54 protein-coding genes and 1 tRNA gene (1 of these 55 running past the window's edge) are annotated in these 56741 nt (G+C 64.6%); 17 read left to right on the top strand and 38 right to left on the bottom strand.

Going from position 1 to position 56741, the window contains the following annotated elements; all coding sequences use genetic code 11:
* Positions 1–371, bottom strand: partial view of a long-chain fatty acid--CoA ligase gene (locus EH240_RS19055; RefSeq protein ID WP_125001225.1) — the 5' end (the start) only. The gene continues 1612 nt to the left of window position 1, outside the view; the window shows 371 of its 1983 coding nt (coding positions 1–371); the start codon lies at positions 369–371; the stop codon falls past the left edge of the window.
* Positions 372–847: 476 nt separating this feature from the next.
* On the opposite strand from EH240_RS19055, the gene EH240_RS19050 reads away from it, so the two are divergent.
* From EH240_RS19050 to EH240_RS19030, 5 genes are read left to right on the top strand one after another with little or no spacing between them, the layout of a single operon-like run.
* Positions 848–2446 carry an ABC transporter substrate-binding protein gene (locus EH240_RS19050; RefSeq protein ID WP_125001222.1) on the top strand — a complete coding sequence of 533 codons (1599 nt, stop codon included), beginning with the start codon at positions 848–850 and terminating at the stop codon, positions 2444–2446.
* Positions 2447–2491: 45 nt separating this feature from the next.
* Positions 2492–3499 (top strand): ABC transporter permease subunit, encoded by a 1008-nt coding sequence (locus EH240_RS19045; protein WP_125001220.1) that lies wholly within the window; start codon positions 2492–2494, stop codon positions 3497–3499.
* A 26-nt stretch (positions 3500–3525) separates the two neighbouring features.
* Complete coding sequence (locus tag EH240_RS19040; RefSeq protein WP_245436186.1) at positions 3526–4410, top strand: ABC transporter permease subunit; 885 nt, start codon at positions 3526–3528, stop codon at positions 4408–4410.
* The gene (locus EH240_RS19035) at positions 4410–5261 is read left to right on the top strand and encodes an ABC transporter ATP-binding protein (RefSeq protein ID WP_125001214.1); all 852 of its coding nucleotides are present in this window, start codon (positions 4410–4412) and stop codon (positions 5259–5261) included. The genes EH240_RS19040 and EH240_RS19035 overlap by 1 nt, the downstream gene beginning before the upstream one ends.
* Positions 5258–6082 (top strand): dipeptide ABC transporter ATP-binding protein, encoded by an 825-nt coding sequence (locus EH240_RS19030; RefSeq protein ID WP_125001211.1) that lies wholly within the window; start codon positions 5258–5260, stop codon positions 6080–6082. Before EH240_RS19035 ends, EH240_RS19030 begins: the two co-directional genes overlap by 4 nt.
* Positions 6083–6227: 145 nt before the next feature.
* Here the strand turns inward: EH240_RS19030 and EH240_RS19025 are convergent, their stop codons facing one another.
* The 18 genes from EH240_RS19025 to EH240_RS18935 all read right to left on the bottom strand — a co-directional run bounded on the left by EH240_RS19025 (position 6228) and on the right by EH240_RS18935 (position 25345).
* Positions 6228–7523 (bottom strand): cysteine desulfurase-like protein, encoded by a 1296-nt coding sequence (locus tag EH240_RS19025; protein ID WP_125001208.1) that lies wholly within the window; start codon positions 7521–7523, stop codon positions 6228–6230.
* A 40-nt stretch (positions 7524–7563) separates the two neighbouring features.
* Positions 7564–8241, bottom strand: a complete 678-nt coding sequence (locus EH240_RS19020) for an amino acid ABC transporter permease (RefSeq protein ID WP_125001206.1) — start codon at positions 8239–8241, stop codon at positions 7564–7566.
* Positions 8242–8350: 109 nt separating this feature from the next.
* Positions 8351–9136: an ABC transporter substrate-binding protein gene (locus EH240_RS19015; RefSeq protein WP_125001203.1), complete on the bottom strand. Its 786-nt coding sequence runs from the start codon at positions 9134–9136 to the stop codon at positions 8351–8353.
* An 82-nt stretch (positions 9137–9218) separates the two neighbouring features.
* A complete protein-coding gene (locus EH240_RS19010; protein WP_125001200.1) occupies positions 9219–10358 on the bottom strand; it encodes an aminotransferase class V-fold PLP-dependent enzyme in 1140 nt (379 codons plus the stop codon).
* A 140-nt stretch (positions 10359–10498) separates the two neighbouring features.
* A complete protein-coding gene (locus tag EH240_RS19005; RefSeq protein WP_125001197.1) occupies positions 10499–11227 on the bottom strand; it encodes a GntR family transcriptional regulator in 729 nt (242 codons plus the stop codon).
* Positions 11228–11389: 162 nt separating this feature from the next.
* Positions 11390–11785, bottom strand: coding sequence for a RidA family protein (locus EH240_RS19000; protein ID WP_125001194.1), 396 nt, complete (start codon positions 11783–11785; stop codon positions 11390–11392).
* A 44-nt stretch (positions 11786–11829) separates the two neighbouring features.
* A complete protein-coding gene (locus EH240_RS18995; protein WP_125001191.1) occupies positions 11830–12978 on the bottom strand; it encodes an acyl-CoA dehydrogenase family protein in 1149 nt (382 codons plus the stop codon).
* Positions 12979–13209: 231 nt separating this feature from the next.
* Positions 13210–14022 carry an enoyl-CoA hydratase family protein gene (locus tag EH240_RS18985; protein ID WP_125001188.1) on the bottom strand — a complete coding sequence of 271 codons (813 nt, stop codon included), beginning with the start codon at positions 14020–14022 and terminating at the stop codon, positions 13210–13212.
* On the bottom strand, positions 14019–14483 hold the full coding sequence (locus EH240_RS18980) for a MarR family winged helix-turn-helix transcriptional regulator (RefSeq protein WP_125001185.1): 465 nt from the start codon (positions 14481–14483) through the stop codon (positions 14019–14021). The genes EH240_RS18985 and EH240_RS18980 overlap by 4 nt, the downstream gene beginning before the upstream one ends.
* Positions 14477–15247: an SDR family NAD(P)-dependent oxidoreductase gene (locus tag EH240_RS18975; RefSeq protein ID WP_125001182.1), complete on the bottom strand. Its 771-nt coding sequence runs from the start codon at positions 15245–15247 to the stop codon at positions 14477–14479. The genes EH240_RS18980 and EH240_RS18975 overlap by 7 nt, the downstream gene beginning before the upstream one ends.
* Entirely contained in the window at positions 15244–17538 is a 2295-nt protein-coding gene (locus EH240_RS18970) for a bifunctional salicylyl-CoA 5-hydroxylase/oxidoreductase (RefSeq protein WP_125001179.1), read from the bottom strand. The genes EH240_RS18975 and EH240_RS18970 overlap by 4 nt, the downstream gene beginning before the upstream one ends.
* A gap of 137 nt (positions 17539–17675) precedes the next feature.
* A complete protein-coding gene (locus tag EH240_RS18965; RefSeq protein WP_125001176.1) occupies positions 17676–18275 on the bottom strand; it encodes a VOC family protein in 600 nt (199 codons plus the stop codon).
* 80 nt (positions 18276–18355) lie between these two features.
* Positions 18356–19180 (bottom strand): ATP-binding cassette domain-containing protein, encoded by an 825-nt coding sequence (locus EH240_RS18960; RefSeq protein ID WP_125001173.1) that lies wholly within the window; start codon positions 19178–19180, stop codon positions 18356–18358.
* Entirely contained in the window at positions 19173–20063 is an 891-nt protein-coding gene (locus tag EH240_RS18955; protein WP_125001170.1) for an ABC transporter ATP-binding protein, read from the bottom strand. Before EH240_RS18955 ends, EH240_RS18960 begins: the two co-directional genes overlap by 8 nt.
* Positions 20060–20908, bottom strand: a complete 849-nt coding sequence (locus EH240_RS18950) for an ABC transporter permease (protein WP_125001167.1) — start codon at positions 20906–20908, stop codon at positions 20060–20062. The genes EH240_RS18955 and EH240_RS18950 overlap by 4 nt, the downstream gene beginning before the upstream one ends.
* On the bottom strand, positions 20901–21908 hold the full coding sequence (locus EH240_RS18945; RefSeq protein WP_125001164.1) for an ABC transporter permease: 1008 nt from the start codon (positions 21906–21908) through the stop codon (positions 20901–20903). The genes EH240_RS18950 and EH240_RS18945 overlap by 8 nt, the downstream gene beginning before the upstream one ends.
* A 201-nt stretch (positions 21909–22109) precedes the next feature.
* A complete protein-coding gene (locus EH240_RS18940; protein ID WP_125001161.1) occupies positions 22110–23636 on the bottom strand; it encodes an ABC transporter substrate-binding protein in 1527 nt (508 codons plus the stop codon).
* 134 nt (positions 23637–23770) lie between these two features.
* Positions 23771–25345 carry a phytoene desaturase family protein gene (locus EH240_RS18935; RefSeq protein WP_125001159.1) on the bottom strand — a complete coding sequence of 525 codons (1575 nt, stop codon included), beginning with the start codon at positions 25343–25345 and terminating at the stop codon, positions 23771–23773.
* 118 nt (positions 25346–25463) lie between these two features.
* Here EH240_RS18935 and EH240_RS18930 point away from each other — a divergent pair, with 118 nt between their 5' ends.
* The 6 genes from EH240_RS18930 (at position 25464) to EH240_RS18900 (ending at position 32744) form a co-directional block, all read left to right on the top strand.
* Positions 25464–26255: a cyclase family protein gene (locus EH240_RS18930; RefSeq protein ID WP_125001156.1), complete on the top strand. Its 792-nt coding sequence runs from the start codon at positions 25464–25466 to the stop codon at positions 26253–26255.
* 309 nt (positions 26256–26564) lie between these two features.
* Complete coding sequence (locus tag EH240_RS18920; protein ID WP_125001153.1) at positions 26565–28136, top strand: phytoene desaturase family protein; 1572 nt, start codon at positions 26565–26567, stop codon at positions 28134–28136.
* A complete protein-coding gene (locus tag EH240_RS18915; RefSeq protein WP_125001150.1) occupies positions 28136–28618 on the top strand; it encodes a MarR family winged helix-turn-helix transcriptional regulator in 483 nt (160 codons plus the stop codon). Before EH240_RS18920 ends, EH240_RS18915 begins: the two co-directional genes overlap by 1 nt.
* A 49-nt stretch (positions 28619–28667) precedes the next feature.
* The gene (locus EH240_RS18910) at positions 28668–30821 is read left to right on the top strand and encodes a thiamine pyrophosphate-dependent enzyme (RefSeq protein WP_125001147.1); all 2154 of its coding nucleotides are present in this window, start codon (positions 28668–28670) and stop codon (positions 30819–30821) included.
* Positions 30814–32391 carry an indolepyruvate oxidoreductase subunit beta family protein gene (locus EH240_RS18905; protein ID WP_125001144.1) on the top strand — a complete coding sequence of 526 codons (1578 nt, stop codon included), beginning with the start codon at positions 30814–30816 and terminating at the stop codon, positions 32389–32391. Before EH240_RS18910 ends, EH240_RS18905 begins: the two co-directional genes overlap by 8 nt.
* Before the next feature lie 86 nt (positions 32392–32477).
* Positions 32478–32744, top strand: coding sequence for a GCG_CRPN prefix-to-repeats domain-containing protein (locus EH240_RS18900; protein ID WP_125001141.1), 267 nt, complete (start codon positions 32478–32480; stop codon positions 32742–32744).
* Between the two features lie 352 nt (positions 32745–33096).
* On the opposite strand, the gene EH240_RS18895 is transcribed toward EH240_RS18900, so the two are convergent.
* From EH240_RS18895 to EH240_RS18850, 10 genes are all read right to left on the bottom strand, one after another.
* Positions 33097–34335, bottom strand: coding sequence for a DUF1501 domain-containing protein (locus EH240_RS18895; RefSeq protein WP_125001138.1), 1239 nt, complete (start codon positions 34333–34335; stop codon positions 33097–33099).
* Positions 34336–34362: 27 nt separating this feature from the next.
* The gene (locus EH240_RS18890) at positions 34363–35811 is read right to left on the bottom strand and encodes a DUF1800 domain-containing protein (RefSeq protein WP_125001135.1); all 1449 of its coding nucleotides are present in this window, start codon (positions 35809–35811) and stop codon (positions 34363–34365) included.
* 101 nt (positions 35812–35912) lie between these two features.
* A complete protein-coding gene (locus EH240_RS18885; protein ID WP_125001132.1) occupies positions 35913–36197 on the bottom strand; it encodes a GCG_CRPN prefix-to-repeats domain-containing protein in 285 nt (94 codons plus the stop codon).
* Between the two features lie 107 nt (positions 36198–36304).
* Positions 36305–36751 (bottom strand): periplasmic heavy metal sensor, encoded by a 447-nt coding sequence (locus tag EH240_RS18880; RefSeq protein ID WP_125001129.1) that lies wholly within the window; start codon positions 36749–36751, stop codon positions 36305–36307.
* The gene (locus EH240_RS18875; protein ID WP_125001126.1) at positions 36748–37197 is read right to left on the bottom strand and encodes a hypothetical protein; all 450 of its coding nucleotides are present in this window, start codon (positions 37195–37197) and stop codon (positions 36748–36750) included. The genes EH240_RS18880 and EH240_RS18875 overlap by 4 nt, the downstream gene beginning before the upstream one ends.
* A gap of 74 nt (positions 37198–37271) precedes the next feature.
* Positions 37272–37814: an RNA polymerase sigma factor gene (locus EH240_RS18870; protein ID WP_125001123.1), complete on the bottom strand. Its 543-nt coding sequence runs from the start codon at positions 37812–37814 to the stop codon at positions 37272–37274.
* A gap of 45 nt (positions 37815–37859) precedes the next feature.
* The gene (locus EH240_RS18865) at positions 37860–38291 is read right to left on the bottom strand and encodes an EF-hand domain-containing protein (RefSeq protein WP_125001120.1); all 432 of its coding nucleotides are present in this window, start codon (positions 38289–38291) and stop codon (positions 37860–37862) included.
* Between the two features lie 148 nt (positions 38292–38439).
* Positions 38440–38628: a YodC family protein gene (locus tag EH240_RS18860; RefSeq protein ID WP_125001117.1), complete on the bottom strand. Its 189-nt coding sequence runs from the start codon at positions 38626–38628 to the stop codon at positions 38440–38442.
* 297 nt (positions 38629–38925) lie between these two features.
* Positions 38926–39120: a Flp family type IVb pilin gene (locus tag EH240_RS18855; protein ID WP_125001114.1), complete on the bottom strand. Its 195-nt coding sequence runs from the start codon at positions 39118–39120 to the stop codon at positions 38926–38928.
* Positions 39121–39577: 457 nt separating this feature from the next.
* Positions 39578–39653 (bottom strand) — tRNA-Thr (locus EH240_RS18850).
* 89 nt (positions 39654–39742) lie between these two features.
* Between EH240_RS18850 and EH240_RS18845 the strand changes: the two genes are divergently transcribed.
* From EH240_RS18845 to EH240_RS18835, 3 genes are read left to right on the top strand one after another with little or no spacing between them, the layout of a single operon-like run.
* Complete coding sequence (locus EH240_RS18845; protein ID WP_125001111.1) at positions 39743–39940, top strand: hypothetical protein; 198 nt, start codon at positions 39743–39745, stop codon at positions 39938–39940.
* A 58-nt stretch (positions 39941–39998) separates the two neighbouring features.
* Positions 39999–41180 (top strand): hypothetical protein, encoded by a 1182-nt coding sequence (locus EH240_RS18840; RefSeq protein WP_125001108.1) that lies wholly within the window; start codon positions 39999–40001, stop codon positions 41178–41180.
* A 58-nt stretch (positions 41181–41238) separates the two neighbouring features.
* Positions 41239–41649 carry a nuclear transport factor 2 family protein gene (locus EH240_RS18835; protein ID WP_125001105.1) on the top strand — a complete coding sequence of 137 codons (411 nt, stop codon included), beginning with the start codon at positions 41239–41241 and terminating at the stop codon, positions 41647–41649.
* A gap of 2 nt (positions 41650–41651) precedes the next feature.
* Here EH240_RS18835 and EH240_RS18830 read toward each other — a convergent pair whose 3' ends face one another.
* Together EH240_RS18830 and EH240_RS18825 are read right to left on the bottom strand one after the other, a co-directional pair.
* Positions 41652–43250: a cisplatin damage response ATP-dependent DNA ligase gene (locus EH240_RS18830; RefSeq protein WP_125001102.1), complete on the bottom strand. Its 1599-nt coding sequence runs from the start codon at positions 43248–43250 to the stop codon at positions 41652–41654.
* Between the two features lie 235 nt (positions 43251–43485).
* A complete protein-coding gene (locus tag EH240_RS18825) occupies positions 43486–44496 on the bottom strand; it encodes a ligase-associated DNA damage response exonuclease (RefSeq protein ID WP_125001317.1) in 1011 nt (336 codons plus the stop codon).
* A gap of 223 nt (positions 44497–44719) precedes the next feature.
* On the opposite strand from EH240_RS18825, the gene EH240_RS18820 reads away from it, so the two are divergent.
* A complete protein-coding gene (locus EH240_RS18820; protein WP_125001099.1) occupies positions 44720–45106 on the top strand; it encodes a hypothetical protein in 387 nt (128 codons plus the stop codon).
* Here EH240_RS18820 and EH240_RS18815 read toward each other — a convergent pair.
* The 7 genes from EH240_RS18815 to EH240_RS18785 all read right to left on the bottom strand — a co-directional run bounded on the left by EH240_RS18815 (position 45100) and on the right by EH240_RS18785 (position 54680).
* Positions 45100–46041 (bottom strand): 2-hydroxyacid dehydrogenase, encoded by a 942-nt coding sequence (locus tag EH240_RS18815; RefSeq protein ID WP_125001096.1) that lies wholly within the window; start codon positions 46039–46041, stop codon positions 45100–45102. The two genes, EH240_RS18820 and EH240_RS18815, sit on opposite strands and share 7 nt — an antisense overlap.
* A 153-nt stretch (positions 46042–46194) precedes the next feature.
* On the bottom strand, positions 46195–47823 hold the full coding sequence (locus EH240_RS18810) for an ABC transporter ATP-binding protein (RefSeq protein WP_125001093.1): 1629 nt from the start codon (positions 47821–47823) through the stop codon (positions 46195–46197).
* Complete coding sequence (locus EH240_RS18805; RefSeq protein WP_125001090.1) at positions 47820–48959, bottom strand: ABC transporter permease; 1140 nt, start codon at positions 48957–48959, stop codon at positions 47820–47822. The genes EH240_RS18810 and EH240_RS18805 overlap by 4 nt, the downstream gene beginning before the upstream one ends.
* Positions 48959–50053, bottom strand: a complete 1095-nt coding sequence (locus EH240_RS18800; protein ID WP_125001087.1) for a microcin C ABC transporter permease YejB — start codon at positions 50051–50053, stop codon at positions 48959–48961. Before EH240_RS18800 ends, EH240_RS18805 begins: the two co-directional genes overlap by 1 nt.
* Before the next feature lie 30 nt (positions 50054–50083).
* Positions 50084–51961 (bottom strand): extracellular solute-binding protein, encoded by a 1878-nt coding sequence (locus EH240_RS18795; protein ID WP_125001084.1) that lies wholly within the window; start codon positions 51959–51961, stop codon positions 50084–50086.
* Positions 51961–53856, bottom strand: a complete 1896-nt coding sequence (locus tag EH240_RS18790) for an extracellular solute-binding protein (RefSeq protein WP_125001081.1) — start codon at positions 53854–53856, stop codon at positions 51961–51963. Before EH240_RS18790 ends, EH240_RS18795 begins: the two co-directional genes overlap by 1 nt.
* Positions 53857–54014: 158 nt before the next feature.
* Complete coding sequence (locus EH240_RS18785; protein WP_125001078.1) at positions 54015–54680, bottom strand: c-type cytochrome; 666 nt, start codon at positions 54678–54680, stop codon at positions 54015–54017.
* 192 nt (positions 54681–54872) lie between these two features.
* Here EH240_RS18785 and EH240_RS18780 point away from each other — a divergent pair, with 192 nt between their 5' ends.
* Together EH240_RS18780 and EH240_RS18775 are read left to right on the top strand one after the other, a co-directional pair.
* Positions 54873–55601, top strand: a complete 729-nt coding sequence (locus tag EH240_RS18780; RefSeq protein ID WP_125001075.1) for a 3-deoxy-manno-octulosonate cytidylyltransferase — start codon at positions 54873–54875, stop codon at positions 55599–55601.
* A 26-nt stretch (positions 55602–55627) separates the two neighbouring features.
* Complete coding sequence (locus EH240_RS18775; RefSeq protein WP_125001072.1) at positions 55628–56491, top strand: prephenate dehydratase; 864 nt, start codon at positions 55628–55630, stop codon at positions 56489–56491.
* Positions 56492–56741 lie beyond the last annotated feature (250 nt).

The following is a 56741-nucleotide window of genomic DNA, read 5'->3' as shown; positions in this document are numbered from 1 at the left end:
GGACCGATCTCGGCCGGCATGTTCTTCGGATAGGTTTTGAGCCACGGCTTGTCCGGCAGCCCGGCCGCGAGCTCGGTGATCGCCTTCGGCAGCCGCTTGGCAGGTGCCGGCGCCGGCTTTGTGGCCGCAGGCTTGTCGGCCTTTGCGGTTGTAGCCTTGGCGGCGGATTTGGGGCTCGTCTTTTTTGGAGCGGCAGCGGGCTTCACAGCGGCCTTCTGCTTTGAGGTGGCCTTTGCGGGGGAAGACGCAGGTGAAGCGGCCTTGGCAGGTGAGGCGGTCTCGGAAGGCAAAGCCTTGGGGGCGTCCGCATTGCCGGTCGCGGCCTTGGCTTTTGTCTTCCCCGGGGGCGTCGTCTTTGCTGCTTTTGCCACCAAATCCCTCCCTGGTGCCTCGTCTTACTGCCTCGCGCCGCGTTCGCTTCCGATACCGAAAGCGTCCTCCGCTGCCGCCGATCGCGGATTCCAAAGAAATCCGGCATAACGCCTATGTATTGCCTCTATCAGCGGCGGTGCAAGTCTTGCCCCAGCGGCAGCGGCGGAAAGATTTGCCGCCGAAATCGGTTCGTCCGCCCGCTCCTCAAAGCGCGCGCCGACGAGGATCGGGATGCAAGCAGGGGCTCCTCGCTCTGATTTCGGCAGACGGCCAATCAATAAAAAAATGCGGTCGTTAATAATATCGTGAGCGAAAAATTCTGCTCATTTTTTCCGCTATTTGAGGAAAATACGGATTCTTTTCCTGCTTACCGTGGGGTACGCAAACGGGGTGTTCCAAAGCCCGAAAAACGGTGCTTATATGCGCGCTTCGCGAGCCTGATAGAGGGGCTTGGAAGAACATCAGGGAGTGCTCAATGAAAAAGACATTGACTTTTGCAGCCGCGTTGCTGGCTGCAAGCGTCCTCGGCGGGATGGCCAATGCAAAGACGCTTGTCTATTGCTCGGAAGCGTCGCCGGCCAATTTCGATCCGGGTACGACGACGGGCGGCAACGACTTCGACGCCTCGTCGCGCACGGTCTATTCGCGCCTGGTCGAATTCAAGCACGGCGGCACCGAGATCGAGCCCGGCCTCGCCGACAAATGGGAAATCTCCGACGACGGCCTGGTCTATACTTTCCACCTGCATCCGGGCGTGAAGTTCCAGACCACCGACTATTTCAAGCCGACCCGCGACCTCAATGCGGATGACGTCGTCTTCTCCTTCGACCGTCAGTTCAACAAGCAGAATCCGTGGAACGGCGAGAAGTATCTGCCGAACCTGACCTGGGACTACTACACCGGCATGGACATGCCGAAATACGTCGCCAAGTGGGAAAAGGTCGACGACCTTACCGTCAAGCTGACGCTGACCGAGCCGAACGCGCCGATGCTGGCCAATCTCGGCATGGACTTCGCCTCGATCGTCTCGAAGGAATATGCCGACCAGCTCGAGAAGGACGGCAAGATGGCCGACTTCTCGACCAAGCCGATCGGCACCGGCCCGTTCCAGTTCGTCGACTATCAGTTGGATTCGGTCATCCGCTATGCGGCGAACCCGGACTACTTCAAGGGCAAGGAGAAGATCGACGATCTGGTCTTCGCCATCACGCCCGACGCCACCGCCCGCATCCAGAAGGTGCTGGCCGGCGAATGCGATATCGCACCCTATCCGAACCCGGCCGACATCGCCACCATCAAGGCCAACAAGGACGTCACCCTACTCGACCAGGCCGGCCTCAACATCGGCTATATGAGCTACAACACGACGATCCCGCCGCTCGACAAGCCTGAGGTTCGTCATGCGCTCAACCAGGCGATCGACCGGGAATCGCTGATCAAGTCGTTGTTCCAGGACGCCGGCGCGACACCGGCCCAGAACCTGATCCCGCCGACCATGTGGTCGTGGAACAAGGACGTGAAGTTCGATTCCTACGATCCGGAAGCGGCCAAGAAAGTGCTGGCCGATGCCGGGCTGAAGGAAATCCAGCTCTGGGCGTCCGACCGCGTTCGCCCGTACAACCCGAACTTCCAGCGCGCGGCTGAGCTGATCCAGGCCGACTGGGCCAAGGTCGGCGTCAAGGCCGAGATCGTCAACTACGAATGGACGAAGTATCGCGAGGAAGGCAAGAAGAAGGAGCGTCCCGGCGCCTTCCAGATCGGCTGGACCGGCGACAACGGCGATCCGGACAACTTCTTCGCCACCCTCTTCGCCTGCTCCGCCATCGGCGTCTCGAACTACTCCAGCTGGTGCGACAAGGACTTCGAGGATCTGATCCAGAAGGCCAAGAAGACCAGCGACCAGGGCGAGCGCACCAAGCTCTATGAGCAGGCGCAGGAGATCTTCGCCAAGCAGGCGCCCGCCTTCCTGCTGGCCCACAGCCAGGTCTATGCGGTTGTCCGCAACAACGTCAGCGGCTTCATGATGGACCCGCTCGGCATTCATCGCTTCGACGGCGTTGACAAGGCCGAGTAAGATTTGCGAACGGGGCGGCGCTAATTAGCGCCGCCCCATTTCACAATGCTCAGATATCTCCTCAACAAAATCGCGCTTCTGGTCCCGACCCTGGTCGGCATCACCATCTGCGCCTTCGCTTTCGTCCGGCTGCTGCCCGGCGATCCGATCCTGGCCATGGCCGGCGAGCATGGCGTCACGCCCGCGCGCTACGAACAGCTCAAGGAGCAGTTCGGTTACAACCTGCCGATCTGGGAGCAGTATGCGCGCTATGTCGGCGAAGTCGCCACCGGCGACTTCGGCGTCTCGATTTCATCCAAGCGCCCGGTTCTCCAGGAGTTCAAGACGCTCTTCCCGGCGACGCTGGAGCTCTCCTTCTTCGCCATGATCTTCGCCATGGTGCTCGGCATCCCGGCGGGCATATTCGCGGCCGTCAAGCGCGGCTCGTGGTTCGACCAGTCGCTGATGGGCACCGCGCTTGTCGGCTATTCCATGCCGATCTTCTGGTGGGGCCTGCTGCTCATCATCTTCTTTTCCGGCTATCTCGGCTGGACGCCGGTTTCGGGCCGCATCGGCCTGCAATTCTTCCTGAGGCCGATCACCGGCTTCATGACCATTGACAGCATCCTCTACGGCAAGTGGGACGCGCTGCGCTCGGCGTTCAGCCATCTCGTCCTGCCCGCGATCGTGCTCGGCACCATTCCGCTGGCGGTGATCGCGCGACAGACGCGTTCGGCCATGCTCGAGGTGCTGGGCGAGGACTATGTCCGCACCGCGCGCGCCAAGGGCCTGTCATCGGCGCGTGTCATCGGTGTGCATGCCTTGCGCAATGCCCTGATCCCGGTGGTCACCACCATCGGCCTGCAGGTCGGCACGCTGCTTGCAGGCGCCATCCTCACCGAGACCATCTTCGCCTGGCCGGGCATCGGCAAGTGGATGGTCGATTCCATCTTCAAGCGCGACTATGTCGTCGTGCAGTCAGGTCTGCTTTTGATCGCGCTCATCGTCATGGCCGTGAACCTCATCGTCGACGTGCTCTATGCCGTCATCAACCCGCGCATCAGGGCGGCGTGATGAGCCAGTCGACCGAAATCGCCCCTATGGCCGCCGGCAGCCCGGATCGGCTGACCGGCTTCAAGACCTTCTGGCACTATTTCTCGGTGAATCACGGCGCCGTCATCGGCCTCGTCGTCTTCATCCTTTTGGTGCTGGCGGCACTCTTTGCCCCGCTGCTCGCGCCCTATGCGCCCGACATCCAGGACAAGACCGCGTTCCTCAGGCCACCGGCCTGGCAGACGGGCGGCAGCACCCAATATCTGCTTGGCACCGATGCGGTCGGCCGCGATATCCTTTCGCGCCTGCTCTATGGCGCGCGCTTCTCGCTGCTGATCGGCGCGGTCGTGGTCACGCTGGCTCTCACCGGCGGCATCACGCTCGGCCTGCTTGCCGGCTATTTCCGCGGCTGGGTCGACGTCGCGATCATGCGCATCATGGACCTGATCCTCGCTTTCCCGTCGCTGCTTTTGGCGCTGGTGCTGGTCACCATCCTTGGCCCCGGCCTTTTCAATGCGATGCTGGCGATTTCGCTGGTGCTGCAGCCGCATTTCGCCCGCCTGGTGCGCGCCGCCGTAATGGCCGAGAAGAGCCGCGAATATGTCGTGGCGGCGAAAGTTGCGGGTGCCGGGCATCTGCGTCTGATGCTTCGCACGATCCTGCCGAATTGCCTGGCGCCGCTGATCGTCCAGGGCACGCTGTCTTTCTCCAACGCCATCCTGGAAGCCGCCGCGCTCGGCTTCCTCGGCCTTGGCGCTCAGCCGCCGACGCCGGAATGGGGTACTATGCTCGCCTCGGCGCGCGAGTTCATCCTGCGCGCCTGGTGGGTGGTGACCTTCCCCGGCCTCGCCATCCTGATTACTGTGCTCGCCATCAACCTTATCGGCGATGGCCTGCGCGACGCGCTCGATCCGAAGCTCAGGAGGTCGTGATGGCGCTGCTCGACATCCACAATCTCGTCGTCGAGTTCCAGACCGCGTCAGGTCCGTTCCGCGCCGTCGACGGCGTCTCGCTCCATGTCGAGGAGCGCGAGGTGCTCGCCATCGTCGGCGAGTCCGGTTCCGGCAAGTCGGTGTCGATGCTGGCGGTGATGGGCCTCTTGCCCTGGACGGCGACCGTTACCGCCGACCGCATGACGTTCAACGGCCGCGATCTCCTCAAGATGAGTCCTGCCGAGCGCCGCAAGATCGTCGGCAAGGACATGTCGATGATCTTCCAGGAGCCGATGGCCAGCCTCAATCCCTGCTTCACCATCGGTTTCCAGATCGAAGAGGTGCTGCGCTTTCATATGGGCATGGACAAGGCCCAGCGCCGGGCGCGCGCCATCGAGCTTTTGAAGCAGGTCGGCATTCCCGAGCCCGAAGATCGGCTCAACTCCTTCCCGCACCAGATGTCGGGCGGCCAGTGCCAGCGCGTCATGATCGCGATCGCTATTGCCTGCAATCCGAAGCTTCTGATCGCCGACGAGCCGACCACAGCGCTCGACGTCACCATCCAGAAGCAGATCCTCGATCTCCTGGTGTCGCTGCAGGCCAAATACGGCATGGGCCTGATCATGATCACTCACAATATGGGCGTGGTGGCCGAGACCGCCGACCGCGTCATCGTCCAGTACAAGGGCCGCAAGATGGAAGAGGCCGACGTGCTGTCGCTGTTCGAGAGCCCGAAGAGCAATTACACGCGCGCGCTGCTGTCGGCGCTGCCGGAGAACGCCGTCGGCGACCGGCTGCCGACCGTTTCCGACATGATGTTCGAGCCGGCGCCCTCGGGAGCCGGCGCATGACCAAGGTCGTCGAAGGCAAGAACATCGTGCGCGACTACCATGTGGGCGGCGGCCTGTTCCGTCCCGCGCGCACGGTGCATGCGGTGAAGGGCGTCTCCTTCAGCGTCGACAAGGGCAAGACGCTGGCGATCGTCGGCGAGAGCGGCTGCGGCAAGTCAACGCTGGCCCGCATCATCACGCTGATCGATCCGGCGACGGCCGGCGAGCTGCTCATCGACGGCAACAAGGTCGACATCGCCAGGGACGGGCTGACCAAGGACATGCGCCGCAAGGTGCAGATCGTCTTCCAGAACCCGTATGGTTCCCTCAACCCGCGCCAGAAGATCGGCGACGTGCTCGGCGAGCCGCTGCTTATCAACACCGACAAGCCGGCCGAGGAACGTCGCGACCTGGCGATGAAGATGCTGAAGAAGGTCGGCCTCGGACCCGAGCATTATAACCGCTATCCGCACATGTTCTCCGGCGGCCAGCGCCAGCGCATCGCCATTGCCCGCGCGCTGATGCTGAACCCGAGCCTGCTTGTCTTGGACGAGCCGGTCTCGGCGCTCGACCTGTCGGTGCAGGCGCAGGTGCTCAACCTGCTCGCCGACCTGCAGGACGAGTTCCAACTAACCTATGTCTTCATCAGCCACGACCTGTCGGTGGTGCGCTACATCGCCGACGACGTGATGGTGATGTATTTCGGCGAGGCGGTCGAATACGGTCCGCGCGAAGAGGTCTTCTCCAACCCTCAGCACAGCTACACCAAGACGCTGTTCGCCGCGACGCCGCGCGCCGACGTTGCGAGCATCAAGGCGAGGCTGGCAAGGAAGGCCGCCTGACGTTTGCTTCGTCCTCGCGCGGAGCAAGAGCGGAGCTTCTGGGATAGGGCGATTAAGAAGGTGCTGTGGCGCCAGCATGTTGAAGGCTACGGCGCTCTGAAGTCACGGCAAGATGGCGCTGACCTCCCCTCGCGAAGAGATCAGATCACGACAGCTTCCCAATAATTGCCCGCAGCGCTTTGCCGAAGCGGTGCACTTCCTCGACCGTGTTGTAGTGCACCAGCGAGGCGCGGACCGCGCCGCTGTCCATCGAGAGGTTGAGCCGCTTCATCAGCCTTGGCGCATACATGTGTCCGTCGCGGATGCCGATCTGCATGGCGGCCATGTCCTCGACGATCTTCTGCGGCGACAGCTTGCCGATGTTGAAGCAGAAGGTCGGCACGCGCTCGTGGAGGCGCGCCTCGTCGGCGACGCCATAAATCGTCGCGCCACAATCCTTCAGCACGTTCAGCATCTCGCGCGCCAGCATCAGCTCGTAGTCGCGGATGGAGTTCATGCCGGCGACGATGTTGTCGCGGCGTGAGCGGTTGTTCTCAGGCAGGAAGTTGCGGCCGACCGATTCCAGATAGCGGACGGCGGCGTCCATGCCGGCGACGTTCTCGTAGATGAAGGTGCCGGCCTCGACCTTGTAGGGCGGCTCGTCCGGGATGAAGTCCTCGCGGAAGGTCGGCAGCCGCTTCAGCGTCTCGAAGCGACCCCACAGGAAGCCCATATGCGGCGAGAAATTCTTGTAGCCGGAGCAGACCAGATAGTCGCAGTCCCAGGCCTGCACGTCGATCAGCCCGTGCGGCCCGTAATGCACGCAATCGAGGAACACTTCCGCGCCAGCCGCATGCGCGACCTTGGCGACCGATGCGACGTCGACGATCGAGCCGATCGAATGCGCCGTCACCGTGCAGGCGACGAGCCGGGTGCGATCAGAGACAAGAGGCTTGAGGTCGTCGACATGCAGGTTGCCGTCCTCGCGCATGCGCCACCATTTGAACTTGGCGCCGGCCTGCTCCAGCGCCAGCCATGTGGCGATATTGGCGTCGTGGTCCATGTCGGTGACGACGATCTCGTCACGCCCTCCATCCAGGTTTTTGGCAAGCATCTGGCCGATGCCGAGGCTGACCAGGCGGATGAACGAGGTGGCGTTCATGCCGAAGCAGATTTCGGACGGGCTGTAGGCATTGATCAAAAGCGCCACGCTTTCGCGCGCGTTCGCGACCGACTGGTCGACGGTGACGCTGCGCCCATAGCGGCCGCCGCGCTGCACATTGTGTCCGACCAGATGGTTGGTCACCGCGTCGAGCACGCTTTGCGGGATCTGGGCGCCGGCGGCGTTGTCCATGAAGATGAAGTCGCGCGCCTGCTGAAGCGCCGGAAACATGGCGCGGATCTTCTCGACCGGGAACGAAGCGGCGCTCTCCTGCGCTTTCGAAACATGGTGCTGGTTCACGGACGTCTCCTTCGGGTCATCGATGTCGTTTCGAGGGGGGTCAGTGCGCGCCGGACTTGGCCTTGCCGCGCTCTTCGAGATAGCCGACCAGCCGCACCAGCGGCCACAGGAAGGCGAGATAGATGATCGCCGCGCCGATCAGCGGCGTCGGATTGGCCATCAGCGCCTGCGCGTCGGTCGCTTGCTTCAGAAGGTCGGGCATCGCCACCACCGAGGCGAGCGCGGTGTCCTTGAACACCGACACGCAGTTGCTGGTGAGCGGCGGAATGACTACGCGTATTGCCTGCGGCAGGACCACCTTGCGCATGGCGACCCAGAAGGGCAGGCCGAGTGCCGCGGCCGCCTCGAACTGGCCCTTGGGGATATTCTGGATGCCGGCGCGGCAGACCTCCGCCGTGAAGGCGGCGAGCACCAACGACAGCGCCAGCGCTGCCGACACGAAGGATGACAGGCGGATACCGATGAAGGGCAGGGCGTAATAGATCAGGATCAGCACCACCAGGATCGGCAGCGCGCGGAACATATCGATATAGAGGATCGCCAGCCGCCTCAGCGGCTTCGGCGCGTAGAGCCGCACCAGGCAGATCGCCAGTCCGGCAATGGTGCCGAAGACGATCGCGGCGCAGCCGAGCAGGATGGTGTTGCCAAGCCCGCGGATGAGGATCGGGAAAGACCGGACCAGGATGCCCCAGTTGAAGAAGGTATCGATCAGTTCCATCGGCGCTCACCGTGAGACAAGGCCCGCCGAGTTTGGCGAAAACCCGAATGGTCGAAGCGAGAGCGCCAGCCGTTGCTGCCGCCCTCGTCGAAGATTGTGATTAGCCGGCCTATTGCGGGATCGGGCCGGGCGTCACCGTGCTGGTGCCGGCTTCCGGATCGACGCCGAACCACTTCTTGTGGATCGCGGCCATTGTGCCGTCCTTCTTCATCTCGCTGATGGCGTCGTTGACCTTTTCCAGCAGCGGATGGCCCTTCTTGGTCATCATCGCGAAGCGTTCGCCGGTCGGGATGCGCACCAGGATCTTCAATGCCGGCATCTGCTTGATGGCGAACAGGAAGCCTGCCAGCTCGCCGGCGCCGCCGTCGATACGGCCGTTCTGCACGTCGAGCAAAAGGTCCTGCTGGGCGTTGTAGCTCTTTGTCTCGGCGACGCCGAGCTTGGCGGCGTTTTCCTTCATGTAGGCCTCGCCGGTCGAGCCGGCGATGACGCCGATGGTCTTGCCCTTGAGGTCGTCGAGCGCCTTGATGGTTGAATCCGCCTTGCCGACGATCGTGCCGTCGCTGTCGTAATAGGCCTGCGTGAAGCCCTGGTTCTGCAGCCGCTCCTTGGTGATCGAGATGGACGAGACGGCGAAATCGATGCGGCCCGAAGCGGTCGCCGCGAACAGCGCCTGGAAGCCGAGGTCCTGGAATTCGACATCGGCGCCGATGCGCTTGGCGACATCGTTGGCGACGTCGATCTCAAAGCCTTCGAAGCCGCCGGAATCGGTCTTGTATTCCCATGGCGGGTTGGCCGGATAGGCGCCCACCATGATCTTGTCGGCAAAGGCCGGCGCCGCGAAGGCGACGCCCGCGGCGATGATCACCCCAATCAGTCCTAGACGTTTCAACATCTTGCTTCCCTCTGGTTCGGTTCCTCTTCCGCCCCTTCTGGCGCCCAGCTCCCGGGCGCCGCAGGCGAGGCGGTGCCTGCAATTAGGAGGCGCGGCGCTGCCGCGAACCGATATGCTCCCTGAGCCGCGCGATCAGCGCATCGACCGCAGCTTCCGTGGTGACCATGCCCGGCGACAGCCGCAGCGTGGTGCCGCGCGCATCGCAATAAAGCCGCTCCTTGCGCAATGCGGCGATGATCTTCGCCGGCTCGGCGCCATGCGGCAGGCCGAGCATGACGCTGCCGCCGCGCTCTTTTGCGTCGAGGGGCGAACGGACCGCCCAGCCATTGTCCAGCGCGGCGCTGATGATGCGCTCGACGAGCACGGCATTCTGAGCGCGGATGGCGTCGATGCCGGTGTTCTCCACCCATTCCAGCCCGGGTAGCGAGGCGACGCTTGCTAGGATCGCCGGCGTGCCGTGATCGAAGCGGCGCGCATCGTCGGCATAGGTGAAGGCGTCGAGATCCCAGGAGAACGGGTTCGGCTGGCTGAACCAGCCGCGCAACTCCGGCCGGCAGGCCGCCAGAAGCTCGGGCGCGACCTGCAGGATGCCGGCGCCGGACGAACCGCACAGCCATTTGAGCGAAGTCGAGACGACGAAATCGACCGGTGTCGCGGCAACGGAAAACGGCGCCACGCCAATGCCCTGCGTGACGTCGACGCCGACGACGCTGCCCATGGCGCGGCCATGCGCGGCGAGCCGCTCGACGTCGCCGCGATGCGAGGCCGTCGAGGTGACGAAGGTCAGCAGCGCAACCCCGACGTCTGATTGCCAGCGGGCAATGAAATCCTCGTCGCGCACCCAGCTTTCGCCCGGCCGCAGCGGCACGGTGTCGAGCGTGAAGCCGAAACGCTCGGCCAATCCCGCGAGCAGGAAATGCAGGCTCGGAAAACAGTCGCCGGCAACCAGCAGCCGCTTTCCTGCCAGGCGCTCGGCCGGCAGGCCGCCGATCAGGCTGTAGAGGGCGGCAGTGACATTCTCGGCCGTGGTGAGCGTGCCTTGCGGCGTCGCGATCAACCGCGTCCAGGCATCGATGAAGCGTTGCCGCGCGGCCAGCGCGGCCGGCCACTGGCCGTCATCCTCGGCCGACCAGATGCCGGAAAACTCCGTCAGCGCGGCGGCCATCCGCTCGGCCTTGCCGGGGAACGTGCCGATCGAATGGTAGAGAAAATACCCGGACATCGTCTGTCTCTCGCTTGTGATCATGTGATCACAAAACCGGACAGGGATCAATCGCCGCGGCTGAAGAAATGCGGTCCGGCACGTCAAAATACGGCTGTTCTTTCCGTCCAGGGAGCTTGCGACGTCAGCGGTCGCCTGTCTCAGGACGGTTTGCCGAAGGCGGCGAAATCGACTGGCCTGGGCTCCGGCACGTCCGGGCAGATCGTGCGCAAAGTCTCTTGCGTCGCGGTGATGTCGGCCACCACCTCGTCGCGGGCGCGCGCGAAATCCTTGTCCTTGAGCGCCGCGATGATCGCGACGTGCCGGCCCGAGGGCTCCATGGTGCCGGCGCGCATCAGCGGCGCGACATGGTTGGACAACAGCCGCATGTAAGGGCCGAAGCGCAGCCACAGCGTCTCGATCAGCTGGAACAGCACGTCGGAGCCGGAGGCGCGATAGATGGTGAAATGGAACTGCTGGTTCTTGGCGATGAGCTCGTAGATGCTGCCATCGCGGCCGATCGCCTGCTGGTCATCGGTGACCCTCTGCAAGGTGGCGATGTCGGCAGCGGTCAGGCGCGGTCCGCCGAGCTCGGCGGCCAGCCCCTCGACAGCGAGGCGGGCCCGGCAAAGGTCGTCGAGCCGCGCCCGCGTCACCACCGGCACGCAGGCCGAGCCGTTCTGCGATATCTCCAGCGCTTTCTCCGCCGCCAGCCGCCGCAAGGCTTCGCGTACCGGCATGTTCGAGGTGCCGAACGCCTCCGCAAGCGAGGCGATTGTCAGCACCTGCCCGGGATCGAAGCTGCCGACCATCAGCGCATGGCGAAGCTGCTGGTAGACGCCATCCTGAACGGTGACGCGTCCCGATACCGGTTCGAAGCCCAGAGCCACGGTTTTGCTTTCCTTGGATGCCGACAAAAGCTATGTGCCGAGACATGTAAAACACGCCCGCCAAAGCAGTTGTGATCATCTGATCACAAATTGTGGCAAGAGCCAAGCGGGTCGTGCACGGCCCGCCGGATTGACCAGCGCCGACGTTGCCCGGGTAGACCCTCACTCCGGAATCACCGCTATCGCCTGGATCTCCACCTTGGCGCGGTCCTCGACCAGCGCCATCACCTGCATCGCGGCCATGGCCGGAAAATGCCGGCCGATGACGGCGCGGTAGGCCTCGCCGATCCCCTTGAGGTTGGCGATATATTCGGCCTTGTCGGTAAAATACCAGGTCATCGAGGTGATATGCTGCGGCTCGCCGCCGGCCTCCGCCAGCACGGCGACGATGTTGGCGAGCGTCTGCCGCACCTGGCCGACGAAGTCGTCGGTCTCGAACCGACACTCGGCGTTCCAGCCGACCTGGCCGCCGACGAACACCAGCCGTCCGCGCGCCGCCACGCCATTGGCATAGCCGACCGGTTTGGACCAGCCCTCCGGCTGCAGGATCGTGTGCATGTCTAGCCTCCCCCTAATTCAAATACGGTTCGCAAGGCATGGTCTTATGCCGCTCCCATCACCTGCCTGGCGATCACCACCTTCTGCACGTCCGACGCTCCCTCGTAGATACGCAGCGCCCGGATCTCGCGATAGAGGCTTTCCACGATATGCCCCTTGCGCACGCCGTCGCCGCCATGCAGTTGCACCGCCTTGTCGATCACCTCTTGCGCGCGGTCGGTGGCGAAGAGCTTGGCCATCGCCGCCTCGCGCGTCACCCGCGCGGCGCCCATGTCCTTGGTCCAGGCGGCGCGATAGATGAGAAGTGCTGCGGCGTCGATATCGAGCGCCATGTCGGCGATGTGGCCCTGCACCATCTGCAGCTCGGCCATCGGCGCGCCGAACAGTTTTCGTTCGGCCGCGCGTCTTACGCTCTCGTCCAGCGCGCGCCGTGCAAAGCCGAGGGCTGCCGCGCCGACCGTCGAGCGGAACACGTCGAGCACCGACATGGCGATGCGAAAACCGCCGCCGGGCTTGCCGATCAGGGCGGACGCGGGAACGCGGACGTTGTCGAACGACAGCCGCGCCAGCGGATGCGGAGCGATCACTTCCAGCCGTTCGGCAATGTCGAGACCCTTGGCGTCGGCGGGCGCGATGAAAGCCGAAATCCCCTTGGCACCTGGCGCCTCGCCGGTGCGGGCGAAGACCACATAGAGATCGGCGATGCCGCCATTGGAGATCCAGGTCTTCTCGCCCGAAAGCACGTAGAAGTCGCCGTCACAGACAGCCGCCATCTCCATGTTGGCGACGTCTGATCCGGACCGCGGCTCCGAAAGTGCAAAGGCTGAGATCGCCTGACCCGCCCGCGTCTTTTCCAGCCAGTGCTGCTGGTCCGGCGTGCCAAAGAGCGAGATCGCGCCGGTGCCGAGGCCCTGCATGGCGAAGGCGAAGTCGGCGAGCCCGTCGTGGCGGGCGAGCGTCTCGCGCGTGATGCAGAGCGTGCGCACATCGAGCGGTCCCGAACGGGCTGGATCAAGCGCCGTCGGCTTCAGCCAGCCGTCGCGGCCAAGCTTCGCCACCAGCGCGCGGCAGGCTGCGTCGACGTCATGATGATCGACCGGCAGGTTCTTCGCGCACCAGGCGTCGAGTTGTTCGGCGAGCGCGCGGTGGCGGTCTTCGAAGAAGGGCCAGTTGAGGAAGGAGCGGTCAGGCATGTTTGCCTCCGCTACTCTCCAAAGCCTCCGCTCTACGGCGCCCCCCTCTGTCCTGCCGGACATCTCCCCCTCTAGGGGGGAGATTGGCAGCTTCGCCGCCGGCACTTTTTCTGCAGCGCTGGAGATTGGCGAAAGCAGGCATGACATCCAATCTCCCCCCTTGAGGGGGAGATGTCCGGCAGGACAGAGGGGGGTGCTGTCCCGCCAGCATCTCCGTTAAAGCGACCATCCTCAATTCCCCTCGAACACCGGCTTTTCCTTGGCGACGAAGGCCTTGTACGCCCTCTCGAAATCGCCGGTCTGCATGCAGATCGCCTGCGCCTGCGCTTCCGCCTCGATCGCCTGGTCGAGACCCATCGACCATTCCTGGTTGAGCTGTGTCTTGGTGATGCTGTGCGCGAATATCGGGCCGGAGACGATGCGCGCCGCCATGTCGAGCGCGTCGGCCTCGAGCGCAGCCGCATCGACCAGGCGGTTGTAGAAACCCCAGCGCTCGCCTTCGGCGGCGCTCATCGTGCGACCCGTGTAGAGCAGCTCGGCCGCGCGGCCCTGGCCAATGATGCGCGGCAGGATCGCGCAGGCTCCCATGTCGCAGCCGGCAAGCCCGACGCGGGTGAATAGGAAGGCGGTCTTCGCCTCCGGCGTGGCGATGCGGATGTCGGAAGCCATGGCGATGATCGCGCCGGCCCCGACCGCAACCCCATCGACTGCCGCGATGATCGGCTTGCCGCAATTGAGCATCGCCTTGACGAAATCGCCGGTCATGCGCGTGAAGGCGAGCAGCGCCTTCATGTCCATCTTGACCAGCGGCCCGATGATGTCGTGGACATCGCCGCCCGAGCAGAAATTGCCGCCATTGGGCAGGAACACGACGGCGTCGACATCGTCGGCATAGGCGAGGTCGCGAAAGGTGTCACGGAGTTCCGCATAGCTGTCGAAGGTCAGCGGGTTCTTGCGCTCCGGCCGGTCGAGCCTGATTTTTGCGACCTTGCCTTCGACTTCCCAGAGAAAGTGCTTTGGCTTGAGCTTGGCCATGGCGCTCATTCGCGTCCCTCCCAATTGCTGCGGAACGATTTCAGCATGCCGGTCAGTCGGCGCGCCTCGTCTTCGCTGACATTGCCGAGCAGCTCGCCGACCCAGATTTCATGCGCGGCGGCGATTGCCGCGAAAGACTTCGAGCCTTCTTCGGTCAGCCGCACCATAGATGTGCGGCGGTCGCCATTGCGGCGCGCCCGCGTCACCAGCCCTTCGGAAACCAGCCGGTCGACGATCCCCGTGACATTGCCGTTCGACACCAGCAGGAAGCGCGACAGGTCGCTCATCAGCATGCCTTCCGGCGACCGGTAGAGCGCCGCCATCACATCGAAGCGCGGCAGCGTGGTGTCGAACTCCTTCTTCAGCCGCTCGCGCAGCTCGGCCTCGATCGTGCGCGAAGCGCGCAGCAGCCTGATCCACAGGCGCAGCCTGTCCTTGCCCGGCCCGGCGGAGGTCGGTCCCGCTACCATGTCTCGCCTCCCGAAACCGAGATCGCCTGCCCGGTGATCGATCGCGCGGCGTCGCTGCACAGCCAGAGCACCGCCGCGGCGACTTCCTCCGGCTGGATGAAGCGGCCCTGCGGGTTGATCGCGGCAAGGCTCGCTCGTGCCTCTTCGGCGGCCCGGCCGGTCTTTGCGACGATGCGCTGGACGGACTCTTCCAGCATTTCGGTTTCGACGAAGCCGGGGCAGACGGCATTGACGGTGACGCCGGATCTGGCGGTTTCGGCCGCGAGCGCCCGCATCAGCCCGACGACGCCATGCTTTGCCGCCACGTAGGGAGCGACGTAAGCATAGCCTTTCAAGCCGGCCGTTGAAGCGACGAAGATGATGCGGCCGATCTTCCGCGCAGCCATGCCGGCCAGCGCCGGCTTCACCGTCAGGAAGGCACCGGTCAGGTTGACGTCGAGCGTGCGCCGCCAGTCGACAAGCGCGGTTCTGTGCGCCGGGGCGCTGCCGGACATGCCGGCATTGGCGACGACGATGTCGATTGGTCCGCGCGCCGCTTCCGCCTTTTCGTAAAGGGAAGCCATCGAAGCTTCGTCGGTGACGTCGGCGGCGATGCCGAAGATGCGGCCGCTCTCTCCCGCGACCTTGGCGAGGGCTGCCTCGCGCCGGCCGCATATGGTGACATTGATACCGGCACCGGCGAGCGCCAGCGCGATGGCTCGGCCGACGCCGGAGCCGCCGCCGCTGACCAGCGCATGGCGCCCTGCAATCGTGGTGGCGCTCATACTTTCAACCCCGCTGCCGCATCGCGCTCGGCCAAACGGTAGATCTGGTCGCGGCCGGGCAGATAGGGATCCGGCCATTTGACGCCGCGATCGCCAAGCGCCACCGCCGCATGCAGCGTCCAGTAGGGATCGGCGAGATGCGGCCGCGCCAGCGCCACCAGGTCGGCGCGTCCCGCCATCAGGATCGAATTGGCATGATCGGGCTCATAGATGTTGCCGACCGCCATTGTCGCCATGCCGACCTCGTTGCGGATGCGATCGGAGAACGGAGTCTGGAACATGCGGCCATAAACCGGCCTGGCGGCGATCGAGGTCTGCCCGGCCGAAACGTCGCAAAGGTCGACGCCGGCCTCATGCAGCAGCTTGGCGATTTCGACCGCGTCGGAGGGTGTGACGCCCTCGATGCCCATCCAATCATTGGCCGAGATGCGCATCGAGATCGGCTTCTCGGACGGCCACGCCGCGCGCACCGCGTGGAAGATCTCCAGCGGATAGCGCATGCGGTTTTCCAGCGAGCCGCCATAGGCGTCGGTGCGGCGGTTGGTCACCGGCGTGATGAAGGAGGAGAGCAGATAGCCATGCGCGGCATGGATCTCCAGCATGTCGAAGCCACAGCGGGCGGCCATCTCGGCCGAGGCGACGAACTGGTCGCGCACAACGTCCATGTCGGCACGGTCCATCGCCTTCGGCACCTGATTCTGCGGCGACCATGGCACGGCGGACGGTGCCATCACCGACCAGTTGCCGTCGGTGAGCGGCACGTCGGTCCCTTCCCAGCCGACCCGCGTCGAGCCCTTGGCGCCGGAATGGCCGATCTGGGCGCAGATCTTCGCTTCCGTCTCGGTATGGACGAAATCCACCAGCCGCTTCCAGGCGACCTCGTGTTCCGGCTTGTAGAAGCCTGTGCATCCAGGCGTGATGCGTCCCTCCGGGCTTACACAGGTCATCTCGATGTAGAGCAAACCGGCGCCGCCCTTGGCGCGCTCGGCATAGTGGGCGAAATGCCAGTCGGTCGGGCAGCCGTCGACCGCCTTGTACTGCGCCATCGGCGACACGACGATGCGGTTGTTGAGCGACATGTCGCGCAGCCTGAACGGCGCGAACATCGGCGCGCGGCGCAGCATGTTGCCGCCGGCGCCGGCCTTGCGCTGGAACCATTCTTCCGCGCCCGCCAGCCATTCGGCGTCGCGCAGCCTGAGGTTCTCGTGGCTGATGCGTTGCGAGCGGGTGAGCAGCGAATAGTTGAACTGTACTGGATCGAGTCCGAGGTATCGTTCGACTTCCTCGAACCATTCGAGCGAATTGCGCGCCGCCGACTGAAGCTTCAGCACCTCGGTGCGCCGCGCATCCTCATACTTGCGGAAGGCGGCCTCGAGGTCGGGCTCGGACTCGGCATAGTCGGCGAGCGCGACGGCGCTTTCCAGCGCCAGCTTCGTGCCGGAGCCGATCGAGAAATGCGCTGACGCCGCCGCGTCGCCCATCAGCGCCAGGTTCTTGTACGACCAGCGCTCGCACAGCACGCGCGGAAAATTGATCCAGGCCGAGCCGCGAATGTGGTTGGCGTTAGTCATCAGCGGATGGCCGCCGAGATGCTTGGCGAAGATGCGCTCGCAGACGGCGATAGATTCCTGCTGCGTCATTTGGCCGAAGCCGAAGCGCTCCCAGGTCGGCTCGCTGCATTCGACGATGAAGGTCGCGGTCTCGCTGTCGAACTGGTAGGCATGCGCCCACACCCAGCCATGCTCCGTCTTCTCGAAGATGAAGGTGAAGGCGTCGTCGAACTTCTGCGTCGTGCCGAGCCACACGAACTTGCATTTGCGGGTGTCGATGTCCGGCTTGAAGACATCGGCGAAAGTGGCGCGGGACTTCGAGTTCAGCCCGTCGGCCGCGACCACCAGGTCATGCGTTTCCATGAAGGGCCTGGGGTCGGCGACATCGGTCTCGAACATCATCTTGATGCCGAGCTCGCGCGCCCGCCGCTGCAGAAGGATCAAGAGCCGCTTGCGGCCGATGCCGCAGAAGCCGTGTCCCGTGGAGACCGTGCGCTCGCCGTCATGGATGACGGCGATGTCGTCCCAGTAGGCGAAATGCTTCCTGATCCAGACTGCGCTGACCGGATCGTTCCTGGTCAGGTTGTCCAGTGTTTCGGCCGACAGCACCACGCCCCAGCCGAACGTGTCGTCGGGGCGGTTGCGCTCATAGACCGTCACCTCATGCGCGGCGTCGCGCAATTTCAGCGAGATGGCAAAGTAGAGTCCGGCCGGTCCGCCGCCGAGAACCGCAACCTTCATGTCTTGCGATCTCCTCTTCGCATCCGGAACCGCCGGGCAAGGCCAGCGGTTCCGACTTTCAGTATCGCGCTCGCGGGAATTTATTTCAAGCTTAAAGTTTTATAATTGAATAATCGCCTGGCGCTTCGCGGGTCAGATCATTTGGCCGGGTCCTTCGGGCTCCACAGCACCGTCTCGGCGTCCTTTTCGTAGGCCATGCCTTCGGGATAGCTGATCGCTTCGAGCTGCAGGCCCCAGGGCGCCTGGAAATAGAGGATGGTCTGGCCGGCCGCCGGTCCTTCCTTGACCGGCAGCGGTCCCAGCCTTGTCTTCACGCCCTTGGCCTCGAGATAGGCTTTCGCCGCGGCAACGTCGTCCACATAGAAGGCGATGTGGAAGCCGCCGATGTCGCTGTTCTTCGGCGTCAAATCCTTCTGGTCGGGTGCGGTGTATTTGAACAGCTCGATGTTCGATCCGCTGCCGCAGCGAACCATGGTGATCTCCTCGATCACCGCCTTCGGGTCGACGCCGAGCAAATCCTGCATGAACGTGCCCTTGTCGTCGGCGAACGGGCCGAAGGACATCGCCTTCTTGCAGCCGACCACTTCGGTGAAGAAATCCACGGCCTGCTTCATGTCGGGCACGGTGATGCCGGTATGGTCGTGCCCGCGCATGCCGGGGATCGTGTCAGCCGAGGCCGCTCCCATTGAGCCGAACAAAGTGGCTGCGAGCATCGCAGTCTGGATTGCGTAGTTCATGTCACCCTCCATTGGCGGGCTGACTTGTCATTTGCGCACGTCCGAGGCCCGCTCGTCGGCATGCGGATATCAAGCTCACTTCATGCCGGCGCCTTGGGCCGCAGCCAGTCCGCGTCGATCTCAGGCAGCGGAATGGCGGCGAGCAGGTCGCGCGTGTAGGTCTCCTTGGGGTTGTCGAACAACGCATCGGTGGCGCTCAATTCGACGATCCTGCCTTCGCGCATGACGATGACCTGCCGGCAGAGCCGCCGGATGACCGACAGGTCGTGGCTGATGAAGGCGACCGTCAGTCCCATCTCGACCGCCAGCTTTTCCAGCAAGGTCAGGATCTGTGCCTGCGTCGAGACATCGAGGCCGGAGACGATCTCGTCGGCCAGCACGAATTTCGGCGACAGTGCCAGCGCCCGCGCGATGCCGACACGCTGGCGTTGCCCGCCCGAAAGCTCGTGGCGGTAGCGGCCGGCGAAATTCTGCGGCAGCCCGACGCGCTGCAAGGCTTCCCCGACACGTTCCTTGAGCCCGTCGCTAAGGCCGTTCTGCCTCAACGGTGCTGCGATGATGTTGAAGATCGTGTGCCGCGGATTGAGCGACGACATCGGATCCTGGAAGATCATCTGCAGGTCGCGCCGCAGCGGCCTGAGCTCGGCTTCCGACAGATGGCCGATGTCGTGCCCCTCGAAGCTGATGGCGCCGGCGCTCGGCTCGATGAGCCTGACCAGCGCGCGCCCGAGCGTCGACTTGCCCGAACCGGACTCGCCGACGATGCCGGTGACCGATCCCTTCGGCAGGTCGAAATCGAGCCCCTTGAGGATCTCTGCCAACGGCGCGCGCCCGATGAGCGGCTTGCGGGTCATGTCGGGCAGCGCCACCTGCAGCCCGCGCACGGAAAACAGCGGCTCAGCCATGGCTGGGTCTCCACGCCTGGTCGGCGGCGGCGATCTCGGCGGCTAGTCCCGCAAGCACCGTCTCGTCCACCGGCTTCAGCGACGCGTAGGGGTCGGTGTAGCGCGGCGTGGCGAGCATCAGGGCCCGCGTGTAGGGGTGCTGGGGTGATGCGAAGAGGTCGACGGTCGCGGCTTCCTCCACCACTTTGCCGGCATAGAGCACCGACACCTTCTGGCTGATCTTGGCGACGACGCCGAGGTCATGGGTGACGAACAGGATCGCCGTGCCGTGGTCGCGCTGCAGCTCAGCGATCAGCCGCAGAATCTGCTTCTGCACGGTCACGTCCAGCGCCGTCGTCGGCTCGTCGGCGACGATCAGCCTGGGCTCCGCCGCGAAGGCCGCCGCGATCAGCACGCGCTGGCGCATGCCGCCGGACAGCTCATGCGGATAGCTTTTGAGCACTCGTTCAGGGTCGCGGATCTGCACCTCGTCGAGCAGCTGGCGGATTCGGCTGTCGGCTCTGTCGCCGCTCCAGCCGAGGATGCGCACCAGCCGGTCGGTCATCTGTGGGCCGATGCGGCGCGAGGGGTTGAGCGCGGTGAGCGGGTCCTGCGGGATCAGCGCCGTGCGGGCGCCGATCAGGGTCCGCCGCGCTTTTGCATCGAGGCGGCCGAGGTCCTCGCCCTCGATTATCATCTCGCCTTCGACGATGCGCACGCTTTTCGGCAGGACGCCCAGCACAGCTTTGCCGATCATCGTCTTGCCGGCCCCGCTCTCGCCGACCAGCGCGCGCACCTCGCCCGGCTGGACAGCGAGCGAGACCGAGCGCAGCACGCGCTGGCCGTTGGCCAGCACGGCGCTGAGCGAACGGATTTCGAGGCAGGGTTTCGCTGTCGCGCTCATCGCAGCACCGGATCGAAGCGCGCCTTCAATCCTTCGCCGAACTGGCTGAAGCAGAGCACGGTGAGGATTAAAGTTGTCAGCGGGAACACCAGCACCCACCAGGCCTGGTGGATCGACAGCCGGCCTTCGGCGATCATGCCGCCCCAGGTCGGATCGTCGGTCGAGATCGACAGGTTGACGAAGGACAGGATCGCCTCGACGATGACGGCGATGCCCATCTCAAGCGAAAGCAGCGCGACCACCGAAGGCAGCACATTGGGCAGCACTTCCCGCAGCATGATGCCCATGCGGCCATAACCGGCGATGCGCGCGCTCTCGACATAATCCATGCGCGCCTGGCTCATCGCCTCGGCGCGGATCACCCGGCAGAAGCGCGTCCAGTCGATGACCGCAATGGCGATGATGACGGAGCTGAGGCCCGTGCCCAGCACCGCCACTAGGAGGATCGCGAACAGCACCGGCGGGAACGCCAACCAGATATCGACGACGCGCGAGATGATGCGGTCGGCCCAGCCGCCGAAATAGCCGGCGATGAGCCCGAGCGCCGAGCCGATGAGACAAGCGGACGCCGCCGCCGCGAACGCAACGATGAAGGCGATGCGTCCGCCGAAGATCAGTCGCGACAACAGATCCCGGCCAAGGCTGTCGGTGCCCAGCCAATAGCCGGGCTCGGCGCCGTCGAGCCAGAAGGGGGGCAGGCGCTCAAGCATCAGATCCTGCGCCAGCGGGTCCTGCGGCGCGACCAGCGGCGCCAAGATCGCCGCCAGCAGCGCAAGCAGCAGCCAGCCGCCGGCAAGCCACAGCCTCGGGCTCGTTCTGCGGCTTGAGGTGCGCGCCTTATCCATGCCGCAGCCTCGGATTGAGCAGCGCATACATCATGTCCACAGTGAGGTTGATCAGCACGAACAGCAGCGCGAAAACCAGCACGATGCCCTGGATCAGCGGCAGGTCGCGGTTGATGACGGCATCGATTGCCATGTTGCCGAGGCCCTCATAGGAGAACAGCCGCTCGACGATGACCGTGCCGCCGATCAGGAAGGTGAACTGCACGCCGACCAGCGTCAGCGTCGGCAATGCCGCGTTCTTCAGCGCCTCGCGCAGGATGACCTGCGTTTCGGAAAAACCTTTCACTCGCGCCAGCACGACATAATCGAGGTCGAGCACTTCCTTCAGCGACTGTTTCAAGAGCTGCGCGATGATCGCGGCCAGCGGCAGCGCCAGCGCAACCGCCGGCATCAGCATGTGCTTGAGCAGGTCCCAGGTGAGGTCGAAGCGGAGCCGAAGCAGGCTCTCGACGAGATAGAACTGGGTGACGAACGGCAGGTCGAGCTGCGGCGACACGCGGCCGGAAATGTCGAACACCGGGATAAGCACGCCGAACAGTAGGATCAGCACCAGGCCCCAGAGGAAATCGGGGATGGAAAGCGTCGCGCCGCTTGCGATGTCGATGCCTGCCTCGACCGCCGTGCCGCGTTCCCGAGCGCCGAGGATCGCGGCAGTGGCGCCGATCGCCACTGCCATCAGAAGGGCCACGGTCGCCAGCTCCAGCGTCGCCGGCAGCCGGTTGAAGACCAGGCCGAGCACATCCTGGCGCAGCGAGATCGAGGTGCCGAAATCGCCGTGCAGCACGCCGCCGAGCCAGATGAAGAATTGCTGCACGATGCCTTTGTCCAGCCCATAGAGCGCTCGCAGCCTGGCGATGTCGTCGTCGCTGGCGCCGGGCGGCAGCATCATGGCGATAGGGTCGCCGGGCGCCACCCGGATGACGACGAAGACGACGACGGCCACGCCGAACAGCGTGACCAGCATCGTCGAGAGACGAACGAGAAATCTTTGCAGCAGCATGCTGGCGTGAGCCTAACGCATTCGCCCCCTCACCCGGCCTCCACTTCGCTCGGCCTCTCCCCGAGGGGTGAGGAGATTGCCTGCGCTTGCGCCAGTCTCTTCTCCCCACCGGGAGAAGGTGGCCGCGAAGCGGCCGGATGAGGGGGCATGCTCAGTTGGAGAAGGAACGCGCTTTACGCCAGCGCACCCCTTCGGCGATGATCAGGCCGGGGTCATCAGCGCCGGCAGCAGCGCGCCGGAGACATGCTGCACCACGTTGACCTTCTTCGAGTGCACGATCGGCTGCGCATACTGCATAAGCGGCAGCACATAGGCCTGCTCGGCGATGTATTTGTCGACGGCCTTCCAGCCGGCGATGCGCTTGGCCTCGTCGTTCTCGCCCCACAGCGGGTTGATCATGTCGACCAGGTCCTTGCTATCCCACACCGAATGCGGGCTCGGACCGTACATGGCAAAACCGGTCGAGGTGGTCGGGTCGCCGATCGCGTTGCCCCAGTTGTAGAAGGCGGCCGGCGCCAGCTTGTCGGCGGCGCGCAGCTCGTAATGCTTGGCGATCTCGTAGACCTCGATCTTGGCCTCTATGCCCACCTTGCGCCACATGCCGACGATCGCCTGGATCATCTCATAGTCCTTGGGCTTGAAGCCCTTGGTCGTCTGGATGGTGAACTTGACCGGCTTTTCCGGCGAATAGCCGGAAGCGGCGAGCAGTTCCTTGGCCTTTTCCGGATTGTGCTCGACCTTGATCGAGGCATCGAAGGCCGCGTATTCCGGCGTCTCCAGCGTCGAGATCGGCTGGCCGTAGCCGCGCAGCAGCCGCTTGACCAGCAGTTCCTTGTCCACCGCCATCACGGCCGCCTGGCGGACATTCTTGTCCAGCATCGCCTCGATGTCGTTGAAGAAGATCATGCCGATGTCGGAGACGTTCTTGATCGAGCCTGCGAGCCCGTCCTTGGCGATCAGCCGGTCATATTCCTCGTAGGGGATTTCGAGCGTCACCTGCGAGGAGCCGGATTCGATCTCGGCAACGCGGCTCGCCGCGTCGGTGACGAACTTGATCGTCACATTCTCGAAGGCCGGCTTGGCGCCCCAGTAATTCGGATTGGCTTTCAGCCGCAGGAAGGCGTTGCGCTCGAACTTGTCGACCATATAGGGCCCGGTGCCGATCGGCGCCTTCTCGAAGCCTTCGGCGCCGACCTTCTCATAATAGGCCTTCGGCATGATGTAGCCGGTCAGGAACGACATCCATTTGAAATAGACCGGGTCGAATTGCACCACGTCGCCGGTGATCTTGTTGCCGTCGATCTTGAAGTTGTTGACGTTCTTCCAGACGAACTGGATCGGGTTGCCGGTCTTTTCGTCGCCGGCCCGCTGCAGCGACCACACAACGTCTTCCGGTGTGAAGGGCGAGCCGTCATGCCAGGCCACGCCGTCGCGCACCGTCATCATCACCTTGGTGCGGTCCTCGTTCCAGCCCCATTCGGTGAGCAGGCCCGGCGTGAAGGAGAGGTCCGGCTTCTGCGGAATGAACTGGTCGAACACCGACTGGTAGAGGCCCTGGATGGTCGGGTTCACCGCCGAAGGTCCGGTGGTCGGGTCCCAGGACGGCAGATTGACGTTGTAGGCGATGGTCAGCTCGCCCGCCGCCTTTGCCGCCCTCGGCAGGCCGAACGTGGCCGCGCCAAGCGCCGCGGCGCCGTATCCGAGAAGATCGCGTCTGTTGATGGTCATGGTCGTTCCCCTTGTTGGTTGTCCCAATTTTGGCTGTCATTGTCCGCGCGGCGTTATTTCATTCGGTAGGTTCAGGATCGTGGGCAACCGCGCCTTGCCCACTTTGAAACTGAGGGTCCCTGGAATTCTTCGGCTCAGCTTCCTCCCAACTGTTGCGCGAGCATGAAGCCCGATCCGGCACCGGTGCCGGCGCCCGGCCATGTCGCGGCGCCGGTGAGGTACAGATTGGCAACCGGCGTTTGCCAGCGCGCGAAGCCGCGCGCCGGACGGAAGAGAAAGTTCTGCGCCAGATGGTGGCTGCCGCAAATCTGGTCGCCGCCGACGAGGTTCGGATTCTCGCGCTCGAGATCGAGAGGCGAGAACACCGCGCGGCCGAGGATCTTCTGGCGCAGCCCCGGCGCGTAGCTCTCAATGATGTCGAGCACGCGCTCGGCATAGGCGTCCTTGACTGCATCCCATTGTCCAGGCGCGATCTTTCCAGCGGCATCGCCTCTGATTTCGGCGGGCAGCATGCGCACCTGGACCCACAGCACATGCTTGCTTTCGGGCGCGCGTGACGGATCGACGGCCGTCGGCTGGCCGACGACGAGCACAGGCTGATTGGGCAACATGCCGGCGATCGCCTGCTGATAGGTGCTCGACATGGCGTCGAGCGAGGGTGCCAGATGCACATAGGCGAACTGGCGAAGCTCGGCGCTCGCGCTCCAGTCCGGCAGGTCGTCCAGCGCCAGATGGATCATCATCGTGCCCGGCGCATGGCGGAAATCTTTCATCGCCGTGTCGAAGGCGGCGTCACCGGAGCCATTGGGCAGCAGCTTGCCCGGCAGCGCTTTCGGTGCGACGCCGGCGATGACGGCCTTGCTGGCGACATGGAAATCGCCGGATGCCAGTCGCACGCCGGTCGCCCGGCCGCCGGCGACGGTGATCTCCGCCACCTCCGCGCCCGTCGCGATCTTGCCGCCGGCCGCTTTGACCATGCCGGCGAGCGCGCGGATGATGGTGTCGGCGCCGCCCTTGCCGAGGACCATGCCAAAGCTCTGGTTGGCCATCGATTCCAGGTAGGGGAAGACGGCGCCGCCGGCGATGTCGGGCGCGAAGTCGAGATGCATGCCCCAGGCGGCGAGGGTCGTGCGGACGTGCGGCGTCTCGAAATTCTCCTCAAGCCACGCGCGCGGCGAGGAGAGAAGCAGCCGGGCGGTATCAAGCGCGCCGGCAAGGCCTTTCCTGCGCCACAGATTCCAGGCCGTGCCGGCAAGCGCCCGCGCGCTCATCGGCGATCCCAGCAGTCGGAAGAGATGCTCGGCTTCGCCCGGAAACGCGCCGACCAGCCGGCGCCAGGTGCCGGCATCGGCGGCGGAGAAAGCCGCCAGCCGCGAGACGGTCTTTTCCAGGTCGTTGCTGACGCCGAACCATTTTCCGTCCGGGAAGGCGCTGGCGAAACAGTCGGCGACGGGCGCGAATTCCAGCCCGTGGCTTTTCAATTCATTTGCATATTTCCGGTGGAAGGCGGAGCCGGCGAACAGGCTCAGATTCATTGCGCCGAAATCGTGCCGGAAACCGGGAAGCGTGTATTCGCCCGTCTGGACGGCGCCGCCGATCGACTGGCTGCGCTCGAAAACCGCGGTTTTCCAGCCTTTGAGCGACAGATGCGCGGCGCATGCCAGACTGTTGTGGCCCGCCCCGACAAAGATGGCGTCGAACTCGCTCACGCCCCGCCTCAAAATGCTTTATGCTTAAAGATAATTGCAGATGCATATGTTTTCGTCTAGTAGGATATTAAGGGCCGCAACGAGCCTTGATCGTCACGAACAAGAGGGAACGAAGACAATGGACACGCAATCACTCCTCGGCGAGGTCGCCGGCCAGCTGCTTTCGGGCGCCATCAAGGTGGTCGACCTGTCGGCACCGCTCGGGCCGGACACGCCGCTGATCAAGCTGCCGCCGGAGCTTGCCGTCGACACGCCGAAGGTCGAGATCCACGCCATCTCGAAATATGACAAGAACGGCCCGTGGTGGGCGTGGAACTGGCTGAAGCTCGGCGAGCATTCGGGCACGCATTTCGACGCGCCGCAGCACTGGATCACTGGCAAGGACTATCCGGACGGCGCGACCGACACCATTCCGGCGCAGAACTTCGTCGGCCCGGTCAATGTCATCGACTGCTCCAAGGAAGCCGCCGCCGACCACGATTTCCTGCTCACCGTCGACCACATCAAGGCCTGGGAAGCCGAGCACGGCGCCATCAACCCCGGCGAATGGGTGGTGATGCGCACCGACTGGTACAAACGCAACGGCTCGGAGGCCGAGTTCCTCAACGCCAACGAGACCGGCCCGCACACGCCGGGCCCGACGGCCGAGGCCATCCAGTTCCTGATCAGCAAGGACATCAAGGGTTGGGGCAGCGAGACGATAGGCACCGATGCCGGCAAGGCCGGCGGCATGGAGCCGCCGTTCCCGGCGCACACGCTGATGCACAAGGCCAACCGCTATGGCCTCGCCAGCCTCTGCAACCTCGACCAGCTGCCGCCCAAGGGCGCGATCCTGATCGCCGCGCCGCTCAAGATCGAGCACGGCACAGGCAGCCCGATCCGCGCGCTGGCGCTGGTGCCGGGCAAGTAGGCGAGGTGGCGGTCTTCGGGAGAAGATCATGCGCGCAGGCGATGGAATGATGATAGAGCAGTGGCCGTCTTGGAGCGCTAGCGCTCTACGGCGCCCCCCTCTGTCCTGCCGGACATCTCCCCCTCAAGGGGGGAGATTGGCAGCTTCCGCGCCCCGCTCTTTCTTGCGGCGTTGGCGATTGGCGAAATCCGCGATGACGGCTGATCTCCCCCCTTGTGGGGGAGATGTCCGGCAGGACAGAGGGGGGCGCGAAGGAACGCGGCTTAGCGCGATTGACGTTCACTTCCCGGAGACACGGAGCCACCGCCGATGACCGCCGCCGATCACATCATCGTCGGCAGCGGCATCAACGCCCTGGTCTGCGCGGCGATGCTTGGCGCCAAGGGCGCCAAGGTGCTCGTGCTCGAGCGCAACGACCGCATCGGCGGCTGCATGCGCACCGAGGAGATCACCGCGCCCGGTTTCATCCATGATGTGATGGCGACGACTTTCGTGCTGTTCATCACCTCGCCGGCCTTTGCCGCGCTCGGCAAGGATCTTGCGCGGCACGGGCTGGAGTTCTGCCACACCGCCACACCCACCGGCGTGCTTCGGCCCGACGGAAGCCATGCGGTGCTTACCACCGACCGCGCCGCCAACATCGCGGCGCTGAACGCAATCGCCTCCGGCGACGGCGATCGCCACGGCGGCGATGTCGGCGGCATCGAGCGCAATGCCGGCCTTCTGTTCGGCCTGCTCGGCGGCGCGCTTTGGTCCTATCCGACGACGAAGCTCATGGCCGGCGAGGCCTGGCGGCGCGGTCCGCGCAACCTAGCCGCCTTCCTGGGCGAGGCGCTGGCGCCGGCGCGTGGCTGGCTGGAAACCGCCTACAAGTCGGAAAGCGTCCGGGCGCTCTGGGCGCCGTGGGTGTTGCATGCCGGGCTTGGACCGGAAGACGCCTTTTCCGGCCAGATCGCCAAGGTCATCGCTTTCGCTCTTGAAGCCGCCGGGGCGCCGATCGTCAAGGGCGGCGCGAAGAACTTGCTTGCCGCTTTCGAGGCGCTGATCAAGGAACGCAGCGGCGAAATCCGCGTTAACGCCGATGCCGCCTCGATCGTTCAGACGGGCGGCCGCGCCAGTGGCGTGCGGCTCGCCTCCGGCGAGACGCTGACGGCGGCAAAGAGCGTCATCTGCTCGGTCACGCCGACCCAGCTCTATGGCCGCCTGCTCGGCAAGGATCCGCCGGAGGCCGCCGCCAAGGCGGTGCATGATTATCGCTACGGCAAGGGCAACTTCCAGATCCATTACGCATTGGATAAGCCGCCGGCCTGGCGCGGCGAGGGGCTGGACAAGGTGGCGCTGCTGCATCTGACGCCGGGTCTCGACGGCGTCTCGAAAGCCTGCAACGAGGCGGTGCGCGGCCTGCTGCCGGAAGTGCCGACCATCTGCGTCGGCCAGCCGCACGCCCTCGACCCGTCGCGTTGCCCGGAAGGCAAGGCGATCCTGTGGCTGCAGCTTCCCGAGGCGCCGCGCGTTATCAAGGGCGACACCGCGGGAAAGCTCGAGGTCCCGGCCGACGGGCAATGGAATGCCGAGCTGCGCGAAGCCTATGCCGACCGCGTCGAGGCGATCCTCGCCAACCACATCGACGGCTTCCGCGAGACCGTGATCGCGCGCCGCGCTTATTCGCCGGCCGATCTCGAAGCGATGAACGTCAACCTCGTCGGCGGCGATCCCTATGGCGGCTCCTCGACCATTGACCAGTCGTTCCTGTGGCGGCCGTTCAAGACAAGCCGCAATCACGAGACCGGCATCAAGGGCCTCTACCATATCGGCGCCTCGACCCACCCGGGCGCAGGTCTCGGCGGCGGTTCCGGCTTCCTGCTTGCGGGGAGGCTCTGATGGAACAGAAGCTTCCGGAAAAGCGCCAGCGCATCTCGACCCTCGGCGAGATTGGCCTGCAGCAATTCGCGCCCTATCTGATGAACCGCATCATGGGCCGCTACAACGCCACCTTGCGCGAGGATTTCCGCAAGCAGGGCCTGACCATCCCGCAGGTGCGCACGCTGGCCGTGCTCTCGGTCACCGACGGCGTAACAGTCAATGATCTCTCAGTCTATACGGTGATCGAGCAGTCGACCTTGAGCCGCACGCTCGACACGCTGGAAGTTCAAGGACTCGTGCGGCGCGAGCAGGGCGTTGCCGACAGCCGTTTCCGCCACGTGTTCCTGACCGATGACGGCCGCGCCCTGTTCACCCGCGCCTGGCCGGCCATGCACGACGCCTTCGAGGCGATGTTCGACGGCGTCGACGATACCGAATATGCCGCGCTGATCGCGATTCTGCAGAAGATGCTGAAGAACATCCGCAAGCACGACATTTGAGTTTGACGTACGCGCCGCCGGCTGATGGCGGCAACGGAAGGAGGCAGAGATGGCCGAACGGTCTTTTGCCAAGGAAGTCGAGAAGCTGAGGCTCGGCGCCGGCGAGGAATTCGCGGGCGAGGGCATCCTCGCCATCACCAAGGCGCTGCTGCAATGCGGCGTCGGCTATGTCGGCGGCTACCAGGGCGCGCCGATCAGCCATCTGATGGATGTGCTCGCCGACGCGCAGGACATTCTGGGCGAGCTCGGCGTGCATTTCGAGGCCAGCGCCTCGGAAGCGACCGCCACCGCCATGCTCGCTGCCTCCGTGCACTACCCGATCCGCGGTGCGGCCACCTTCAAGTCGACGGTGGGCACCAATGTCGCTTCCGACGCGCTTGCCAATCTCGCCTCGGGTGGCGTCACCGGCGGTGCGCTGATCATCGTCGGCGAGGACTATGGCGAGGGCTCCTCCATCATGCAGGAGCGCAGCCATGCCTTTGCCATGAAGAGCCAGGTCTGGCTGCTCGATCCGCGCCCGAACCTGCCCTCGATCGTCAAGGCGGTCGAGGACGGCTTCGAGCTGTCGGAGGCCTCGAACACGCCGGTCATGCTGCAGGTGCGTATCCGCTGCTGTCACGTGCATGGTCATTTCATCGCCAAGGACAACAAGCGCCCGCCGATGTCGGTGGCCGATGCGCTTGCCGCGCCGCGCCGCGACACCGGCCGCATCGTGCTGCCGCCCGCCTCCTTCCTGCATGAGAAGGAGAAGGTTGCCAAGCGCTGGCCGGCGGCAGTGAACTTCCTCCGCGAGCGCAAGATCAACGAGATCTTCGGCTCGGATCACGGCTCGGTCGGCATCGTCATGCAGGGCGGCATGTACAATTCCGTCATCCGCGCGCTGCAGCGGCTTGGCCTCGCCGACACCTATGGCGACACCGACGTGCCCCTTTATGTGCTGAACGCCGTCTATCCGCTGATCGACGACGAGTTTCTCGCCTTCTGCGAGGGCAAGCAGGCGGTGCTGGTCGTCGAGGAAGGCCAGCCCAACTATATCGAGCAGGCCTTTGCCGCCATGCTGCACAAGGCCGGCCGCGGCACGAAGCTGGTCGGCAAGGAGCACCTGCCGATGGCCGGCGAATATACCGGACAGGTGATGCTCGACGGCATCGGCTCCTTCCTGCGGGCGAACGCCCCGCATCTCCTGCCGGGCGAGGTTCGCGCACCGAACAAGGTCGGCGAAGGCGTCGATGCGGCCGATCTCGTCAACGTCGTTCCCGGCCGACCGCCTGGCTTCTGCATCGGCTGCCCGGAGCGGCCGATCTTCGCCGCGACAAAACTGGTCGAACAGGAGCTCGGCAAGCACCACATCGCCTCCGATATCGGCTGCCACCTGTTCTCGATCATGCCGCCCTTCGAGCTCGGCGCCACCACCATGGGTTATGGGCTGGGGCCGGCTTCGGCTTCGGCGTTCAACTCGCCTGAAGCCAAGCGTCGCTCGATCTCCTTCGTCGGCGACGGCGGCTTCTGGCACAACGGGCTGACCTCCTCGATCGGCAACGCCGTCTTCAACAAGAATGACGGCGTCATCGTCATCGTCGACAATTTCTATTCGGCCGCGACCGGCGGGCAGGACATCTTGTCCTCGCGCGCCTCGAACCGGACGAAATCGACCAAGCATCCGATCACCGAGGCGGTGAAGGGCATGGGCGTCAAATGGCTGCGCCATATCGACCGCACCTACGATGTCGGCAAGATGCGAGCCGCGCTGCACGAGGCGCTGACCACCGAGGAGAAGGGGCCGAAGGTCATCGTCGCCTCGTCCGAATGCATGCTCAACCGGCAGCGCCGCGAGAAGCCGCTGGTCGACAAGGCGATCAAGGGCGGTAAGCGGGTGGTCAAGCCGAAGTTCGGGGTCGACGAGGACATCTGCACCGGCGACCATGCCTGCATGCGGCTTTCCGGCTGCCCGTCGCTGTCGGTGAAGTCGCTCGACGATCCGCTGCGCGATGACCCGGTGGCCAGCATCGACCAGAATTGCGTCGGCTGCGGCAATTGCGGCGAGGTGGCGGATGCCGCCGTGCTCTGCCCATCCTTCTACCGCGCCGATGTCGTCCACAATCCCGGCCGCTGGGACCGTTTCCTGGAAGGCGCGCGCCGCGCCGCCATCGGCCTTTTGCAGCGGCGCCGCGAGCGCCGCCGGCTGGTGTTCGCCGATGCCTGACCACAGCTCCGCACTGCGCCCAAAGGCGGGCGCCTCTGATGACGAGCGGGTGATAAAACTCGCCGTGCTTGCCGTCGGCGGCCAGGGCGGCGGCGTGCTCGCCGACTGGATCACGGACGTTGCCGAGCGCAGCGGCTACATCGCGCAATCGACTTCCGTGGCCGGCGTTGCGCAGCGCACGGGCGCCACGATCTACTATATCGAGATGGCGCGCGACACCGGCCGGCTGCCGGTCTTCGCGCTGTCGCCCTCGCAGGGCGATGTCGACATCCTGATCGCCGCCGAGCTGATGGAAGCCGGCCGCGCCATCATCCGCGGCTTCGTCACGCCCGAGCGCACGACGCTGATTACGTCTTCGCACCGCATCGCCGCCGTCTCGGAAAAGATCGAGCCGGGCGATGGTCGGGCATCGTCCGAAAAGGTGCACGCAACAGCGCAAGCGGCGTCCAAGCGCTTCATCGCTTTCGACATGGAAAAGATCGCCGCCGAGAACGGCACGATGATCTCGGCCAGCCTGCTTGGCGCGCTGGCCGGCTCCGACGCGCTGCCGTTCACGCGCGAAAGCTACGAGCAGGCTGTCAGTGCCGGCGGCCGTGACGTCAAGGCCAGCCTCGCCGCCTTCGGCGCCGCCTATGATCGCGCGCGCGGCATCGCGGCCGCACCACGGGGCGAGAAGGCAGTGGAACTTGCCGCTTCCAAAGGCGGCTCAGCGGCGAAAGTTGGTGGCCCGGAAACCCTGCTGAAAGGCTGGCGCGAGCTCGCTGCCCGCGTCGAGGCGCTGCCCGAGCCCGTGCGCGACATGGCGCTCCGCGGCCTGAAGAAGGTCGTCGACTACCAGGACATCGCCTATGGCGGCGAATATCTCGACAGGCTGGACCGGGCGATAGCGCTGGATAGGTCGGAGGACGGCTATGCGCTGTCGATCGCTGCCGCGAAACATCTCGCCAATGCCATGTGCTATGACGACATGATCCGCGTCGCCGATCTGAAGACGCGCTCGACCCGCGACAAACGGGTGCGCAAGGAGGTCGGCGTCAAGGAAGGCTCGGTCCTGCAGGTGACCGAATATTTCCATCCGCGCATCGAGGAATTCTGCGGCACGCTGCCGGCGGGGCTTGGCCTCTATATCGAGAACCGGCCGAAGCTCGCCGCCTTCCTCGACCGCCGCATCAACCGCGGCCGCCATATCCGCACCGACAGTCTTACCGGCTTCGCCATGCTGTGGTTCATCGGCGGCCTGCGCCGCTGGCGCCGCCGCCTGCTGCGCCACAAGGTCGAGACCGCGCATCTGGAGCGCTGGTACGAACTGGCGCTCGCCCATGCGCGCGAAAACTATGCGCTTGCCACCGAAATCCTCAACTGCCGCCGGCTGATCAAGGGTTACAGCGACACCCACGCCCGCGCCCAGTCGAAGTTCGATCGCGTGCTCTCGGCGCTCGCCATGCTCAGGGGCCGCGAAGACGCCGCCGACTGGATCCGCCGCCTGCGCGAGGCGGCGCTGAAGGACGAGCAAGGCGACATGCTCGACGGCGCGCTGAAGACCGTTGCGACGCTCGACGAAGGCCGATAACGAGGACGTGACCCGTCCCGCTCCGACGGATTTCGACCCTGTCTTCCGTTTCACGGAAGTAGGGATGAATCACGGAGACGAACCTTATGTTCATCAAATATTTTCTGCCCATCGCATTGGCCGCCGGGACGTTGATGCTGTCCGGCGCCGGCGCGCAGGCCATGCCGATGGCGAAGCCGGGTGCTGCGCCGCTGCCGGTCGAAACCGTCGGCTGGCGTTGCGGTGCCGGCTGGCACGCGAACCGCCGGGGCAGATGCGTGCCGAATCGCCGCGTGATCATACGGCCGGCGCGCCACTGGCATCCCGGCTTCTGGTACCATCACCGCTGGCACCCCGGCTATTGGAGCCGGTGATCGCTTTCAGGGGACCGACGCCCGCGCCGGAAACGGCGCGGGTGTTTTGCTTAGTTCCTCGCACAAGACAAACGTCGGATTTGGCGACGGCCTCCCAGATTCGTCATCCTTGGGCGCAGTGACGCGAAGCGGAGCGAAGACCCAAGGATCCATGCCATGACCTTTGCCGAAGAATGCAGCGGAGCAAAATTCTGCGCCGTCGCAGCGCTTTGAAGTCACGGCATCGCATCCTATGCGCCGCGTCGCTTCGCTCCTTGCTCCGCCATAGGATGACGAACTGACAGGCGCTTGGTGACAGGAAATAGGCCGGATTGAAGGTCGCGATGGCCTGTCCGATGGACAAAATCAGGGCTCACACCACCAGGCCGCGCATCGGCTTCACCGCCGCCGAGTCCGGAAACACCTTGTCGCCGAGCACCGCGGCGGACAGGCCGAACTGGTCGGCGAGCAGGCCCTTCAGCACCGCGCGCACATCGCTGGTTGGCGCGAGGTCGCGGCCTTCGTAAAGCTGAGCCGGCCTCAGGCCGGGCCAGTCGGCGATGATACGGCCGCCTTTGATCGCGCCGCCGGCGAGCAGCACCACCGTGCCGGTGCCGTGATCGGTGCCGACCGTGCCGTTGATGCGGACGGTGCGGCCGAATTCGGTGATGGCGACGATCGCCGTACCCTTCCAGCGTTCGCCGAGCCCTTTTTCAAATTCCTCGAAGGCGCCGTCGAGGCCGCCGAGCAGATTGGCGAGCCGCCCCGTGGCGCCGCCTTCGTTGACATGCGTATCCCAGCCGTCGAAGGCGAGTGCGGCGATGCGCGGCCCGTCATCCGCCGCCATCAGCTTCGCCGCGCCTTGCGCGGATTGGCGCATGCCGGCGGCGTTGTCGAGGCCACCTTTGGGCTTCGTCGTCTTGGTGTCGAGCTGGTCGCTCATCGCCAGCCGGTCGGCGTCGAGGCCTCTTTGCAGGGCTGCCGCCAGCACCGGATCGCGATGGCTGTAGAGGTCGATCACACGCTCCGCCAGCGCATCGCCCGGCGCCGGCAGCGCCTGTGGCGCCCAGCCGATCACGGGTGCCGCACCGCGGATCACCAGCGGCGTCGACGGCCCGACCGCCAGCCCGCCGGCCTTCGCTATCCTGTCGCCTGCCGGCAGGCTGGCAAGCGCCCGGTTGAGCCAGCCGGTGGTCGCGTTGCCGGGGCCGGGCAGGCCGCTTTCCAGCCCGTCCTGGCCGTCGAAATGCGAGCGGTCGCGATAGCCGGTCGCGGCGGCGTGCACTACCGCCGCCTGGCCGGCCTTGAACAGGCGCGCAAACGCCGGCATCGCCGGATTGAGCGCGAAGAAGCCGTCGAGCGGCAGCGCTGCGTTGTGGCCTGAAAGCGAAAGCGCGATGTCGCCATGCAGGCCGGCATAGTCGGGATCGCCGAACGGACCGACCGTCGACAGCCCGTCCAGCGCGCCGCGCAGCACGACGACGATCAGGCGCGGGTCGCGTCTGTCGGCGGCGCGCGCGAAGCGCGGCAGATAGGCCCAGGCGAACAGCGCGCCGCCGGTCAGTAGAACTGTGCGGCGCGACGGGTTGGGAGTTTCACAAAGAAGGCTCATGGCGCATCTCCGCTGATCGACATTGGACTATCTGCGCTGGAATTCCGGTGCCATCAGCAGCAGCGCCAGGCCCTGCTGTTTGGATTCGGCGCGCGCGATCGCTTCGCGCGTCTCGGCCGAGGCGGAGGCGCCGACGAGCGCATCGAGCATGTCGTTGGGATTGGCGGCATCATCGGCCTGGCGCGCCGCTTGCCAGGCAATGTCGAGGCGCGTCTTCAGGCCTTCGGCCGAAGCCCAGTTGTCGGTCCGGTCGGAAAAGCCGTTCGGCCCGGGCGGTTGCCAGAGCGGCTCGCCCAGCGCCCTTAGCCAGCGAAGCGTTCGTTGCGGCTCGTTGCCGGCGCCAGGGCCGATCGCTCGCCGGACCGCCACCACATAATCGAAGGGCGAACGCAGCTTGGCGAGCGGCATCGACCAGGCTTCCGGCAGGTCGATCAGGGCAAGCGCCAGCGCGCGCAGGTCGCCGTCCGTCTTGGCAAAGACCTCGGCAAGGCGGTCGACCGCCGCCGCCGGCGGATCGTCGGCAAGGAAGTGGCGGGCGAGCTTGGTGGCGATGTGCCGCGCGGTTGCCGGGTGGCGGGCGATGTCGTTGAGCGCGGCCTCGGCCTGACCCATGCCGCCGGCCGGATAGGTCTTGCCGAGAAGTGTCACCTCGCCCGGCTGATGCGCGTTGGCGTTGAATACGAAGCTGCCGGGCTCGCCGAGCCGCCCTTCGCGCCCGGCCATCGTCCAGCCGGTCAGCATGCCGGCGAAGCTGGTGACGTCGGCCTGGCCGTAGCCGCTGCCGACGCCGAGCGTGTGCAGTTCCAGGATCTCGCGGGCGAGATTTTCGTTGAGGCCGCGGCCGCGCCTCTTGCCGGCGCGGGAGTCCGGCCCGATCGACTGCCGGTTGTCGAGATAGAACAGCATCGCCGGGTGACGCTCGACCGCCAGCAGCATGTCGGCGAAGCGGCCGAGCACGAAGGGTCGGACGGCTTCCCGTTCGAAGGCGCCGGCGCTGGCCCGCACGATCTGGGCCTTGGCGACCGAGACGCAGAAATGGTTCGACCAGAAGCCGACCAGCCGTTCGACAAAGTCGGGTGCGGCACCGAGCGCTTTGTCGAAGCGGGCTTGGGCTTCATCGCGGTAGATATCGGCCTCGACAGGCGGCACGACCGGCTTTGCGTGGGTCGGGTTGTCCGCAGTGTCTGCCGCAGGCTGCGTGGCGGGCGTCGCCTTAGCGTCCCGCGCCGCCTTGCGTTCCGCATTCGCAGCCATGCTGGCCTGGATCGCTGCGGTGCTATCCAACAACCCGGCATTCCTCGGATCGTCGGCCGAGATGAGCGCGATATCCTGCCGCTTGAGCTCGTCCTTGAGATAGCCGCGCGCGTCGGCCGCGATCTTGCCGGGCTCGTCACTGGGTCTCGCGCCGAGCCCGAAGCGGTTGAGCGCGACAAGCGCCGGATCGGGCGCAGCGGCATTTGAAACGGATAGTGCCAACGCAGCCTCCGTCGGGGCCGACGCAGGTCGCGTCGGCGCATGTCCTAACAGGCGAAAGATCGCATGACACCGGCATCGGCATCGTGAGAGCGGCCGGCGGCTTACCAGCGGCGCCAGTGATGATAGCGATGCCAGGGGTGCCAGGCCGGACCGATATGGACGCGCGGTCCGCCCCAATAGTAATGGCCGGGATAGATCACGCGGCGATTGGGCACGCAGCGCCCCCAGCGATTGGGGTGCCAGCCGGGGCCGCAACCCCAGGCCACATGCTCGACAATCGCAGGCGCAGCTACCGGCGCGGTCGGCATTGCCGAGGCAGCGCTTGCCGCGACCGTCCCGCCGATGGCGAGGGCGGCAGCGAGCGAATATTTCGTCAGACCGTTCATGGATACTCCCGAAGTCTCTCGAGATTGAAACCAACCTGCCCGCATTCTCGCGGCAGGCCTGTCCCTCTTTTCCTTGAACGGAACCGGCCGGCGGTTTCCGTCGCTGGTCAGGGTGTTTTTTTTGGTGAGATCAGCCGCTGCCTGCCGACATGGCGCAGCAAGGCGTCGGCCAGCAGCTTACGGTCCGCCGGCGAGCTCGACGCCGCGAATTCGACGATGCGCTGTTCCAGCCGGCTGCGGATGGTGGCGTCGGCATTGCGCGCCCGCTCCAACGCGGCGGCCAGAGCGTTCGCGTCCAGCGTTGGCTGCTGCAGAAGGTTGGCGGCCTCGCGCCGTGCCTGCTGCCCGTCGAGGATGACCGCGCGGGACTCGCGACGAACCTCGCGCAGCGCCTGGCGGAATGCCTTGCGGTCGTTGGCGGGCAGCTGCCCGCCGGCCGATTCCAGCGAATAGCCCATTCCGGAACGGCCGATCAGCCAGCCGGCGCCGCCGGCAACGGCGCCGATCAGGAAGACGTTAAGCACCAGCGATGCCGCGAAAAGACGAGCGTTCATAGGTCCTCCGTGTCGGCGTCGGGACCGGCATCGCCGAACGACGTTGCGTTGGCATCCATCACATATTGGTCGGACGGAGCGTCCGGAGTGACGACGGTGACCAGCGCCAGCCCGGCCACGGCGCCGGCGAGGCCAGCGCCCGCAAGCCCGATGCCCAGCCACCAGAGCCGGCGATGCCGTCCCTGCCTGATCTGCGTCGTGGCCCGTGCGATAATCTCGCCATGCAGCATCCGGCTTGGGGCTTCGACGTGATGACGGTCGAGGATGGCATCGAGCCTGCCGGCGCGATCGAGGATGGCGCGGCCCTCTTTGCTTTGTGCAAAAAGCGTGGCGGCGGCCTGCTCGGCCCGCGGCCAGCGATACAAGGCGCTGCCGTAAGCGTCCGCCAGCGCGGCGAAGCGCCGGGCATCCATCGGCGTGTCGGCTGTCTTCCGGTTCTCAGCCATCTCGTTCCCCCGTCCACGGTCTTGACGTGGCCCCCCACGCCTTCAACCACAAAGCTGGCAATGCCTTCGCTGTCTCAGTCATCGCCGTTGTCTCCGATGAGCAAGGCCTGCAGCGCGCGACGGCCGCGCGCGAGCAGGCTTTCCAGCGCATCGACGCTGACCTGCATGGCGCCGGCGGCCTCGATGTTGGACATCTCCTGATAATAGACGAGCACGATCGCCTCGCGCTGGCGCGGCGCGATGCGCTGCAGCGCCTGCTGGACGCGCCGGCCTTCGTCCCCGGGAAGGGCATCGGGAAGCGGTGCCGAATCGGCCACCTCCGGCAGTTCGTCCGTCGTCCATTCGCGCCGCCGCCGCAGCCGGTCGTAGCAGAGGTTGAGCGTCACCCGGTGGATCCAGGTGTCGAAACGCGCCTGCCCCTGACGCCATCCCGCTGCATGGCGCCAGATGCGCACGAAGGTCTCTTGGACGACGTCCTCTGCCTCGGCAGCGTCGCCAAGCATGCGGGTGGCGAGCGAAAGCACGCGCGGCAGCTTGCGCGCCACCATCGCCTGCACGGCGGCTTGGTCGCCGGCGCTGATGCGCCGGACCAGTTCCTCGTCCGGATCGGCGCCCATCAGCCTGGGCGCTCCCAATGATCATCGTGCTGCATAACCTCTCGGTCATTGCTCCCGATTGGGAGCGGTTTTGTGGCCCGGCCTCTCGTCGGCGCCGAGCACGCCGTCGCCATTCTTGTCGAGCCTGGCGAAGCGCTTGGCGAGGAAGGGGTCAAGCTCGGACTTGTCGACGAACCCGTCCTTGTTGGCGTCCATGCGCGCGAAGGATCTGGCCGGGTCGCCCTTGGCCTTGCGCTGGGTCTGGAGAGCCGTCCACTCGGCGAGGCTGACCTTGCCGTCGCCTTCGGTGTCGGCTCGCATGAACGCCTTTTCCCGGCGCACTTCGAATTTTTCCAGCGTGATGCCGGGCTTTGCGGCGGAGGGAGCCGCGGCACTCGGCGTCGTCGGCGCGGGGGCAGGGGTCGGTGCCGCTGTCTGGGCGGCCGCGGCGGCGGTCTGCAGGCCAAGGGCAACGACAAATATCGAACGGCGGATCATGCTGTCTCGTCTCCGGTTGGCGCGGCCCATTGGCGGCCGCGCTTCAGCCGTTAAACGCAGTGACGAGAGAAATCCGTCGGTCGCTTTTGCGAGGCATTGGGGCCCCCGTACCGGCGAGCCGGGCCGAATGCCCCGAAACCGTCGAGACTTATTCCGGGCGCTCCACCACGACCAGCTGCTCCGGCTTGAAGCCGGCATGTTGCGGGGTCCAGACGTCGCCCTCACGGTTGAACCAGTGACACAGATAGGTGCCCGAGGCCGCGCCGTCGCTGACGGTCATCAGCGGGCCTCCGGACTTCAGCCTGACGACGTCTCCGGTCTTGAAACTATTAGGCATGTTGGCCTCCCTTGCTGAGATCGTGAGTTTTCCACCAAGCAAGGTTTTCGACAATGGTCGATATGTCTCGATCGCCTTGGTGCAGAAAGCCCCGAAATGATCAGGTCATCCAAGGGTCGCCTGCCAAGTAATGCACCTACGCGGACGTTCTGGCGGAGGAGCGATTGGGCCATCGCAACGGCGCGCGTGGATTCTTGAAGAACTCGATATATCTAACCCGCTTCGTGCAATACGCAAAAAAAGAGGTCGACCGAAGGCGACCCCAAAAATGCCCGTGCTGTAACACGTGGGCAGAACTTACTTGGTGGCGCAGCCGCTCGCAGTCGGGTCGCTGACGCAACCGGCGATCTTCTCGAACTTGCTGTTGAGTGCGTCGCCGAGCGAGCCTGCGCCGACCATGATCGCCAGAGCGATCAGCGCCGCGATCAGGCCGTACTCGATAGCCGTTGCACCGGATTCGTTATTCTTGAAACGCTTGATGAGCTTGAGCATTGGAGTTTCCCTTGTTGCCCGTTGGTGACCTGTTCAAGCTATCAACCAATGATTGTAAAGGCCTTAATCGGAGCAGTTAACACTCAGTTACTACGGTAATATCTAATGTATAATGCAAATGGCGCCAGAGTGGGGTATAGAACGCCCGTTAGGTTATTGAAGCAATGCCTAATATAGAAAGTAATGATGATCGAGGGGGGAGATGCTCTCGAACAGAGCTTCATCCATAAGAGAACTGTCACCGAAAAATGCTCGCGAAGCCCTCAAAGACCGTACGTTGACGTGGACGAGATTCCCAGGCATCGCCCCGTCAAACGTATCTCTACAAAACGGTGTGCCGGGCCATTTAGACCCGATTTAGGACAAAATTCCTGTAGAAATGGCGAAAACCGGTGGACGGTTCACAACTGCAGACCGCGTGGAGTGCTGCTAAAATCATCAATTTTCTAAGGATTTTTGGTGCCGCTTGCGTGACTCGAACACGCGACCCCATCATTACGAATGATGTGCTCTACCAACTGAGCTAAAGCGGCCCGGGAAGCCGCTGGGCTTCCAAGATGGGCTGCGTGATAGACTCAACCGTCAGCTAATTCAAGATGGCTGGCGGCGAAATCCAGCGCCCATGCGCGGCAATTTTGGTCGGTTGTTGCCGCAGGACGGCTTCCGGCTCGCGCCGGCGCGGTATACCGGCCCGCCGGCCAGCTGGCGTTCGTTCGCCCCGGCCGATCCGGCGGCGGCGACAAAAATGTTGATTCTTCAACAAAAAACGCCGAAATGGGCTTGGATGCGTCGGCAAGGCAGCCGCTCGCCCGTTGATTGATTGGTCGCCTGCGGCTAACGATCGATGAACTGTGAGCGAACGCGCAGAGGGAGCTCGCTTGGACGCCATCGAGAAAGCGATCCGCAACGCCTTCGAGAAAGGCAATGCCGAGGACCGGGCGTTTCGCGAGAAGGTCTATCGCTCGGCCTTTGCCGCGCTGGATCGCGTTCTGCAGGCCAATCCGAATGTGACGGTGGAGGCTGCCATCAACCGCCGCAAGGCGGTGCAGGCAAAAATCGCCGAGATCGAATCCGAATTCCTCCCGGCCGTCCAAGCCGTTCCGGACGTGACGCTTCCACTGGACAGCGATACACCGGCGCCTGCGGTCGACACGCCCACCCCGTCTCCCGCGCCGCCGGTGGATGGGCCGCGGCAGGCGCCGGCCCAGGCGTCGCCATCGATCACCGTCGATGGTCCGGTGCAGCCAGACGCTTCGGATGCGCCACGCTCGCGCGTGCTGCCCCGCGTGCCCGACATCATGCCGGACGAGGCGCTTCCCAACGCGCCGACCCTCGACGATTCTCCCGGAGCCTCCGCCGGCAACGGTGCCGAAGTGGCGCCGGACCGCGATGAACGGCGGATCCGGGGGCGGCGCCTGCCGCTCACCGCCATCTTCGTTTTCGCGACGCTGCTTGCGGCCGCCGGCATCGGTCTCTACTTCGCGGTCCAGACCGGCGTCTTCAAGACGGCGGCCGAACTCGACACGGGTCCGCCGGAAGCGCCTCCGACGCTGGAAGGCGAAGACTCCTCGCAGCCCGGCGAAACCGCTTCACCGCAAAAGCCGGGCGAGGCGGACCAGTCGAAGAACTGGATCAACGTCTTCTTGCCCAGCGATCCGACCCATGTCAGCACGCCGTCCGACGCCAGCGCCGACGTGATGAAGGACGACACCGGCCAGTTCCTGCGCATCCGCTCCGGCGCGTCCGGCTCTGCGATCGCCTTCGACGTCGGGCAGGGCGTGCTGGAAAAGCTCGCCGGCAAGCATGCCATGTTCGACATCATCGCCCGCTCGGAAGAAGGCAAGGAGACGCAGATCTCGGTCGACTGCAATTTCGGCGAGCTCGGCGATTGCGGCCGCAAGCGCTATGCCGTCGGCCACGAGCGCAACGAATATCTCTTCGACGTGCAGTTCCCGGCCAAGCGTCCGGGCGCCGCCGGCACCATCGCCGTCAACTCCGACTTCGACAAGCAGGGCAAGTCGGTCGACATCTACGAGATCCGCGTTTCGATCGCGGAATAACCTTCACGCGACCGTCGTTCCTCCTGCAGTCGAAATATATGGCAAACGGGAGGAGACGATGAACGCTTCTGGTCGCCAGACGGGAGACGCCAAACAGATACGCACGCTGATCGAACAGTGGGCGGAGGCCGTGCGCCGCAAGGATATGGACGGCATTCTGCGTCACCACGCGGCGGATTTCATCATGTTCGACGTGCCGCCTCCGTTGCAATCCAGAGGCATTGACGCCTATCGCGATACCTGGCCGTTGTTCTTTGGCGCCTCCCCGCAGCCGCCCGTGTTCGAGATAGCCGATTTGAAGATCACAGCAGGCGCCGACGTAGCGTTCGCTATAGCGCTGATGCGGTGCGTGCTCGTCACGCAAACTGAATCCAGCGATCTCGATTTCCGGCTGACCATCTGTTTTGAAAAAATCGCAGGACAGTGGACCTTCGTGCATGAGCACCATTCCGTCCCGGCGGTCGACTGACCCTAGTCCAGCAGCGCCTGCAGCGTCTCGATGCGGTCGGCTTCGGCGGCCGGCTTGTCCCAGCGCAGCCGGGAAATGCGGGGAAAGCGCATCGCCACCCCCGATTTGTGGCGGGTCGAGCGGTTGAGGCCTTCGAAGGCCACTTCAAGCACCAGCCCGTTCTTGCGGTCGGCGCGCACGGAGCGCACCGGCCCGAAACGCTCGATCGTGTTGTCGCGGACATATTTGTCGATCTGCCGCAGCTCCTCGTCGGTGAAGCCGAAATAGGCCTTGCCGACCGGCACCAGTTCTTCCGCGCCTTCCGGTCCGGCCCAGACGCCGAAGGTGTAGTCGGAATAGAAGCTGGAGCGCTTGCCGTGGCCGCGCTGCGCATACATCAGCACCGCGTCGACCGTGTGCGGATCGCGCTTCCACTTGAACCAGGGGCCTTTCGGCCGGCCGGCGAGATAGGGCGAATCCCAGCGCTTCAGCATCACCCCTTCGATGATCGGATGCGGCGGTGCCTGGCGCAGCCGCTCGAGCGCCTCCCAATCCGGAAATGCGACCAGCGGCGAGAGATCGAAGCGGCTCGGGTCGAGCGTGCCGACGAAGGCTTCGAGCCGGCCGCGGCGTTCGGTGAAGGCAAGACCGCGCAAGTCCTCGCCGTCGATCTGCAGCGCGTCGTAGCAGCGCATGAAGGCCGGATATTGCTGCTGGATTTTTGGCGACACCCTCTTGCGGTTCAGCCGCTGCTGCAGGTCGGAGAAGGTTCCGGTCGCCTCGCGTGGATCGCCGACCAGCAGCTCGCCATCGAGCGCCGCCTCGAAATCCATCGCGGCGGCAAGGTCCGGGAAGGCCCCTGACACGTCGTCGCCGGTGCGCGAATAAAGCCGCCGGATGCCGCCTTCGCATACCGCCTGCACGCGGATGCCGTCCCACTTCCACTCCGCCGCGTAGTCGGCCGGATCGAGCTTTTCGAGGTCGCCGTCGTCGACGGCGTTGGAGAGCATCACCGGACGGAACAGCGCGAGCGCGGCGCTCCTCGGCTTTTCCGCCCCGCCTTCCAGCCAGGCGAACAGCTCGGTGTAAGGCGGCGTCAGCCCGTGCCAAAGCTCCTCGATCTCGGCGACGTCGACCTTGCCGAGATCGGCCAGCGCCTGCTTGGCGAGCCGCGCCGAAACGCCGATGCGCAGGCCGCCGGTGACCAGCTTGATGATGGCGAAGCGCGCCGAGATGCTGGCGCTGTCGAGCAGCCGCGCCAGCACCTGCGGTCCGTCGGAGCGGCTCGCCGCCTGCAGCCTGCCGACCACCTCGGCCAGCGTCGGCGCGTGGTTCGGAATGCTTTCCGGCGCTTGCGGCCAGACCAGCGATACTGTCTCGGCGAGGTCGCCGACATAGTCGTAGGAATAGCCGAACAGCACCGGATCCATGCGCTCGACCACCAGCGCGCGCAGCATCGCCGGCTTCACCGCCGCGATCGACAGATCGCCCGTGATCGCCGCCAGCGCCAACCCGCGATCGGGATCCTCGACGCTGCGGAAATAGTCGGTGAGCAGCGTCAGCTTGCCATTGCGCGACGGCGTCAGCACCAGCCGGTCGAGGAGCTCGGCGAAGCGGTTCATGGGAGTGCTGCTCGGCGGCGCTGGCGCTTCGGCACACCCCCCTCTGTCCTGCCGGACATCTCCCCCGCAAGGGGGGAGATTGGCAGTTTCGGCCTTGCCACACATCCTGCAACGCTAATGGTTGGCGAAAGCCGTCGCGACATCCGATCTCCCCCCTTGCGGCGGAGATGGCCGGCAGGCCAGAGGGGGGTGCGAAGGATCACGACTCCGGTGATTGACGAATCAATGATTGCCATCAATCGCCCTCGTCCTCATAGCCCACAAGATGCAGCGGCCGGGCCGCGATGCCTTCCAGCTCGCACCAGCGCACCAAAGCTTCCTCGCGGCCATGCGTCACCCAGATTTCCCCGGCGCCCGTCTCCTTGATCGTGGCGATCAGCTCGTCCCAGTCGCCATGGTCGGAAATGATCAGCGGCAGCTCGACGCCGCCCTGCTTGGCGCGCTGGCGGATGCGCATCCAGCCCGATGCGAAGCAGGAGATCGGATCGGGAAAGCGCCGCGCCCAGCGGTCGGCGAAGGCGGCCGGCGGGCCGACGACGATGGCTCCGGTGAAATCGGCCTTGCCGCCGCTCCCGACCGTCGCCGGTTCGAGCCTGCCGAGATCGACGCCCTGGCTCTGGTAATATTCGCTGAGCTTGGCCAGCGCGCCGTGGATGTAGACCGGCGGGTCATAGCCGGCATCGCGCAGCAAGCGCATCACGCGCTGCGCCTTGCCGAGCGCGTAGGCGCCGATCAGATGCGAGCGCTCGGGAAATTGCGCCGCCGATTTGAGCACGCGCGCGATCTCCTCTGTGTCCGGCGGATGGCGGAACACCGGCAGTCCGAAGGTCGCCTCGGTGATAAACACGTCGCAGGGCACCGGCTCGAAGGGCAGGCATGTGGCATCCTTCTGGCGCTTGTAGTCGCCGGAGGCGACGATGCGCATGCCCTGGTATTCGACAGCGATCTGCGCCGAGCCCAGCACATGCCCGGCCGGGTGGAAAGTGACGGAGACGCCGTTGATATCAACCGTCTCGCCGAGGATGGCGGCCTGAGTCGTCCCGGCAAAATCCTCGCCGTAGCGCAAGCCCATGATGTCGAGGGTTTGACGCGTCGCAAGCACCGAGCGATGGCCGGAGCGGGCATGGTCGGAATGGCCGTGCGTGATCAGCGCGCGGCCCACCGACCGCACCGGGTCGATGAAGAAATCGCCTGGCGGGCAGTAGAGGCCCTCCGGTCGCGGTTTGAGCAGGTCGCTGGCGCGCATAGCTTGAAGATAATGGCTAAATTCGCCGCGGGAAGCCTGTTGCAAGTGACTGCTGACTCGTCCTACAGCCGGCCGTCGGTTCGCTTTGACCGCGGCGGGTCTGTCGGAGGACTTGCCGTGGTAGCTGCGCGGAGGATGGCGGAATGAGGCGCCGGCTGCTGCGAAAAAGCCAGAATCGCATGGTCGGGGTTATGCGTGGGCGGATACCGCACGGAGGGACACCATGCGCTGGAACATGGTTGTGTTGGCGTCTTGCCTGATGACGGCCGGCTGCGTCGGCGGCACTTCAATGGCCGAGCGGCAGGACGAGAACGTCCAGTCCTCGCTGCAATATGACAGCGTGCCCTGCGATCAGCTTCTGGCCAACCGCAATGCGCTGGCGCAGCAAAACAACCTGCCGGTCACCGCCAAGCCGACCTTCTCCAATCCCGCGATGGGTTTCGGCCCGTTCACGCCGGACATGCGCTCCAAGGCGCAGCGCGACAGCGACAAGGCAAGCGGCGAGATCGACGCCATGAACCGCTCGATCGAGCGCCGCGACTGCGGCAAGCCGAAGAAGAAGGACAAGCTCGAGCTGCCCGGTTCGAAGCCTTCCTCGCCGCCTCAGTAACCTGCGTCGCGGTCGACCACATTTTCGAGCTCTTCGCCGCGCTCGAAGGCCGCCATCTTCTGAAGCATGATCGGCACCAGATGGGCAGGATCCGAAGTCGCCGCCGCATGCGGCGTCACGAACACTTTCGGATGGCTCCACAGCGGGCTCGTCTTCGGCAGCGGCTCGACCTCGAACACGTCGAGGCTCGCTTCCTTCAGCGTGCCGTCCTCCAATGCGCGCAGGATGTCGGCGTCCTTCTGCAGCCGGCCGCGTCCTGCATTGATCAGCACCGCGCCGCCAAGGCCATTGCGCTTGCGCAGTTCCTTCAGCACGCCGTAATTGATGATGCCCTGCGTTTGCGGCGTGAGCGGCAGCAGCACGACTAGAATATCGGTCGCATTGAGGAACGGGATCAGCTCTGCTTCTCCCGCATAGGTCGAAACGCCGGTCATCGGGTGCTCGGTCCGCGACCAGCCATTGACCGCGAAGCCCAGCGAAAGCAGCACGGAGGCTGCCGCGCGGCCGAGATGGCCGAGGCCCATGATGCCGACGGAAATGTCGCCGGCCGAGCGCTGCGGCGGCTCGTGCCAGATCTTCTTCCGCTGCTGCGTGCGGTAGAGCATGCCCTGGCGGTGGTGGTCGAGGACCCTCCAGACGATATATTCGGTCATGTATTGCGTGAGGTTATCGGCGACGACCTTGACGATCGGCACGTCGGGCAGGCCGGGATCGGCGAAGATATGGTCGACACCGGCGCCGATCGAGAAGATGGCGCGCAGATTGGGCAGCTTCGAGAGCAGGTTCGGCCGCTGCTTCCACACCACCGCGTAGGTGATCGAAGGATCGCTGGGGCCGTCCGGTTCCAACACCACCTCGCGCTCCGCCGACAGCAGTTCGCGCCAGCGCTGCGGGTGAAAGCCGGTGAGGGCAAGCAGGACTTTGCCTTTTTCCATTCGCGGATTTTCTTCCCTGTTATGTCAGTCCTGTAGCAATTCCAGGAAAAGTGCGCAGCGGTTTTCGGTCCGGAATTGCGTAAAAACAAGGAGAGCAATTACAGGAAAAGTGCGTAGCGGTTTTCCGTCCGGAATTGCGTGAAAGCAAACAGCCTATTCGCTGACCACGCCGGACGGCGCCGTCTCGATCTTGAAGGCCGCCGCCATCAGCGCCCGGGTATAGTCGGTCTGCGGGCTGCTGAAAATCTGTTCGGACGGCCCAGCCTCGACGATCTGGCCATTGCGCATGACGATCACGTCGTTGGCAAGGGCGCGGATGACCTTCAGGTCGTGGCTGATGAAGAGATAGGCGAGATTGTGCCTGGCCTGCAGGTTGCGCAGAAGATCGACGACTTGCGCCTGCACGCTCATGTCGAGCGCCGAGGTCGGCTCGTCCAGCATGACGAAGCGCGGATTGAGCACCATGGCGCGCGCGATCGCGACGCGCTGGCGCTGGCCGCCCGAGAATTCGTGCGGATAGCGGTGGCGCGTTTCGGGGTCGAGCCCAACCTCCTTGAGCACGTCCACGACCTTGTCGTCGCGCTCGTCGGGCGACAGTTTCGGCTCGTGGATCTTCAGCCCTTCCTCAATGATCTCCGCCACCGACATGCGCGGGCTCAAGGAGCCGAACGGGTCCTGGAAGACGATCTGCAGCTCGCGTCTCAGCGGCCGCATGGCGCTGAAGGAAAGCTGGTTGATGTCGCGGCCGTTGAAGTTGATCGCGCCCCTCGAGGAAATCATCCGGGCTAGCGCGAGGCCAAGCGTCGTCTTGCCGGAGCCGGATTCGCCGACAACGCCGAGTGTCTGGCCGGCGCGCACCGTGACGTCGATGCCGTCCACGGCCTTCACATGGTCGACGGTGCGGCGGAAGAAGCCGCGCTTGATCGGGAACCAAACCTTGATCTCCTTGCCCGTCATCACCGCCTTGGCAGCGGCGTTCGCCGCCGGCGGTTTGCCCTTCGGCTCGGCGGCAAGCAGGTGCTTGGTGTAGGCATGCTGCGGGTTGGCGAAGATCTCCTGGGTCGGCCCGGTCTCGACTATTCTTCCCTTGGTCATCACGCAGACGCGATCGGCGATTTTTCGCACGATGCCGAGGTCGTGGGTGATGAACAGCATCGACATGCCCTTGCGGCTTTTCAAGCCAGCGAGCAGCTCGAGGATCTGCGCCTGCACGGTGACGTCGAGCGCCGTCGTCGGCTCGTCGGCGATCAAGAGCTCCGGCTCGTTGGCGAGGGCCATGGCGATCATGACGCGCTGGCGCTGGCCGCCGGAGAGCTGGTGCGGATAGGCATCGAGCCGTTTTTCCGGCTCGCGGATGCCGACCTCGTTGAGCAGTTCCAGCGTGCGGGCGCGCGCCTGCCGGTCGCCAAGACCCTGGTGCAGCTTCAGCACCTCGACGATCTGCTGCTCGATGGTGTGCAGCGGGTTGAGCGAGGTCATCGGCTCCTGGAAGATCATGGTGATCTTGTTGCCGCGCACGCCGCGCAACGCCTTCTCGCCCATCGCCAGCAGATTGGAACCGTGGAACAGGATCTTGCCCGAAGGATGGCTGGCCGCGGGGTAGGGCAGAAGCTTCAGCACCGAGAGCGCCGACACCGACTTGCCGGACCCGGATTCGCCGACCAGCGCCAGCGTCGCGCCCTTGGCGATATCGAAGGAGATGTGGTCGACGGCCATGGACTGATTGCCGCCTTGCGCGAAGGCGACGCTCAAATCGCGGACGGAGAGCAGGGGCTCGCTCATCTGAACGTCTTGCGCGGATCGAAGGCGTCGCGCGTCGCCTCGCCGATGAACACCAGCAGCGACAGCATCAGCGAGATCACGATGAAGCCGGAGATGCCGAGCCAGGGCGCGTTGAGATTGCGCTGCGCCTGCTTCAGCAACTCGCCGAGCGAGGCCGAGCCGGGCGGCAGGCCGAAGCCGAGATAGTCGAGCGAGGTCAGCGTCGAGATCGAGCCGCTCAGCAGGAAAGGCAGGAAGGTCAGCGTCGCCACCATGGCGTTGGGCAGGAGATGGCGAAACATGATGGTGAGGTTGGGCACGCCGAGCGCGCGCGCCGCGTTGACATATTCAAAGTTGCGCGCGCGCAGGAACTCGGCCCTGACCACGCCGACCAGCGCCACCCAGGAGAACAACAGCATCAGGCCGAGCAGGATGAAGAAGCCGGGTGGCAGGATCGCGGAGATGATGAGCAGCAGATAGAGCACCGGGATCGCCGACCAGATCTCGATGAAGCGCTGGAACAAAAGGTCTGTCCAGCCGCCGAAATAGCCCTGCACGGCGCCCGCCGCGACGCCGATCAGCGACGAGCCGAGCGTCAGGATCAGCCCGAATAGCACCGAGATGCGGAAACCGTAAAGCACACGCGCCAGCACGTCGCGGGCCTGGTCGTCAGTGCCAAGCCAGTTCCAGTTGCCGATGTTGCAGTTGGGGTCGGCCGCACCTTGCGGATACTGGCTGCAGCGCGCCTTCTTGTCGTAGAGCCAGGACGGCTTGGCGGGTGCCGCTTCGGGGATGGCGTTGTTGACCGTCTGGTAGGAGTAGCGCACCGGCGGCCAGATCATCCAGCCATTGGCATTGATCTCGTCCTGAATGACCGGATCGCGATAGTCGGTGACGGCATAGAAGCCGCCGAACTTCTCTTCCGGATAGGCGACCAGCACCGGAAACAGGATCTCGCCCTTGTAGGACGCGATGATCGGCTTGTCGTTGGCGATCAGCTCGGAAAACAGCGACAGCACGAACAGCAACAGGAAGATCCACAGCGACCAGTAGCCGCGCCGATTCGCCCTGAAATTCTGCAGCCGCCGCTGGTTGAGCGGCGAGAGCCACGGCCTGAGCGGCCGGCTTGCTGTCGTTTCGGCGGCAGCCTGCGCCATCAGACGTCTCTCCGCTCGAAATCGATGCGCGGATCGACCCAGGTGTAGATCAGGTCCGACAGCAGGCCGACGAACAGGCCGAGCAGCGAGAAGATGTAGAGATTGGCGAAGACCACCGGATAATCGCGGTCGATCACCGACTTGAAGCCGAGCAGGCCGAGGCCGTCGAGCGAGAAGATGTTCTCGATCAGCAGCGAGCCGGTGAAGAAGGCCGAGATGAAGGCGCCGGGGAACCCTGCGATGACGATCAGCATAGCGTTGCGGAAGACATGGCCGTAGAGCACCTTGCGCTCCGACAGGCCCTTGGCGCGCGCCGTCACCACATATTGCTTGCGGATTTCCTCGAGGAAGGAGTTCTTGGTGAGCAGCGTCGTCGTGGCGAAGGCCGACAGCACCAGCGCGGTCAGCGGCAGCGTCATGTGCCAGAAATAGTCGATGATCTTGTCCGGCCAGGACAACTGGTCCCAATTGTCGGAAACGATGCCGCGCAACGGGAACCAGTCCCAGAACGAGCCGCCGGCAAACAGCACCATCAAAAGGATGCCGAACAGGAAGCCGGGGATGGCGTAGCCGACGATGACCACGCCGCTGGTCCAGACGTCGAAGGTCGAGCCGTCCTGCACCGCCTTGCGGATGCCGAGCGGGATCGAGATCAGGTAGGACAAAAGCGTGATCCACAGCCCGATCGAGATCGACACCGGCATCTTTTCCAGGATCAGGTCGAGCACCGAGATGTCGCGGAAATAGCTGTCGCCGAAATCGAAGCGGGAATAGTTCCACAGCATCATGCCGAAGCGCTCGAGCGGCGGCTTGTCGAAGCCGAACTGCTTTTCCAGCTTCTTGATGAATTCGGGGTCCAACCCTTGAGCGCCGCGATATTTTGAGCTGACGTCCCCGGAGACGTCGAAATTGGTGGCTCCGGCATCGCCACCGCCGCCGCCGAGGCGATCGGCGCCGCCCTGGTTGGTGAGCCTGGCGATGACCTGCTCGACCGGGCCGCCCGGCGCAAACTGGATGACGGCGAAGGAGATCGCCATGATGCCGAACAGCGTCGGGATCATCAAAAGGATGCGGCGCAGGATGTAAGCGCCCATCAGGCAGCCGGCCCTGCGCGAAGGGGAATGTCAGGCTTTGCCAATTTTTGCCGCCTTGCCCTTGTCGAACCACCACAGCGATTCGACCGGAAAGCCGAAATCGGGTTTCTGCTCGGGAAAGCCGAACATATCCCAATAGGCGCTTCGGTGATTCGCCAGATACCAACTTGGAATCCAATCGCGCCGCGCGCGCAAGACCCGGTCGAGCGCGCGCATCGCCACGGTGAGGCTTTCGCGGTCCTTGGCCGCACCGACGGCGTCTATGAGCGCGTCGATGGCCGGGCTCGCTATGCCCGGCAGGTTGCGCGACCCCGATATGGCGGCGCTTCGCGAATGGAAGAAGATTTCGAGGTCGTCGCGGGTCGGCGTGGCGCTGAAGGAGAAAGCGGCCGAGATCAAGTCGAAATCGAAGGTCGATTGCCTGAGCTGGTACTGCGCCGAGTCGACCAGCCGGATGGAAGCATCGATGCCGATCGCCTTCATGTTGGCGACCCAGGGCGAATAGACCTGCACGAAGGTCTCGTCGTCGACGAGGAACTCGGCCGGCAGCCGCCCGCCCTTGTCGTTGACGACGAAATCGCCGGAGCGTTTCCAGCCGGCCTCGGCAAGCAGCTTTGCCGCCTTGCCGAGTTGTTTCCGGTCGCGCCCGGAACCGTCCGAGGCCGGCTGCGTCACCGCCTCGCCGAAGGCCTCCGGCGGCAGCTTGTCAAGCAGCGGTTCCAGCAGCGCGAGCTCTTCCGGCGACGGTGTGCCTGCGGCGCGAAAGTCGGATTTCTCGAAACAGGATTGCGAACGCTCGTAGGAGCCGTAGAAGAAATTGCGCCGCGTCCATTCGAAGTCGAAGCAGAGCGCGATCGCCTGCCGCACGCGTGGGTCCTGGAACTGCGCGCGTCTCTGATTGACGGCAGTGGCCTGCATCGAGGGCACCGTTTCGGCCGGGAATTCGTGCTTGACCACCTTGCCGGATGTAAAGGCGGGAAAGTTATACTGCGTTGCCCACACGCGCGAAATGAATTCCTCCTTGTATAGGATCTCGCCCTTTTTGAAGGCCTCGAATGCAGCGTTGCGGTCCTGGTAGAACTCGATGCGGATGCGCCCGAAATTGTTCTGGCCGCGATTGACCGGAAGATCGTTGCCCCAGTAGTCGGGCACACGCTCATATTCGATCCAGGTCCCCGCCGACCAGCGGCCGACCTTGTAGGCGCTTGACCCCAGCGGTGGGTTCATCTGCGAGGAATCGAAAGGATTGGCCGTGTAGAAGGCTTTCGACAAGATCGGAAACTGCACGACGTTGAGGATGGTGCGGCTCGTCTGCTTGCCGGAGAATTTGAGCTGCAACGTGTGCGCATCGACAGCGACTGCATCGTTGAGATGCGTCAGCGGCAGCGAATAGTCCGGGTGGCCCCTATCCTTGAGCAGCTTGAAGCTGAAGGCGGCATCCTCGGCCGTCAGTGGCGTGCCGTCATGGAAACGGGCCTGCGGGCGCAGCGAGAAGGTGAAGCCGTTGCGGTCGTCGGAGATCGTCACGCCGTCAGCGACCAGTCCGTAGACGGCGTCGGGCTCGTCGAGCGCTCTCACCATCAGCGAGTCGAAGCACATTTCCATGCGCTGTGGTGAATCGCCTTTGGGAACAAATGAATTCAGCGTGCTGAAGGTAAGAGGGGTCTGGTTGGAACCCCAGTTAGGCGGCAGGAAGTTGAAGGTGCCACCTTGCGGCGCATCGACATTGACATAGTCGAAATGCGTGAAATCCGGCTTGTATTTCAAGTCGCCGAAGGCGGACAGGCCATGCACCTTCACGCCTGTCGGAATGGCGGCAAAGACCTTGCCGGGGACCAGCGATGTGGCCGCCGCGGCCGCGCCGAGCGCCAGGAAGTTGCGACGAGGAAGCATGGTCTGCTGCCTCATCAGTTGCCCCTGTATTTGGCGGCCAGCGCCTTTTCCTTCTCGGTGTCGATCCACCAGGAATCGATATCGGCGCCGCGGTAGCTGGGCTGCTTTTCCGGAATGCCGAACTTGCTCCAGTAGGCGAGCCACACCACCGCGCGGTAGTATTGCGGCACGACATAGTAGTTCCACAACAGCACCCGATCGAGCGCATGGGTGGCGGCGACGAGGTCGTCACGGTCGGCGGCGAAGATGATGCGGTCGACCAGCGCGTCGACGACCGGGTTCTTGATGCCGGAATAGTTGCGCGATCCGGGCGAATCGGCCGCCTTCGAGCTCCAGAAATCGCGCTGCTCGTTGCCGGGCGATTCCGATTGGCCGAGTATGCTGGTGATGACGTCGTAGTCGAAATTGTTGACGCGGTTGATGTACTGGGTCTGGTCGATGATCCGCAGCGTCGCATCGACGCCGATCTTGCGCAGATTGGCAATCCAGGGACTGGCGATGACCTGGTCGGTGTCGTTCGAGCCGAGTACCTCGAACTTGAAGGGCGCGCCGGTCTTGGCGTTCACCATCTTGCCGCCCTTGATCACCCAGCCTGCCTTGGCGAAGAGATCGACCGCCGTCTTGAGGTTTTTGCGCTCGGCCTGCGGCGAGTCGTAGACCGGCAGCTTGAATTCCTGCGTGAAAAGTTCCGGCGGCAGCTTGTCGCTATACTTCTCCAGGATTTCCAGCTCCTTGCCTTGCGGCAGCCCGCTCGACGCCAGCTCGGTGCCCTCGAAAAAACTGTGGGTGCGCGTGTTCGAATTGTAGAACAGCGTGCGGTTCATCGTTTCGAAGTCGAACGGATAGGTCAGCGCGGCGCGCACCAGCCGATCCTGGAACAGCGGCCGCCGCTGATTGAGCGCGAAAGCCTGCATCGGTTCGGGCGAGGTTGTCTTGAATTCCTTTTTGATCACGTCGCCGGCCTTGATCGCCGGGAAATTGTAGAATGTCGCCCAACGCCTTGAGCTGTTCTCCGGCTTGATGTCCTGAAGTCCACCTTTGGTGAAGGCTTGCCAGGCGGCGTTGTCGTCCAGGATGTAGGTGAATCGCTGGGTGTCGAAATTCTCGCGGCCGATCTTCACCGGCAGCTTGGCGCCCCAATAATCGGGCACGCGCTGCCAGACGATCTCCGAGCCCGGCTTGAAGCTGGCGATCTTGTAGGCGGCGGAGCCCAGCGGCGGCTCCAGCGTCGGCCTGGTGATGTCGCGCTTCTTGCCGCTGGCGTCGGTGCCTTCCCACCAATGCTTCGGCAGGACGACGAGATCGCCAAGGATCTTCGGCAGCTCGCGATTGCCCTTCTGGTCGAAATGGAATTCGACCTCGCGGTTCGAGATGGCGACCGCTTCGGTCACGTTCTCGAAATAGCGGTTGTACATCGGGCTGTTGGCTTTGAGCACCTGGAACGACCACACCACGTCGTCGACGGTGATCGGCTGGCCGTCATGCCATTTGGCTTGAGGGTTGAGCCGGTAGGTCGCCGAGGAATAGTCCGGCGGGTACTTGTAGGCTTCGGCGATCAGCGGATGGCTGACGCTGCCCTCGTCGGTCGCCTGGTCCATCAGCGTGTCGTAGAGCAGCCCGCCGCCGAACTGCGCGAAGCCGGCGGCCGGCGACCCTTGCACGATGTAGGGATTGAAGCTGTCAAAGGTGCCGGTAACCACCGAGTTGTAGGTGCCGCCTTTCGGCGCATCCGGATTGACGTAATCGTAGCGCTGGAAATTCTCGCCGTATTTCGAAGGGCTGATCAGCGAGGAGGTGGTGTGCCATTCGTCGGCGAAGCTGGCCTCTAGGCTCGCGGCGAAAGCAACCGCCAGCATCGATGCGAAAAACGTCTTTGCTGGAAAAAGTGTCCGGGAGCGGCCGACCGTCATGCGTTCTCCTCGTCGCGAACAGTACCCACCGGCAATCTAGATCATTTGACGCCGGTGAAAACCGCAAGCGGCGGCTTTTGTCGCGCAATATGCGGCTTTCCTAACAGAAAAGCCGGGACGAACCCGGCTTTTCTGAGGTTGCCACTATGACAAATTGTTTATTGCGCGGGCGCAGCCGGCTTGGCCGGAGCCGCACCTTCGGCCGGTTTCGCCGGTGCCGCGCCTTCCACAGGCTTGGCGCCCTCGGCGGGCTTGGCTTCGGCGGAAGCACCGGGCTGCGGCAGCGGCTTCGGATTGTCCGACAGCGTGCGCAGATAGGCGATCACGTTGGCGCGGTCTTCATCCTTCGGCAGGCCGGCGAAGCCCATCGCCGTGCCCTTCACGAACTTCTTCGGCGAGGTGATGAAGTGGTTGAGGTTGTCGTAGGTCCACTTCTCGGCGCCGCCCTTGGAAAAATCCTTCATGCCGGCCGAATAGGCGAAGCCCTCATGCTCGGCGACGGGGCGGTCGATGATATCCCAGAGATCCGGACCGACCTTGTTGGGGCCGCCCTTTTCGCCGGAGTGGCAGGCCTGGCATTTCTTGAAGATGGCGGCGCCAGCCTCGGCATTGGCTTTGGCGAGCAGGTCGGCGATCGGCTTGGCCTCTGCCGCCGGTGCGGCGGCACCGCCTTCGGCCGGCTCCTCTTGAGCCTCGATGGCGAAGCCGGGCTTCTCGGGCGGGGGGGAGGCAAACAGTGCGTCCGACACGATGCCCACCGAAAATACGATGAAGATGGTTCCGAGGAATCCGGCGAGCAGCTTGTTGACTTCGGTGGAATCCATTGCGCCCCTTGCTCCCTTTTCCGGCGGACCGTCCCGTCCACTCCGTCCGTCGGTATCGCGAAAGGCCCGGCGGGCCAGTCAAATCGCGCGGAAACTAGGTCTTTTGCTTCGGCGTTGCAACACATATAAGGGCGCTTCCAGTGAGACGTTTTGCCACTTTCCATCCGCTTTCCCGGGCGCTCCGAAACTCCCATGTCGACATTGATCTTGATCCCCGCCCGCATGGCCTCGACGCGCCTGCCGGGCAAGCCGCTGGCCGACATCGCCGGCGCGCCGATGATCGTCCATGTCGCCCGCCGCGGCGCCGAGGCCGGACTTGGCCGCGTGGTGGTGGCGACCGACACGGAGGCTGTCGCCGACGCGGTGCGGGCACACGGCTTCGAAGCGGTCATGACGCGCGCGGACCACGCATCGGGCTCCGACCGCATCTTCGAGGCGCTGACGGCTCTCGATCCTGAAAAGAAGGTGGAAACGATCGTCAATGTGCAGGGCGACCTGCCGACCATCGATTCAGATATCATCGGCGCATCGTTGCGGCCCTTTGCCGAACCGTCGGTCGATATCGCCACGCTCGGCGTCGAGATCGTGCGCGACGAGGAAAAGACCAATCCGAACGTCGTCAAGATCGTCGGCTCGCCGCTCTCCGCGACAAGGCTGAGGGCACTCTATTTCACCCGCGCCACGGCGCCGTGGGGCGAGGGCCCGCTCTATCACCACATCGGCCTCTATGCCTATCGCCGCGCCGCGCTGGAGCGGTTCGTGGCGCTGAAGCCGTCGTCCTTGGAACGCCGCGAACGGCTGGAGCAGCTGCGGGCGTTGGAAGCCGGCATGCGCATCGACGCCGAGATCGTCAAGTCGCTGCCGCTCGGCGTCGACACGCCCGCCGATCTCGAGCGCGCCAGGCAGATCCTTTCAAACTGAGACATCCGTAAGAGAGACATTGGCGCATGCCTGAAAAGACCAACAGAATTTCCTTCCAGGGCGAGCCGGGCGCCAACTCCGACACCGCATGCCGCAACATGTTCCCGTCGATGGAGCCGTTGCCCTGTCCGACCTTCGAGGACGCTTTCAACGCGGTCGAGACCGGCAAGGCCGAGCTCGCCATGATACCGATCGAGAACACCATCGCCGGGCGCGTCGCCGACATCCATCATCTCTTGCCGGAATCGCGCCTGCACATCGTCGGCGAATATTTCCTGCCGATCCACTTCCAGCTGATGGTGCTGCCGGGCGTCAAGCGCGAAGAGATCAAGACGGTGCACAGCCATATCCATGCGCTTGGCCAATGCCGCAAATACATCCGCAAGAACGGCTGGAAGCCGGTGGTGGCCGGCGACACCGCCGGGTCGGCCAAGATGGTTTCCGAGGTCAAGGACCGCACCATGGCTGCGCTGGCACCGGCGCTCGCCGCGGAACTCTACGGCCTCGACATCATCGAGAAGAATGTCGAGGACACGGACAGCAACGTCACGCGCTTCGTGGTCCTGACCAAGAACAAGCAATGGGCCGAGCGTCCGTCGCCCGACGCCAAGATGATGACCACCTTCATCTTCCGCGTCCGCAACGTGCCGGCCGCGCTCTACAAGGCCATGGGCGGCTTCGCCACCAACGCCATCAACATGACCAAGCTCGAGAGCTACCAGCTCGGCGCCTTCACCGCGACGCTGTTCTATGCCGATATCGAGGGCCATCCCGACGATCCGCTGGTCAAGCTCGCGCTCGACGAGTTGCGCTTCTTCTCGCGCGAGATGCGCATCCTCGGAGTCTATCCGGCGAGCGCGTCGCGCGAGCAGTGGAAAGTCGCGGACTGAAGCTGGTTCTCCGCCTGTCAGTTGGCGGGCTCCTTCAATACGTGATCGCGCCTACGAGATTGGCCGAAGCCTCCATGACTTCGTCATCCTGGGGCGGAGCAAGGAGCGAAGCGACGCGGCGCAGACCCCAGGATCCATGCCGTTACGCTAAGGCGTTGCAACGGTGCAGAATTCTGCTTCGTTGCACCCTTTGGCCAAGGTCACGGCATGGATCCTTGGGTCTTCGCTCCGCTTCGCGTCGCTACGCCCA

Source organism: Mesorhizobium tamadayense, from assembly GCF_003863365.1.
Lineage (GTDB): Bacteria > Pseudomonadota > Alphaproteobacteria > Rhizobiales > Rhizobiaceae > Mesorhizobium > Mesorhizobium tamadayense.
Note: the sequence above shows the minus strand (reverse complement) of the source record. Positions and strands in the feature narration are given on the sequence as shown.

Coding starts and splice junctions, on each gene's coding strand:
- EH240_RS18815 (WP_125001096.1), bottom strand. CDS start 46,041: ATGGAAAAAGGCAAAGTCCTGCTTGCCCTCACCGGCTTTCACCCGCAG.
- EH240_RS18885 (WP_125001132.1), bottom strand. CDS start 36,197: ATGAACGGTCTGACGAAATATTCGCTCGCTGCCGCCCTCGCCATCGGC.
- EH240_RS18880 (WP_125001129.1), bottom strand. CDS start 36,751: ATGAACGCTCGTCTTTTCGCGGCATCGCTGGTGCTTAACGTCTTCCTG.
- EH240_RS19035 (WP_125001214.1), top strand. CDS start 4,410: ATGGCGCTGCTCGACATCCACAATCTCGTCGTCGAGTTCCAGACCGCG.
- EH240_RS18995 (WP_125001191.1), bottom strand. CDS start 12,978: ATGCCTGACCGCTCCTTCCTCAACTGGCCCTTCTTCGAAGACCGCCAC.
- EH240_RS18855 (WP_125001114.1), bottom strand. CDS start 39,120: ATGCTCAAGCTCATCAAGCGTTTCAAGAATAACGAATCCGGTGCAACG.
- EH240_RS18845 (WP_125001111.1), top strand. CDS start 39,743: ATGCGCGGCAATTTTGGTCGGTTGTTGCCGCAGGACGGCTTCCGGCTC.
- EH240_RS19050 (WP_125001222.1), top strand. CDS start 848: ATGAAAAAGACATTGACTTTTGCAGCCGCGTTGCTGGCTGCAAGCGTC.
- EH240_RS18905 (WP_125001144.1), top strand. CDS start 30,814: ATGCCTGACCACAGCTCCGCACTGCGCCCAAAGGCGGGCGCCTCTGAT.
- EH240_RS18985 (WP_125001188.1), bottom strand. CDS start 14,022: ATGAGCGCCATGGCCAAGCTCAAGCCAAAGCACTTTCTCTGGGAAGTC.
- EH240_RS19010 (WP_125001200.1), bottom strand. CDS start 10,358: ATGTCCGGGTATTTTCTCTACCATTCGATCGGCACGTTCCCCGGCAAG.
- EH240_RS18965 (WP_125001176.1), bottom strand. CDS start 18,275: ATGAACTACGCAATCCAGACTGCGATGCTCGCAGCCACTTTGTTCGGC.
- EH240_RS18800 (WP_125001087.1), bottom strand. CDS start 50,053: ATGGGCGCTTACATCCTGCGCCGCATCCTTTTGATGATCCCGACGCTG.
- EH240_RS18785 (WP_125001078.1), bottom strand. CDS start 54,680: ATGGATTCCACCGAAGTCAACAAGCTGCTCGCCGGATTCCTCGGAACC.
- EH240_RS18875 (WP_125001126.1), bottom strand. CDS start 37,197: ATGGCTGAGAACCGGAAGACAGCCGACACGCCGATGGATGCCCGGCGC.
- EH240_RS18950 (WP_125001167.1), bottom strand. CDS start 20,908: ATGGATAAGGCGCGCACCTCAAGCCGCAGAACGAGCCCGAGGCTGTGG.
- EH240_RS19030 (WP_125001211.1), top strand. CDS start 5,258: ATGACCAAGGTCGTCGAAGGCAAGAACATCGTGCGCGACTACCATGTG.
- EH240_RS19040 (WP_245436186.1), top strand. CDS start 3,526: ATGGCCGCCGGCAGCCCGGATCGGCTGACCGGCTTCAAGACCTTCTGG.
- EH240_RS18805 (WP_125001090.1), bottom strand. CDS start 48,959: ATGGCGCAGGCTGCCGCCGAAACGACAGCAAGCCGGCCGCTCAGGCCG.
- EH240_RS18980 (WP_125001185.1), bottom strand. CDS start 14,483: ATGGTAGCGGGACCGACCTCCGCCGGGCCGGGCAAGGACAGGCTGCGC.
- EH240_RS18825 (WP_125001317.1), bottom strand. CDS start 44,496: ATGCGCGCCAGCGACCTGCTCAAACCGCGACCGGAGGGCCTCTACTGC.
- EH240_RS18820 (WP_125001099.1), top strand. CDS start 44,720: ATGCGCTGGAACATGGTTGTGTTGGCGTCTTGCCTGATGACGGCCGGC.
- EH240_RS18830 (WP_125001102.1), bottom strand. CDS start 43,250: ATGAACCGCTTCGCCGAGCTCCTCGACCGGCTGGTGCTGACGCCGTCG.
- EH240_RS18915 (WP_125001150.1), top strand. CDS start 28,136: ATGGAACAGAAGCTTCCGGAAAAGCGCCAGCGCATCTCGACCCTCGGC.
- EH240_RS18955 (WP_125001170.1), bottom strand. CDS start 20,063: ATGAGCGCGACAGCGAAACCCTGCCTCGAAATCCGTTCGCTCAGCGCC.
- EH240_RS18920 (WP_125001153.1), top strand. CDS start 26,565: ATGACCGCCGCCGATCACATCATCGTCGGCAGCGGCATCAACGCCCTG.
- EH240_RS18775 (WP_125001072.1), top strand. CDS start 55,628: ATGCCTGAAAAGACCAACAGAATTTCCTTCCAGGGCGAGCCGGGCGCC.
- EH240_RS18910 (WP_125001147.1), top strand. CDS start 28,668: ATGGCCGAACGGTCTTTTGCCAAGGAAGTCGAGAAGCTGAGGCTCGGC.
- EH240_RS18945 (WP_125001164.1), bottom strand. CDS start 21,908: ATGCTGCTGCAAAGATTTCTCGTTCGTCTCTCGACGATGCTGGTCACG.
- EH240_RS18900 (WP_125001141.1), top strand. CDS start 32,478: ATGTTCATCAAATATTTTCTGCCCATCGCATTGGCCGCCGGGACGTTG.
- EH240_RS18930 (WP_125001156.1), top strand. CDS start 25,464: ATGGACACGCAATCACTCCTCGGCGAGGTCGCCGGCCAGCTGCTTTCG.
- EH240_RS18790 (WP_125001081.1), bottom strand. CDS start 53,856: ATGACGGTCGGCCGCTCCCGGACACTTTTTCCAGCAAAGACGTTTTTC.
- EH240_RS18860 (WP_125001117.1), bottom strand. CDS start 38,628: ATGCCTAATAGTTTCAAGACCGGAGACGTCGTCAGGCTGAAGTCCGGA.
- EH240_RS18835 (WP_125001105.1), top strand. CDS start 41,239: ATGAACGCTTCTGGTCGCCAGACGGGAGACGCCAAACAGATACGCACG.
- EH240_RS19020 (WP_125001206.1), bottom strand. CDS start 8,241: ATGGAACTGATCGATACCTTCTTCAACTGGGGCATCCTGGTCCGGTCT.
- EH240_RS18940 (WP_125001161.1), bottom strand. CDS start 23,636: ATGACCATCAACAGACGCGATCTTCTCGGATACGGCGCCGCGGCGCTT.
- EH240_RS18960 (WP_125001173.1), bottom strand. CDS start 19,180: ATGGCTGAGCCGCTGTTTTCCGTGCGCGGGCTGCAGGTGGCGCTGCCC.
- EH240_RS18970 (WP_125001179.1), bottom strand. CDS start 17,538: ATGAAGGTTGCGGTTCTCGGCGGCGGACCGGCCGGACTCTACTTTGCC.
- EH240_RS18795 (WP_125001084.1), bottom strand. CDS start 51,961: ATGAGGCAGCAGACCATGCTTCCTCGTCGCAACTTCCTGGCGCTCGGC.
- EH240_RS19015 (WP_125001203.1), bottom strand. CDS start 9,136: ATGTTGAAACGTCTAGGACTGATTGGGGTGATCATCGCCGCGGGCGTC.
- EH240_RS18780 (WP_125001075.1), top strand. CDS start 54,873: ATGTCGACATTGATCTTGATCCCCGCCCGCATGGCCTCGACGCGCCTG.
- EH240_RS18870 (WP_125001123.1), bottom strand. CDS start 37,814: ATGGGCGCCGATCCGGACGAGGAACTGGTCCGGCGCATCAGCGCCGGC.
- EH240_RS18975 (WP_125001182.1), bottom strand. CDS start 15,247: ATGAGCGCCACCACGATTGCAGGGCGCCATGCGCTGGTCAGCGGCGGC.
- EH240_RS19000 (WP_125001194.1), bottom strand. CDS start 11,785: ATGCACACGATCCTGCAGCCGGAGGGCTGGTCCAAACCGGTCGGCTAT.
- EH240_RS19045 (WP_125001220.1), top strand. CDS start 2,492: ATGCTCAGATATCTCCTCAACAAAATCGCGCTTCTGGTCCCGACCCTG.
- EH240_RS18895 (WP_125001138.1), bottom strand. CDS start 34,335: ATGAGCCTTCTTTGTGAAACTCCCAACCCGTCGCGCCGCACAGTTCTA.
- EH240_RS18810 (WP_125001093.1), bottom strand. CDS start 47,823: ATGAGCGAGCCCCTGCTCTCCGTCCGCGATTTGAGCGTCGCCTTCGCG.
- EH240_RS18865 (WP_125001120.1), bottom strand. CDS start 38,291: ATGATCCGCCGTTCGATATTTGTCGTTGCCCTTGGCCTGCAGACCGCC.